The organism is Paenibacillus sp. VT-400, assembly GCF_001029205.1.
In the GTDB taxonomy this organism is placed as follows: Bacteria; Bacillota; Bacilli; order Paenibacillales; family Paenibacillaceae; genus Paenibacillus; species Paenibacillus amylolyticus.
In genome coordinates, this window is record NZ_LELF01000047.1 from 461,371 (window position 1) to 519,041 (window position 57,671).

Genomic DNA, 57,671 nt, shown 5'->3' on the forward strand with positions numbered 1-57,671 from the left:
TCCGTTGTCTCCCGCAGCGGGGTCAGGACAGCAAGTGTCCATCCCGTTAACTCCGATTTTTGCCGGACGACGATATAGGATTCCTCCCCGTTCTGCACGACTGATCCACTGTCCAATATGGCTTTGGGATCGAGATTGATCTCCAGATCGGAAGTCACCACTTCGCCCACCCCATCCAAGAGCATGATAGAGTCCTGCGAACCATCTGCCCCATTCGAATCATTGAGTTGAAAAAAACTACGCTGCATCCGCACCACCACATAACCTCCATGTTCAAAAGAATGATCCAGCAGGTTAATCCGTCGAATAGCTAGAAGCACACCCGGATCTTCAGGGTCAGCACCTGCCCATACCAGTCTGCCTTTTCCTTCATCCGCCAGGTTGATCCAGTTGCGCTCCACTCTGAGATCGAGGGATCGGTCATCCATCGGAAAGATGCGGTTATAACCCGTGGTGTATATCTCCATACTCTGCGCTCCGTTGATGAAAGACTGATAACTGCCTGCAATCTGCAAGAGAGCTTGGCGCTGATTAAAGGTTGCCGGGTTGCCTTGCTTCTCATCGCTAAGCAGACGCTGCACGTATGAATCATCCGCCACTTGGGCGGTCAGCGAATTCACTTGTGCAATGAGTGCATCCAATCTGCCACTGGCTTGGACAGCGGTTTGATGAATATGTTTCTCCGCATTGCTTTTCAGCAGGGCAGCTACCCGATCATAAGCCGTTATGCCTGCGAGCAGCAGAACAACAAGCATCACCATAACAAAACCAATGAAGATCTGATTGCGAAGTGAGTTAAAATGTCCTTTTTTCCCGTGCAACTTCCCCATTCTCCTCTCTTTTTGGCATGTAAAAGAACCCACCACCTTACGCCCGTGCTCTTGAAGACTGGGTACAAACGATGCCGGATTTATCTACGATTCAGTTTTTCTCGTTAAAGCGCTTGCATAATTGAACCTTAATTTTCTTCTCACTATCTTTGTTTACCGATTAAACTAACGACTAAAAAATAGCATAGTTTTACAGGTTAATCAATCCTCTGAAGAGTTCTCAAACGTTAAATGAAAAGGATCAAAAAAAGAGAGGAGACTTTTAAAGTCCACCTCTCTTTGTTCATATCTCTTCACACATATTCTTTTCTTTGGCCCATCTTCAGTTATTTCACAGACCCTTGGGTAACCCCGTTGATGATCCACTTCTGCGCAAACAGGTAGATGATAATCATCGGCAGCAACGCGAGCAGGTAGGATGCAAACGCAAGGTTAAATTCAGTATTAAACTGTCCTTGGAATACATACTGTACCAGCGGCAACGTGTACTGTCCCGGATCACTGATAATAATGAGTGGCAGCAAGAAGTCGTTGTACGTGGACAGGCAAGTCAGAATACCAACCGTGGCACTGATGGGTGCCATGAGCGGGAAAATGATTTTCCAGAATGTGCCCCAGGTTGTTGCCCCATCCACAAACGCCGCTTCCTCCAGCGCAACCGGAATGGACCGGATATATCCAACGTACACAAATACGTTAAATGCCAGGCCATAAACCGTGTGTAGCAGGATCAGACCTACCAGATTTGTCATCTCCAGCGATGCGGTCAGTTTAACAATCGGCAGCATGATGATTGGGAACGGAATGAACATCGCGCTAACGAAGTAATAATAGAGTCCTTTGAAAAACTTGCGTTTCTCCATATTCCGTGCAATCGCATAAGCTACCATCGAGTTACTCAGCAACGTCAAGAGCACCGTTGATGCGGTAACGATTGCACTGTTACGGAACGATTGGAAGAAGTTTGTCATGTCGATGGCCCTCGCGAAATTCTCCCAGTGAAGTGTTGTCGGAATGGAAAAGACCGATTGGGCCATCTGTTCCGGATTTTTCAAAGCAATCGTAACAGTCATATACAATGGGAACAGGATAAACAGGGTACCCAACACAACGAGCAGCATAACGGGCCAATTGATTCGTGTACGGCTTCTCATTACAGATCCATCTCCCTTCTTTGCAGGAACCGGATTTGCAGAATTGAAATCACCGCAATAACGATGAAGTAAATAACCGAGTTCGCAGATTGATACGCATATTCGCCGCCTTCAAATCCGCCGGTGTAGATCAAGTGGGAGATGGACTGCGTCGCCCGCCCGGGACCACCGTTGGTCAAGGCTACGATTTGGTCGAAGACCATAAGCGAGTTTTTCATCGCCAGCACCATATTAATGGTGAAGAATGGGGCAATAAGCGGGAAAGTAATACTCCAGAATTCACGCCATTTGCCTGCACCGTCGAGGTTGGATGCCTCGTACAGTGTTGTTGGTATCGTTTGCAGACCAGCCAAATACAGAATCGTATTCAGGGCCACGGATTGCCATACTGCAACAATGACGATACCGATCCAAGCCAGACTCTCGCTGCCGAGAATGTTGGTGGATAGCGCATTGATGCCCAGATTTTGTCCCCAGATCGGGAATACGTTGGAGAACAGGTAGTTAAATATGTAACCTACGATCAGCACACTCAGAATATTGGGCAGGAAGTAGATTCCGCGGAAAAAGTTACGGAACTTAATCTTGGCATTCAGCCCGAGTGCAATGAGCAGGCTCAGAATATTAGTCAGGATCGTCACCACGATCGCGAACTTGAACGTAAACCAGTAGGCATTACCTACATTGTCATCCTGGAACAAGTTGAAATAGTTTTTGAAACCAACAAAATCATACTCTTTCCCGAATCCGTTATAATTCGTAAATGAATAATAGATGCCCTGGAGGGCCGGCAGCGTCATAAATACAAAGAACAATACAACCGCCGGAACCGTCATCCAGTAATAAGGTGCGATACGCTTGTTCATACTCCATCCTCCTTCAGACAAGGCTTAGCGCCGATTAGCAACCTTGTCCCATTCTTTGTCGAGTGTATCTAGATAGTTGTCGATGTTTTGGTTCTGCAAAAAGGACTGTACGATGGAATTCAGCTGCACCGCAGCCGGAATATAGTGATCGGGAAAGTCAATAACCTTGCCCTGCTCGATATATGGCATCAATTCCTGTACGGCAGGATCATCCTGCTTCACACCTTCTACCGCAGAGAACAGCGTCTGTTCGTCAATATATCTTCCGATATTTTCAGGCTCTAATAGAAACGCAATAAACGTCTCTGCCTGCTCGCGATTAGGCGTGTCCGCCGCAATGGTAAACAGGGAGTCGATCCCGTTCACCAGCTTGATCTCGCTGGCATCGTTACCCGTAGGGAATGGGAAAAAACCGATATCGACATTTGGATTCGCTTTGCGAATCTCCGAGATGGCCCAGGTTCCCTGGATGTACATGAAAGCTTCACCGTTAGCAAAGGCACGGTTACCGTCCGAATAAGCTTTACCAAAGTTATCGCCGTGACCGTATTTCATGAGTTCCAGTTGCTTCTCAGCTACCTCGCGGTACTTCTCCTTGAACGTCACTTTGTTATCGCGTCGCTCTTGGTAGAAATCAATACCAACCAGATTGGAGGCTAGTGCATTGAAGGGCAGACTCGTCTGCCAGTCATCCTTGTATGTGAAATAAAATGGAATCTCACCTGCATCCTTAATCTTTTGGGCGGTCGCAATGAGTTCATCCCACGTCTTGGGCACATCCAATCCCATTTCCTTAAACAACGTTTTGTTGTACATGATGCCGTTTGCATTAGTCGCGTAAGGAATACCAGTCACTTCGTCCATGCCTGTGAGATCATTCAGCATTTGTATGTAGTTCGGATCAATCGTCTGGAGTAATGAGCTGTCCGTGAGATCGGTGAAAATATCACTCTGGGCCAGAATGGAATAGGTGTCGGTTGCCCCCATGGCCATAATATCCGGAATATCATTTTTGACGACACGCGTCTTCAGTACTGTCTCCGCATCGGGCGGATTCACCTGTGTCACCTGGATATCGTCATGCTCCGCATTAAACGTCTTGATCAATTCATCAAAGGTTGTTTTGGCTTCAGGCTTGTTCTGGAAAAATTCAATCTGCACTTTGCCATTCGCGCTATCCCCACTGGTACAGGAAGATAAAAGTACAGCCATCATTCCACACAGCAACATTGTCCCGAGAGCCTTGGTAAGCGTTCTTCTCATGTTGTACCTCCCTCAGCTTTATAAATTGAACTAATGTGATTTACACAGTGTCACTCCGATTGCAGTACCATCTTCCGATCGTTGTTATCCCCAGATTTTTTTGATTCCCTTCCTCAAAGGGAAAATCCGGTTTTAGCGTATGCTTTCGAAGCAGCTTTCTTTCAGAAAGCTTTTAGCTGCGCTTCTTCAGATTGGTTCTGCACTCTCCGTGTTCGTGTATATCTTAGTCTCACTTTATATACGTAAAGATTTACCCATTCAAATGGTGAAATAACCATTTGGTTAATCCTTCCAAACCGACTTCGATCTGAATGGATGATATAGGTCTTTATTATTTCTAAAACGGTTTCGGTAAAAATGAATCACGGCAGTTCTTCCCATGACCCGAATTGGGCATAACAAAAAGGACACTGGATAATATCCAATGTCCCTCATTTAATAAGCTTATATTCAGCCACTGTAACGCTTTTATCCAACCTATTACGAACGTTCTGCTTTCGGCAAAGCATTACGTAAACGCTTGGCCCGATAACTCTGATATGCACGAATCAACATGCCGATGATGATCATGACCACACCGATGTTAATTGCGACATCAGCGAGATTCAAAATCCCGCGTCCTGACGGAAATACGAGGAAATCCGTTACCCGGGCATAGATAAATCGATCGATCGCATTTCCTAAAGCCCCGCCGACCATAAAACCCGCGCCAGCTTGCATCCAGAAACCGCGAATCTCACCTTTACTCCGGTAATACAGCATGCCCGCTATGAACAGAACAGCAATCACACCAAACAGACGCGCATTTCCCTGAAACATGCTGCCAGCCATTCCACTGTTCTCGTAATGCTGTAACTGCATGCCCGAGTTACCCAGTCTCATGACGTCGCCAACTTCCATATACATCCTCACTGCAATCTTGGTTCCCTGGTCCACCAAAGTCACCAGCAGTGCTACAAAATAAAACAGCATCGTGCTTCTCCTCCTGCCTACGTAGCAATAACTTATTTTAACTTTAAGAGTTATGTATATTAGGTTCCTTTCACTTTAACACAGCCGATGTACGGTCTCCAAATGAACGGTCTTTAACCACGCAAATAACGTCCACTAACATCGTTCAGACTGCATCCAGAAGGGACTACACCAATCCATGTCGAATGTAGACATCAATCATATATGTAAAGGGGCTGCCTGTAATTTGAACCTGATCATGACAGAGAAATTAAAGGAAATGCAACAGGAAGAAAGTGACTTGGTATTTGGCAAATTTGATTCTGAAACGGCGCTTAACCTTGGCCTGCATCTGGTCGAAGAAGCGAAGCGTCGTTCCCAAGCCGTGACCATCGACATTACCCTGAAAGGACATCGTCTCTTTTTGCATGCGATGGGAGGCACTCATCCCGACAACGAAGACTGGATTCGACGCAAAAACAACGTGGTGAATCATTTCTCCTCCAGTTCTTGGCATACCGCCCTGCGGTTGAGAAGTGAAAACCAGACACTTGAACAAGACTTCAATCTGCCTTCATCGGACTATGTCCTAGCCGGTGGCGCTTTCCCGCTGATTCTGAAAAATGAGGGACAGGTCGGCACCATTACGGTATCAGGTCTGCCTGATGAGGAAGACCATGATCTGGTCACGACAGGCATTCGCTCGTTTTTGTTGCAGCAAGATTAGATTAAAATGGGCAATAAAAAATCCGTACCTGGGATAGGCACGGATTTTCTTCTTTTTCCTGTAGTTAAATTCCTGCGTTTATTGGATCGCCGAGAGAACGTCCAGCAGCATGGATTTGAACTTGGGCCGATCAATCGCCTCACAGACACGTACATTCGGCTCTTTGCCAAAACGTCCGTTGATATCGACCACGCTATATCCACGTGTCAGTTCTCCTGCTGCTTCCACGTCCACATAATATTGACCCGACTTGGTCATGATGGATTCATCTGCCGCAACAGCCATCAACAACGTATCGGGATGAGTGGTGCCATTGAGTTTATGTACCGACTTGTTGAACTGCATAACCACTTTGTTGATTGCAGTGAAGAAATCGGCACCCGATGTACCCAGAGCCGCAATCTCTGCATGATCGTCATCGTCCATCACTGAATATTGCGTGCACATCTCCCAGCCAACCATCGTGATTGGAATGCCTGCATGCAGTACAATTTTCGCTGCTTCCGGGTCCACGTAGAAGTTATACTCCGCTGCCGGTGTAATATTGCCCAGTGCATTATTGGTTCCGCCCATGATGTACAGGTGAGCAATCTCCGGAATAATGGTTGGGTCCTTCTGGATCGCCATTGCAATATTAGTCAAAGGGGCAATCGCCAGAAGTTCAATTTCACCTGGATGTGCATGCACCTTCTCAATGATAAAATCAACCGCATGCCCGCTCTCGGGACGCTGATCTGCCTTCGGGAAATGCGCGCCGCCCATACCATCATCGCCATGCACGTCTTCCACTGTGCGGTGCTGAGCTTTACCGTAGGCCATTAGCGGACGCTCGCAACCTTTATACACAGGCACCTTACCGCCATGTCCAGCAACCTGTACCGTGTACAGGGCATTTTCAACCTCCTGGTCGAATTGTACGTTACCGCCCGTAATGGTGATGCCTTCCACCTGAAAGTGATGCAATGCCGTCAGGATCGCAATCGTATCGTCTCCTGCTGTATCTGTATCGATGATGACTCTTCTCATGATGCCGCGCTCCTTCTTCCGTTTGATAGTAAACTCCATAAAACACTATGTCTTATTTTACATCAAAAACGTACCAATGACGATGGAAACGCCGATGATAATCGAACGCAGCAGCTGGGCTACCGCCATATTACCTCGTGCAATTTCGTCACATACCCGCATTTTTGGAATCAGGAAATCAAATATAATATAGACCAGGCACAGCACAATAATTCCAAACGCCGACCACAGCAGCATATCCAACCACGAATGCGTCGAGAAAGATACCATGCCCACAATAATACACAGTCCCAGCAATTTGCTGCCCATGTACATGCCTGCCGCCTCGTTACCTTTGGCGATTTCCTCACTATCGTTATACCGGGTCAATTTGCTAAAAGCAAAATATCCACATACCAATACCACCAGCAGAATGCCTACACCCACCGCCACATTCACGAGGTTTAATCCCAAGTTTTCCATTCCTTCTCCTCCTCATCATTCATCCGTTCACGAACCGTAGCCGCGCAATAATAGGCCATATCTCCGGTTACTTTCTCCCCGACCCGTGGTAGTATCCCAGCCATACGCCCACCGATAACAAACACCCCTGTAAGCAGATAGCCGCTGTATGCTCCAGCTTCCGTCTCGATCACAACCTGTTCCATCGGAACCAGCTGCTGATAGATTTTGGGCTGATTTTCGTAATAAGCTGTAATCTCTTTATCCTCGTCCGTTGCCCCAGATGCAAGATTGGATTCCAGCGCCTCGTTAAGAGGATGCTCCATATCCTGCTTTCCAAAGGCATTGTCCGTTCCTTCATCCAGCAAAAGAGTTCCTCTGCCTTCGCGCCCCCAGTAGCTTTTGGCTACATATGATATGGCGTTCAGCTCGAAGGGCTCAGATGAAAAATAGGTGGGTAGCAGATATCGGTAAATCACGTCCATCTCTGCTTCATCAAAGAGGGTAAACCCGCAATATTCCGGGGTTTGCTCGTTCCGCTCGTAGAGCGACCAGATTGCCGCCATGAAACCTTTGCTCTGCATCAGCACATGCTGAACGGGATTCATCAGGCCAAGTCGTCCCTCACGTACAAGTTCAAGCAGCGCAGCACCAATGTCCACCCCTGTCGTCTCATCCCGATCATCGATCAGATACTCCAGTGGATAAAGGCGATACAGCAAGTTAATCTCCCGCCCCCTATGGTAAAGCGCCTCTCCCGGAACAATCTCCAGTTCCTCAAGTGGAGCATAGAAAACCTCGTATCCCGCTTCCTGACAACGTCTCATCAGGTATTCCGTATTCGTTCGGTCTTCGACATGTTCGCCAAAAGAAGTGAATGTCACCGGACCCTTTAATCCCTGCTCTGTATAGAATTCCAGCCACATCTTGAAACATTCCCGAATACGTGTATCCATCTCGGCAGATGGCGCAGTTAACGCGGCATCCTCAGCAAGACCGACCAGGATATTTTCCAATGCAGCAGCCTCCGGTATGCCAGTAGGAGTGTCCGTATTATTTTCAATACACTTCGGCCCAGCTTCTCCAATAATCCAGTCCTGACGGGTAATGCCTCCAGTTACCAACTCCATACGTGCCGCCGGGATAAGCCCCGGATGGATACCCAACTGATGCTCTAAAAAAGAATCCGGCATATATTGCTGGATAAATCGCATCACTTTACAGTAAATGCCGTCTACCGCCTGGGCTGCGGTACGCAGCTCTTGTACCTCCGAGGGAGAATAAACCGTTAATGCAGGCACACAATATTGTTTCCCATACATTCGATGATATGGAATCTGTTGTTCCGTTTCGCCCTGAAATACCTCTTCGTGACTTAACGGCAGTTGAACCACTTGCCTCATCCGGTTATCCTCCCGAGCTACGGAAGAAGCTACCGAAGCCGCTTGATTTGGACTTGGATTTGCTATAGGAGCTGTTACTATCCTTGTTGCTTCGATAAGACGACCCACCGTAGTAATAGTGCCCACTGCTGGAATCATATTCACATCCGGTATCATACTCCGGGTCACATTCATCATTGTTGCTGCCACAACCGGATAACACGGCAGGAACCGCCAGCATCAGGGAGAAAGCAACCAGCTTTGCTTTTGATCCGGGTTTTGATGCTTGCCCCCGCTCTTGGTCACTCATCACAGATCCACCTCTTTCATATAAAACAACACTTTCTTGCGATCCGCATCCAGCACGGAATACAGGAATTCATACGTCTTGCCAGCGCGAACCATGTAATGGTCCAGCAGTTGCTCGGCAAGCTCCATCGTATAGGTGGAGGATACTGTGAGTTCCAACTCCTGAAATGAACTTCCATTCCAGAGCATATACTCTGCGCTGTACATGGAAGACATTTTGCACATCGCCAGCGCAGCATCCGCAATGGCTGCACCGTACTCATCCGGCATCTGTTGGTCATATGGCGTTACATATACTGCATGTTCCCGCCCATCCTGGCATTCATTGGACAGATGCGCCCAGAGTTTGTTTTTCACCAAGGTGGCATCCACCAGTTTGCGCATGAACAGTTCATCTCGTGTGACTGAAGCCTGTTCCAGCACTCCCGTCTCCGCCTGTCGATCATCCGACCAACTCCGATACGTCAATGAATAATAGATACCGATAACCTCCCTTTTTGCGAGCTCTTAGGTGAGCCGTTTCAATTCATACAAACGTATTTAACGCATCAGAAGGAAAAAAGTTACACTAGTGAATCAATTTCATAGTACCTTTAGCTGCTTCAAATCAAGGCTAGACATAGATAAAAATGGTTTAATTTGTCTATGTCTAGTTACAAAACTCCATTTTTAGTGATTTATGAAATTGATTCTATTCACCATGACATGTAATAAAGAACATGTTGGCTACCTTCATTCTCCGATTAACGAAGCAGGAAATAACATACTGTTTTCTACTTTTGGTACGCAATTCAGTTCAAAAAGGCCGGAGAAGACTCTCCGACCGCACTTTTTAATCTTATGCTCATGCCATTCTGACTTATAACTCAGCCCACTGTGCCAATACATCATTATATTCAGCGGACAATTGCTCGCGATCATTCCAGATTTGTTCCAGTTCAAGCGGATTGTTCTGCACCATTTCCAACTGTTGATCCAGCACCTGAATCTCTGCCTCAAGACGAGCCAACGTCTGTTCCAGCTTCTCCGCAGATTGTTGGTTGCCACTGCCACTTCTATGTTTCGATGCAGTTGCTGCCGAAGGAGTCAACGCCTTACCTGATTCAGTAGAAGCTTTATGATCATGACTTCCACCGGCAGCTACAACAGTGGATCCGTTCATTGTCGAGGTTGCTCCTGGCTTCTTCCCTGATCTGGCAGTCCCGCCGGGCGCGGACGTTAAACCTGACTTCATCTCTGAGTTGGTGTTCCCACGAGAAGAAACGCCCACGCCTGCTGTAGCCTGAGTTGTCGCCGCCGCACGAGCTTGCAAATCAAGCTTCTTCTCACGATACGCCTCATAGTCTCCCAGATAAGCGGTCATCTGACCGTCCTCCAGTTCCCAGACACGGGAAGCGAGGCGATTGACGAAGTACCGATCATGCGAGATGGCAAGTACAGTTCCTTCAAAATCAACCAGTGACTCTTCCAGCGCTTCTCTCGATGCGATATCCAGATGGTTGGTTGGCTCATCGAGCAACAGTACATTGGGTTTGCGCTGCACCAGCAGAGCTAGCCGCAGACGCGTCCATTCCCCACCAGATAATTGCCCGACAGAGCGGAATACATCCGCTCCATAGAACAAATATCGTGCCAGAATTCCGCGAGCCTCTCCCTCTTCCACGCCTGCTTCCAGACGGAAGTATTCGAGTACGTTCAGCTTTGGATTCGTAGGTTCCTCCTGTTGAGCCAGATACCCTACATCCACGCGTGCTCCCCACTCCAGCTTGCCCGCATTGGGCTGCTCGTCACCAAGCAACAGCTTGAACAGGGTCGTCTTGCCGGAGCCATTGCGTCCAATGAGTGCAATTTTATCCCCATATTCCAACAGACCCGAGATTCCGCGCAGGATTTCACGCTCGCCATAGCTCTTCTCGACCTGTTCCAATACCGCTACCCGTTTACCCGTTCGATCCGTAGGACGCACATCGAACTCGGCATTGCGGCGCTCCAGTACAGGACGCTTCACCTGTTCCATCCGCTCGATGGCTTTACGCATAGAAGCTGCCCGTCTGAAGAACTTTTCATTCCCACCAACTCGGCCCCACTCCTCTAACTGGCGGATCGTTTCCTTCATTTTCTTGATAACCTTCTGCTGCTCCTTGAACTCCTCGAATTGCTGCAACAGCCGTTGTTCCTTCACTTTCATATATTCCGTATAACCGCCAGCAGACGTTTCCGCTTCTCCATCCTCCAACTCCAGTGTTCGATTCACGACCCGATCCAGAAAATAGCGATCATGCGAGATCAGGACAATGGTGCCGGGATATTCTCGTAAAAATCCTTCCAGCCACTCGACCCGCTCCAGATCAAGATGGTTTGTCGGCTCATCCAGCAATAACAGGTCGGGTCTTACGATTAGCTGTGAAGCCAGAACCACCCGAGTTTGCTCCCCACCAGACAGTGAACCAAAGCGCCAACCATAGTGTGCCTTGGCGATATCCAAACCGTCCGCCACCTGATCGATCCGGGCATCCATTTCGTATCCACCCTCACGCTCGAACTGGTCTTGCAGTGCCGCGTAGCGTTTCAGCAGGCGCTCCAATTGATTAGGGTCTGCTGCACATGCCGGATCGGACATCTGCTGCTCCATTTCCTTCATTTGCGTGCGACATATCATAAGCTCCTTGAATCCAAGACTCAGTACATCCAGTACGGTATGGTCATCCAATCCTTCTGGAACCTGAGCCACATATCCCATTCGTGTATCTTTCTTGATCATCAATTGCCCTTCATCCGGCTTGTTCAGTCTTGCCATCAGGCGCATAAGTGTGGTCTTGCCGCTTCCGTTGCGGCCAATCAGGGCGACCTTGTCACCTTCCATAATTTCAAACGTAATGCCGTCCAGCACCAGATGTGCTCCGTGGTATTGAGTCAGTTGTTGCGCGCTAATAATCATCATAATAAGGTTCCTCCTATGGTATGGAAGATCCTGACCGCAACACAAAAAGAGCCGCAGGAGGTTAGCTCCGCGGCCCTTCAGAATTCAAGCAATATCGCTTATCGTCCGAATGAGGTCAAGGCAGGCATCTTCTCGCAAATGTTAACTTCCGTATATTCAAAATTGGACGGACTTCTCCCGTTGGTCAGAAAAGTATGAACAATGCCAGCCATAGCAATCGGCAGCTGGCTAATACGGTTGTTAAGCATCTCGTGATTCACCTGTCTTCACCTCCCTTGTCATAATTAATGTCAATATATCACAGACGAATGCGTTTCCGCAACCATCCCTTCGCCCAATTCAATCATACTGTACAGTAGTTTCATTCTTACGCTTAATTCCTGCCCCGTCGCCGAAGCATTACATCCCTGATCGCCACCGTAATAAGTGTTAACATTCCCGAGGTACCCAGTAATGCGCCAAGTAGGGCATATCCGATGCCATTCCACCCGCCAATATCGATGCTGATCATGATTACAACGGCACCGCCGAGCAAGGCCACACATGGCAATATATATTGAACCCACGTCATTCGCCGTCCTTGCAATCGGTAAATAAGCCATTCAATCAGCAGCAGCACCGCCCACATTCCCAATGTCCACAAGATCAGTACTTCCATAAGGTTCCCCTCCTGTTGCTGGATGGATTAAGCCCTTTGTTACAGACCTTACGTTACTTCAACCAATCTGAGAAAAAGTTCCGGTACCCTTCTTTCATCTTCGTGCGCGAAAAAGCACCAAACGCATACTCCCGGTTGTCTTCCGACACACTGCGCGGCGCAGCCGCAGCCATGTTCACCAGTTCAAACCAGTTATCCTCGTTGCCTGCAAAGGCATGCGTGGATCGAATATGACCGTAGCAAGCATGCTCCGGCTTCACGACCATTTTGCCCATCGCCATCGCTTCCGTCAACGGCATCGCAAATGTATCAAAGGCCGAACAGTTCCAATACACCTTGGATGAGTTCATCAACGTAAATATCTCATCCTGCGTGAGCGCAAACTTAAGCTTCACGTTGGAAGGAATGTCGTACTTCTTCATGGTTTCCTTATAGCGTACACCGCCAAACACCATATATACTTCCTTGTCCGGGTTCTGCCGAGCGTATTCCAGCACCAGATCCGGGCGACGATTCGCTTCATCCCTACCGATCCAGAGCACCCGATTATGCACAACCTGACTCGGATCATAGTGCCGGTTCGCCAGCTCTTCGCTAAAGCCAATCGGGATAACGTTCACGTCATGTACGCCGAAATTGCGACCCAGCTCTGTTTTCAAAAACTCCGTCTGCACAATTGCTTTATCCACCATCGTATAAAATGGCTTCATCATCTCATATCCCGTTAGCGCGGGATCGGGGAAACTGTGCGGGAACAATACACTCTTTGGTAAGAACATCTTCAAAAACGTAAACCCGGATACGGTGTAGATGACATGCTCTATATTTTGGCTATGAATCTGGTCCAGCACGATATCGTAGTTCACCAGGTCACCTTTCTCATGCTCATAACCAGGCAACCAGTCGTATCCACTGACATGACGCTCCGGCGAGATGAACACGATATCAACACCCAACTCCAGACCAATCTGCTTCAGCCGATCCGCAAATACGCGTGGCCCCTGAGCTTCCGTGAATTGAATTTTACGCATAACAAGTCCGACTTTACGCAAACTTCTCACCCCTCATTTCTATTCCTCATCCAAGTGCTTCATGCACTGTTCCAGCGTTGCTGCCGTCTCATGCCACTGGTTACGCAACTGTTCCTTCGGCCACACACATTCCTCACTTCTCAGGTCACCATCAATCAAACGCAGCATCCAGAATGAGAATACAATAGCATAAGCGTCGTACCATTCTGCAAAAGAAACCCGTTCAATTTGCACGCCCAGGCTCCCCAGTTTGTCCAAATAAACATCCACGACCCGCTCTCGCAATGCAGACGTAACCGTTCTGGGAAACAGCGGATGCGATAGATCAACTAGGTGATATATATCCCACAGTGGCGTATTCAGATGGGCATGCTCCCAATCCAAGATGACCAGTCTGCCGTCCACCTCCGCCATGTTACCTGGATGCAGGTCTCCGTGACACAAAACAGTAGGAAGTTCTTCCTCTGCCGTGAGGATCAACCTGGAGATCTTATCCCAATCGGATGCGGATAGCTGCATATCCAATCTGGATAACAGTTCATCGGTAGATTGCCTATGCATTTGCAACTCATCCAACATTGTGCGAATGGACGGTTTCTGGCCCACGCGAGGCAGCTCACTCCAATCCGTAACAGGCAATGCATGCCATGCTGCCATATGTGCCGCTGCGCCGAGCATCGTCGCTTCTTGCGAATCATGTACCAGTTGCCCCAGATCCTCGTAGATCATCCAGCTCTGTGCTGGAGCAATGGTAAGATCCGACGCTGCAATGAGTTGCGGATAGATCGGTGTTAAGCCAGACATCACACGCTCGTACATCCATCGTTCCCGTCCATGCTGTGCAGGATTCGTCAACGGTTTGAAAATATAACTTTCACCGCTAGGAACAGTGAATCGCTCCACATATCGTCCGTTCATTCCTTTATACAACTGTTCACGGCTTGTTATATAGTAATCATTCAGCATTCCTTCGGGCGTCACCCAGCTGTATGCATCCAACTCTTCGTTCACGCTACCCACCATCCATTTCGTTCTTCCTGCTGCTCCGATTATGATTTCTATTCATCATACGTTGCCACTCACAAGCCTGCAAGCTTTGGTCGTAAGCGCTTATTCAGCGTATCAAATCAGAGGTTCAAAAGTGCTTGTTGCATTTTAGTTAGTAATCACTTACTATACAATCATGAAGAACAAATCTCATGTGGATAGCAAAAAGAAAGATATCCTACAAGCGGCGATGCGCTTGTTCGCAACCAAAGGCGTTGACGGCATATCCGTCAAAGAGATCGGTGACGCCGCCGGAGTAACCGATGCGGCGATCTACAAACATTTTAAAAACAAGGATGCCGTTGCCCTAGAAGCCTTCACCCAATACTGTGTCGACTATACTGCACTGATTGACGGGTATGTTCGACAGGAAGGTCCGGTGTTGGAACGCTTCAAGCAACTGGTTACCGAGGTTCTCCATCTGCATGATGAAGATCCCTACGGACTGCTGCTGATTTCACAGAATCATGAAATATTCATTGAAGCCGGAAGCAGCGAGGATTACCGTCAGCCATTGGATGCGTTAATGGATCTGATCGATCAGGGAATGATGCGGGGCGAACTGCCTCAGCAGGATTCACGGCTCACAGCCGTGCTGGTGATCGGTGCAATTACACGTATGGCGGTCTCCAGTATGCAAGGTGAACTACCGGAGCTGTTAGTACCTTATACGGGGGAAACGGTTCACAGACTTGCATCGATGTTAGGGCAGGTACCCCAGGAGTAACAATGGAGATGGGATGAAGCTAGAAATGGATTAGCGGAGCGTAGGGAAAACGACGTGAGCAACTACATTGTTTCCGAAGGAAACAACCTTCATAAGTTTCTGCTTATTTCAGCTGAATCCCATCTTCGATGCTGATGATGCCGCTAGGCATGATTTGTAATCAAAAGCGGACTCTTTGAACAACTTCTAAAAGAGAATCGTCAGCATACCATTAGGATATAAGAATGGATTACCGGGTCATACGTGACCTTTTCTTTTTGCACATGAGGTTAGTGTTTATTAACTAAAATAGTCAGGACGTGTCATCTTCCATGAAAAAAATATTAATTATTCAAGGCAATCCCGTCTCCCCCAGTTACAACGGCGCACTAGCCGAAGCTTACCGTAAAGGTGCGGTGCAGGCGGGTGCCGACGTCCGCATGATCACCCTGAACGAGTTGGCGTTCAACATGAATCTGGAGGGAGGATACCGAAATAAACTTCCACTCGAACCGGACTTGCTGGAAGCCCAAGAGGCGATTAAATGGGCAGAGCATCTCGTATGGGTATTCCCAATCTGGTGGGGAGGACCGCCTGCCCTGCTGAAAGGTTTCGTTGACCGAATCTTCATGCCAGGTTACGCCTTCAAGTATCAAAAAGGAAAACCATTCCCGGATCAACTGCTCAAAGGCCGCACCGCCCGCATGATCACCACGATGGATGGTCCGAGCTGGTACTTCAAATGGTTCCAAGGTGAGCCCGCACATAAAATGATGAAAATCTCCACATTTGCACTGACTGGCATCAAACCTGTGCGGATAACAACTGTAGATCAAGTCGGGAAGAAGTCCGATGAACAGAGAAAGAATTGGCTGGATAAGATTGAACAGCTTGGGCGGAAGATGGGGTAAACACTTTTCTGCAAGAAAATCTCATCGAAAGTATAGGACTCTCTCCGGATTTTCACGTTGTTAGTTAAATCAAAGAGCTGGGGATAAACGCAATTCGAAGGTAGTCCTGTAATCCGCGAAGAATGGTGCAATTGTAATTATAGTCCGACTTATATCAGAAAGCAGAAACGTGCCTATTCCTAGTTACAAAAAAGGGTTGTCCCCTACGTCTTGTTCAAGACGTAGGGGACAACCCTTTTAGCATTCATTATGGTCTAACGAACCGTAAACACGTTATTAGCGCCATTTCCGATAAGTCTGAGGTTTAACAAATCGTAGACGCATTATTTCCTCGATCTGTGTATCATTTGGAGGTTTTAAACTAGTTTGCACCGGAATAACTTCACTGAGGTTCGTTACATTTTGCATTCCACGCTAAATCGCCATTTAACACTCACTCGGTTCGTTAGCGACTTGCCCATCTACAACCATACAAGCAACCCATTACCCAAACGAAATACGACCTGATGGATGCTCAGGCAAAATAGCTGTAACCAACTGCTGCACAGCCGGATGATTCGACTTCATCACCGAATCCCCCGCATCACCGCTATAGACAATCCTGCCCTGATCCATTACCGCAATGCGGTCACAGATCGTCATGGCGGCCCGGATGTCATGCGTGATAAAGAGGTACGACAACCCGTAGGACGCCCTGAGCTCCGCCAATAAGGATAGGATTTGTGTCTGGTGCACCATATCCAGGCTGCTAATCGATTCGTCCAGTACGATTAACTTCGGCTTGAGCGCGATGGCTCGTGCGATGTTGACCCTCTGTAATTGGCCACCGCTGAACTGGTGCGGAAGCTTGTTTGCATCCTCTGGTGTAAGTCCAACCTGCTCGAGGAGTTGTCCGACCACACGAAGTTGTTCTTTTGCCGAAAATCGCTCGTAATTATCCAGTGGCTCACCGATGATCTGCGCGGCAGTCATGAGTGGATTCACAGCCGAATAACAGTCCTGGAACACGACCTGCAGATCGCGCCGTAATCCCTTAAGCACGGGTTTGCTAGATCGATAGATATCCTGACCCTGAAATAAAACCTGACCCTGGCTGGGCTTCTCCAGACCAAGAATAATTTTACCCAAGGTACTTTTACCTGCCCCGCTCGTACCCAGGAGCCCCAGACACACACCCTTTTCGATCGTAAGTGAGATATCTGCCAGCACAGGAGGACGCGCTCCCGAACGATCCAGCCAGTTGCGTTTGCCATAGCTATGGCTTACTTCACGTACCTGAAGCATCAGGTCACCCTCCTCTTTTGTACTTGGCAGAAGCAATCTCCGAAGAAGCTGAAATTACACATCACCATGTTCATTCCACCTCTACGCCTACCCACTCAAAACACAGTGTATTCCCGCTCTACACATAAACTCACTGAACAATTCAACTCATCTGTCATTCGCTATCGTCCTAAATACATACTGGGTCTGGCATTTAACAACATCCGTGTATACTCATGCTGCGGGTGATCGAACAGTTGGTACACATCCGCCTGCTCCACAATTCGCCCCTTCTGCATGACCGCGACTTCATCCGCCATTTGCGAGATCACGCCCAGATCGTGGGAGATGAGCAAGATGGATGTGCCATACTCCGTACGTAGCCGATCCAATTCCTGAAGCACCTTGAACTGATTCACGACATCCAGTGCCGTCGTTGGTTCATCAGCAATAACCAAAGCCGGTCGCAGGCACATCGATATGGCGATCATCACACGCTGCAACATACCGCCACTCAGTTGGAAGGGATATCGCTTCATCAGTTTAGCTGGTTCGGGTAAGTTCATATCTGCCAAGGCAGCAATGGCCCGCTCCCTGGCAGCTGCTTTGGACATTCCCGTATGCGTACGCAAGGTTTCAATGAATTGAGATCCAATCGTATATACGGGTGTAAAAGCATTCATCGGATTCTGCATAATAAATCCGATTTCCTTGCCGCGGATGCGCCGCATCTCCTCACCTGACAACGAGCCAAGCTCCCGTCCATTCAGGTGGATGCTGCCCGACACTTCCATCCTGCGCGGATCAAGCAGATGGAGCAACGCGTTACATGTAACGGTCTTACCGCTGCCACTCTCACCGACGAGACCGAAGACACGACCTTTTTTTAATTCAAAATCAATGGGCTCCAGTAACGGGACTGAACCCTCCGCTGTTCTTAGATTCACTTGCAGACCACGAACTTCGAGTACCTTCGCTGCATCATCCATCGTTACGTTCACCCCTCATATGCCTTCGATTCCGAACCACTACCTTTTTGCAATGCCATAACGCTCGGATAACGCTTCTCCTAAAATGTTGAACGTAATGACTACGAGCAGAATCAATGCCCCCGGGTAGATCATCAACTCCGGATGACTGCGAATATAACCTGTCCCCTCATGAATCATAGCGCCCCATTCTGCATTCGGTGGTTGAATACCGAGTCCCAGGAAAGACAGAGCAGATATATCCATAATCGCCCACCCCATCTCCAGAGTACCCATCACAACGATCGGACGTTGCACGTTGGGGATGATATGTTTCCGAATAATCGTCCACGAAGAGGAGCCGCTAATCCGCGCCGCTGCGATGAAGTTCCGTTCTTTCAGACTAACGACCATGTTCCGGCAGATACGTGCATAATACACCCACTGTACCATCATGAGTGCTAGAAGCACCTGCATCAAACCTGGACCAAAGATCCCTACAATACCGAGCACCAGCACCAGATTCGGAAACGCCATAATGCCTTCACACAAGCGCATCAACAGACTGTCCACCCAACCACCAAGGTAACCGGAGATTGAACCTATAATGACACCTATGAGCAAAGATGACAGGAAGATCAGGGTAGCAAATCCAAGCGACACTCTCGCTCCATACATCAGCCTAGTGAGATTGTCGCGTCCCAGATGATCCGTTCCGAGCCAATGCTCAAGCGATGGACTCGCCAGCTTCTGCAACAGATTCACCTTCACCGGGTCATGAGGAGCAATCCATGGGGCTAATAACGCGATCACGAAGAAAAGCAATATGATCACCGAGCATATCTGGATGGCTCTCTGCCCTTTAAATACCGCACGCCATTTGTTTATCAATGTTCTGCCCGTCCTTTCGCTGAAATCCGTGGGTCCATAACGAGCTGCACCAGATCAACGAGCAGATTGCATACGATGAACAGGCAGGCCGCCAGGAAGACATAACATTGAATAACGGGAATATCCCGATTAAATATCGCATCGACAAAATAACGTCCGAACCCAGGCCAGGAAAACACCTGCTCTACAATAATGGTGCCTGTGAGCAGCTTGCCCATACTCATCCCCATTCCTGTAATAAGGGGCGATATGGCGATTTTCAGGACATGCTTGAGCATAATCACTCTTTCGCGAATCCCGCGTGTTCTCGCATACTGTACATATGTCTCCTGCAATTGCTCCAGTACACTGGAACGTAACAATCGGGTGTAGACCGCAATAAGAATCAAGGAGAGAGTAATCGTAGGCAGAACCAGATTCTCCCACGATCCACGCCCCTCCACAGGTAGCCAGTCCAGCTTCACCGAGAAAAAGAAGATCAGCAAGTAACCGAGCCAGAATTGCGGAATAGATGCTCCAAAATAGGAAATCGCACGACTGACCATGTCAATCCAGCTATTCTTATACACCGCCGCCAGTATTCCCAATGGAATACTCACCAAAGCGGATAACAACATACTCCAGAAGGCTAGTTCAGCCGTAGCGGGAATCCTTAGTTTCACTTCATCCCATACGGGTTTGTTGGTGAGATACGAAGTACCGAAGTCGAGCTTGGCAATCTTCTGAATCGTATGCACATACTGGGTTAATAAAGGCTGATCCAGACCGAACTCATGCCGCTTTTGCGCAAGCAGCTCCGGTGTTGGATAGATATGAGCGGCTGTCAGATAAGCCTCGGCCGGATCAACCGGTGAGATATGAATAAGCGCAAAGGTAACTAGTGTAGCGATAAAAACGATAGGAATGATCGCGATCATTCGTTTCCCGATATAACTGATCAACAAACTTCCTCCCTTTTATCAAGCTACACAGACCTTACCAAGGCCTTACTATTTCCGAAATTAAAGTATTTACTACTTATTGATTGCCCAACTCAATGCCTACAAACGGATTTTCATCACGGTTTGCCGGGAAAATAAAGTTGGAAATTTTCTTCTGATATACCGCCGTTTTCTTAACATACGAGATGGGGACAATCGCCGATTGTTCCTGAAGTGTTGTCAGGATAGAGCCATACAGCTCCTGACGTTTCGTCTCATCTGTTGATGATAGTGCGGCATGTACCTGCTCGTCCAGTTCCTTTTTCATCGGCAAGGCACTGAGCGTCTCAGAGATACCAAATCCAGGGCTCGCTACAACGTTAATGAAGGAATGTGGATCATACGGAGCACCATAGTTGTACCAGAAATACAGGTCAAAATCATTGGCTTTCAAACGTTTGATCTGTACCGTCAGTTCCAGCCCAGTGAGGTTTACTTTAACCCCAAGCTCGCTCCATTCCGCCTGAATGGTCTCAGCCATCGCTTTCTGAATCGGGTCCGTCTTGTCAAAAATCATTTCGAATTCAAGCTGTTGGCCGTCTTTCTCACGAACGCTACCATTCGCAGGCATCTTCCAACCCGCTTCATCCAATAAAGCTTTGGATTGTTCCACATTATATTCGATCGGTTTCAGGTCAACATTGGTGTATGGGTAGTTTTTGGATAGTGCCGTATCTGCCGGTTCTTCCAGACCCAGAGTGATGCCTTCCACCATCGCTTTTTTGTTAAATCCTTGCTGGAGCGCCATCCGTACTCTGAGATCAGACAGCTTCGGATTGGAGGAATTCAGCAGCAGATCTCGCGTACCTACCGGATCAGACAGCTGACTCACATATTTATCGTTGTCACGAAGCTGTTGGAACGCATCCAGACTGATCATACCTTCACCATAGATCAGGTCGAGATCACCTTTTTCAAAAGCAAGCACGCGGGTTTCTGCATCAGGGATGATCTTAACCGTAATCTGATCCACCTTCGGTGCGGTTCCCCAATAATTCGGGTTGCGTTTGAAAACAGCATATTCGTCCTGCTTGTAATCAGCCAGCATCCACGGGCCCGTTCCAACTGGCTCTTTGATGCCTTGGGATGTATCTCCGTCATCCGGGAATCCGGCTTCACCCAGGAAGCGGAAAGGACGAACCACAGACAAATCCTGAAGAACAGGATAGTACGGCTCTGTGAGTGTCATACGGAACGTGTGGTTGTCCACAACCTCTGTCTTGTCGAGCACACCTACAATGCCCAGCCAGCTATGTGTAGCTTTATTTTTCATCACAGCGTCAAAATTCTTTTTCACAATCTCAGCATTAAATGGCGTACCATCTGAGAATTTCACACCTTGGCGAAGCTTAAATGTATATACTTTGCCATCATCGGAGATGGTCCATGATTCTGCCAGCGCAGGTTCCAGTTTTCCGTCCTTCTGGTAACTGATCAGTGGCTCATAGAGCATGGATTGGGCAAATAATTGCGAAGGATTGTACGTGTGCGGATTCATTGTACCGATATCACGTGGCCATGACATCGTAATCGACTTCGTAGACGTTTGAACCGAAGCAGCAGATGAGGATTCATCTCCACTTCCTATATTGCTGCAACCCACAATAACGAATAACAACAAGAGCATAGTTGCCAACGTGAGGGCCGAAGATTTGCGATGTTGTACAGACATGAATGTTGAACCCCTTTTCTCTATTTTATGATAATGATTATCATATTCATCCATTAAGAATAGGCAGGAGCCCTCCTTTTGTCAACAAAATTCGACATGGTATGTGTTGTTACTAAAATAGCCAAAAAACCTTTCCTATGGGAGGAAAGGCTTCTTGACATGAATGTGAATTACGACTAAAAAAATAAGCTCCACCATAATCTGTTATTCATTGCTCACAGCATGGAAATCACGAAAGTACATATGCAGATATATTACTGAAATCCATCTTCATGCGCCTTCTTGTTTCTCGTTTAAACTTCTACAGCGATGCCCTCATAGAACCGACGAATCACCTTCTCCGCTGGCTTGCCGTAATCCCGGAACATCGCCTCATAGAAACGCTCTTGTTCCTCCGCGCTGACTTCGCCTTCTAGTCCCCAATCGTTTGGTACCTGGGCTGATCCACTGCGGCTGGGACAGCCTGCTTCTGCGAAGAAGAAAGGTTTGCCGTAGGGAGTAATCGCCTGCTCAATTCGATCCAGCTGTGCCTCCCAATCTCCGATGGGATAATAACCACTGGAAGAGATCACGTCCACAGCATCCCACCACTTCACATGATCTTCCTGATATTTGTCCGTGTTGTATGACACCAGTCCCGTATACACTTCACGCACACCAGCGATCACCTCGCGCCACTCTTGATCCCGACGCTCGGATTGCACCATCTCACAGCCTACAATGAACATCTCACACTTTTCCTGCTCTGCAATCCCTGCATAATGCTTCTGAAATGCCGTGTAGCTGCAGAACCAATCCTTCCACTTCGGCTCACAAGGCACATCGATATCAAAAAAGTTAATATGTGCACGCCATGTGCCGTCGGTGCAGTTAACGGTTGGTTTCAGAATGACATGCAGCCCGAGTGTACGGGCATAACGAATCATGCCCACCAGTTCATCATCCTCCACCAGATGTGCACCCCGATACTTGACCTCTACCGCCTGCGGATGATCCTGATGTGCCGCCAGTGCAAAAATAACATGAGAACTGCCTGTACGTTCTGCCATCAGACGCAAAGACTCTTTGGCTTCCGGCTTGCGGAAGTCGCCCCTGCCACTCATCCAGCCAAATGTAAATCCCTTGATATAATCCATATGCATTACAGCTTGCCCTCTTCATGATCTCCGACGATGACTTCATCCGTCTCGATCACATAGTTCACGATCTCTTCGATGGTCGTGTACGCCACGCCCACATACGTATCGGCAGCGCCATAATAGATGGCGATACGTCCGGTATCGGCATCATGCAGTGTTGCACACGGGAAGATGACGTTATCAACGAAGCCTTGTTCTTCGTACCATTTTTCCGGTGTCAGTACAAAGTTGGAGGAACGATATTTCACTTTGGACGGTTCATCCAGATCCAGAATTACCGCACCCATGCTATATACCAATCCGTTACAGGTCCCAGTGACGCCATGGTAGAACATCAGCCAGCCTTCGGACGTTTCGATCGGAGCAGGCCCGCCACCAATTTTGACCGATTGCCACCAGCCTTGGCCGCCCTTGCTCATCACATGACGATGCTTGCCCCAATACACGAGATCCGGGCTTTCACTCAGGAAGATGTCTCCGAATGGCGTATGTCCACTATCACTTGGTCTGGACAACATTACATAGTTATCGTTGATTTTGCGTGGGAATAACACGCCATTACGGTTAAACGGCAGCATTGGATTTTCGAGGCGGACAAATGTTTTGAAGTCATCTGTTTTGGCCAGACCCAGTGCTGCGCCGTAGAAGTCTGTACACCAGATGATGTAATACGTGTCTTCGACTTTGACCAAACGTGGATCGTACGCGTAGTTCGGCATAAACGGATCGCCATTTTCATCTACAAATGCAATGCGTTCTTCTTCAATCGTCCACTCCAAACCGTCCTCACTCGCCCCCATGTGCAGATGCGGACGGCCATTAACGGTTTCGGCGCGGAATACACCAATGAATTTTCCTTCATACGGTACAACGGCACTGTTGAAAATGCGGGCAATGCCTTTGACCGGATTACGCGGAACCACCGGGTTCGCCGAATGTCTCCATACTGGGCCTTCCGTTCCCTCCGGTTTGGCTTCCCACGGCATATTCGGCAAAGCATCCCCAACAATGTGTACGTTTTTCGTTTCAGCAACTGACATTTTTCATTTCTCCCTTCGGTTAGGCTTTATGAAATGAATACTTAAAATTGCACTAGACCACTTTGATGACAGAACAACCTTCCGATCGCCGTTATCCCCAGATTTTTTTTGATCCCCTTATACAAGGGAAAAATCCGGTTATAAATGCGAACACTCCGTTTCTCCAGCTTTTTTCTGTCCTCTTCGTTCCTGTGTATTCTCATCTGCATTTCATATAGCCTTTCGTTTTTTTATTTAACAGAGCCTTGCGCGAAGCCGTTGTAGATGTACTTCTGTAACAACAGGAAGATGATCATCGTTGGAATAATGGCGATCATGATGCCGGCGCTGATGACTTCCCACTGCGATCCGAACGGTCCCTTGAATTTGAACAAGGCGGTGGATATGACCTGTAGATCGGTCTTCGGCATGTACAGGAACGGTGTGTAGAAGTCGTTATAGATGTTCACACCCTTCACGATAATGACCGTTACAATGGCCGGTTTCAGCAGTGGCAGAATGATTTTCCAGTAGATCGTGAAGTACGAAGCGCCGTCCAGCATGGCGGATTCATCCAGTGCACTTGAGATGGAGCCCAGGAACTGCAGGAAAATATAAACTGCGATGATATCTGTACCCAGGTACATCACGATGGCTGCCCAGCGCGTGTTGAACAGGTCGAGGGCGTTAATGATCTGGAATGTGGCGACCTGTGTTGTAACACTTGGAATCAGCGTAGCCAGCAGGAATGCCGCGACCATGATTTTCTTGCCCTTGAATTTGAACCGATCCAACACATACGCGATCATGGAGCCCGTTAAGGTCGCTCCTATAATAGAGATGATCAGAATAATAATGGTATTTTTGAAACCAACCAGCATGTTGCCATCCACAAAAGCCTTCGTATAGTTCGCAAAGTTCAGCCAGTTGGCTGGTGGAGCAAGCGGGCTGCTGGTGGCGTATTCCGCATTCGTTTTGAGAGATGCAAACAGGATGACCACGATGGGCAAAAGCGCGATAAACGCCGCAAGCACCAGGGAAGCATATTTAACCACGCTCGCAAGGGTGTATTTGAGTTGTGTCACGTTTATTCCTCCCCTTTCATGGTGACGCGCTGCACAAGCGTAACGAGAATAACGATTAAGAGCAGCACCACAGCCATGGCGGATGCCAGTCCCAGCTTGCCATATTTAAACGCCAAATGAACCGTCTGGATTACAAATGTCATACTACCGTTGGAACCATCGGTCATGATATATGGAATATCGAACGCACTAATTGCGCCGCTTATCGCCAAGATCAGGTTGAGCTGCAGGATGCGTGTAATGCTTGGCAGGATGATGTGGCGGAATTGCTGCCAGCGATTGGCGCCATCAATATCGGATGCTTCATACACATCCTTTGGAATGGAGGAGATTGCACCCAGGAAAATGATAAAGTTGAAGCCCATGTATCTCCATACTGATGCACCTGCGAGTGACACGTTGATAATATTCGGATTACCGAGCCAGAGCTGCGTGTATTGTCCCAGCCCTACAGCATGCATGAGCATATCGAGTGTACCGTCCGGTTTGAAGAAAAAGAGGAAGATAAAACCGATGGCTACCCCATTCAGCAAATAAGGGAAAAACAGTATGCCTTTGAAAAAGTTTTTGCCTCGAACTTTGAAACTCAGAATGGTGGCAAAGTAAAGCGCCAAGCCCATCTGTAAGAACGTAGCCACGAAGTAATACAAGCTGACAATAAATACTTTGAAGTATTCGGGATCACTGAATATGCGCGTGTAGTTCTCAAAGCCAACATAATCGAACCTTTTACTGTATCCGTTCCAATCGGTGAAACTGTATTTGAACATGTTGATGACCGGTAAGTATGCAAACGTGAACAGCAACGCCAGCGGAATAATTGAGAAGGCACAGATAATAAATATGCGTTGCGCTGAGTAGCCCCAATTCGAAAGTTTTAAGTACTTCATGCTCTCCACACCTCCAAGCGGTTCTCCCGCCTATATATCGAAAGACTCCCGTCCAATGGAATTCCTGCGGAATAACTGCCGGGGAAGAGCATGGGTACCATGCTTTCAAATACCACATATTCCATGCTCCATTCATATATGGATTCCTATATCCCCGCAGTCCATTCATCACCTGATCCACTTACGTTAATCCAATTATTTCGTGAGTTCTGCTCTTGCTTTGACCCACTTGTCGTTCAGATCTTTCATGATGTCGTCATACGATTCCTTGCGGTTCCCAATACCTGCTTCGATAATGCGTTTCTTGAAGTCAGGCTGCCAGAGACCGATTTCGCCTTCGTTATCAATCTTGTCAACCAGACCTTCCTGACCTTCTTTGGCAGGTGTAAGCGTGGAGAATTTAACGTCTTTATATTGATCCAAAATTGGTGGTAATTCCGCGTTTTTGTCTGCATCCATACCGCCTCCCTGTTCAACTGCATAGTTCGATTTCGCCAGGAACCAGTCAATCCAGGCTTTGGCAGCAGGTTTATTCTCACTGTTTACGTTCATGCCGATGTTATAGTCGGCGGAGAGCGGAACCACAACCTCACTAGCATTGGTTGGGAATGGTAAGAATCCAATGTCGTCCGGGGTATCCGTCATACCTTGGATCTGTGTGATGGCCCAAGAGCCCAGTGCCATTGTGGCAATTTTGCCTTTGGCAAGATCTGCTTTGGAGCTTTCCCAGTCGGTTGTTGTTGGATCTTTCTCGATTAGACCGTTCTTGGCTGCATCAAAGAGCACTTTATATAGTTCATAATGCGGCTGACCAGGCACAAAGTTCTCATCTGTGTTCGGTTGGTCCACGTTAACGTAATCCACACTGCCTGCAACGGTTGGCAGATCCGATTCCCATTGGGTGAGAGCCCAGCCGGATGCATAGTTGGTGTAGAGCGGAACCGCATCTGTATTGTCTTTGACCAGTTGAAGCGCAGCCTGGAATTGCTCCGGTGTTTTGGGAACTTCCATAATGCCTGCGTCTTTGAAGACCTGTTTGTTATAAATGATTCCGGAGAACGTAATCACGGTAGGGATACCGTATACCTGACCATCCACCATGCGTTCTTCAATAGCCGTGTATTTGTCTTTCAGTTCATCGTACGTGCCAAGCGGCTCGAAGAAGTCCGGGATATCCGCGATCGGAACGCTCGTCGGGATCATCAATACGTCACCGTAATCTTTGGTGCTCATACGGATCTTTACTTGTCCTTCGTAGTCGGCCAGTGCCTGGAAATTTACTTTCACATCGGGATATTCCTTGTTGAACTCAGCCGCATAGTCTTTGAACACGGTATCCACAATATCTGTCCGTTGCGTCAGAACGGTTATTTCACCTTTGATATCTGCCGGATCTGTACTGATCTCCTCCCCTGCCTGCGAAGATCCACCTCCGGATGAACATGCAGCAAGTAGCGAAGTGATGAGTAGCATCGTCAGCAACATCATCCAACCTTTGTTTTTTTTCAATTGTTTCGACCCCTCTCTTAAGTTAATTAAGTTATCGTTAAGGTTACAAAATGAATTCTATTATGGTAACGCTTACCTGTCAATTAAATTATTTATAACTTAACAAGAAAAATTCCGAGTTAATTCGTTGACATCTGTTTTTCAGGGCACTAATATTATTTAATAAAGTTACCGTTAACTTAACTATATATATTGATTAAACATTTACACGAAACGTAGAGGACAGAAAGAACCTGAAGAAGCGGAGCTAAAAGCTTTCTGTAAGAAAGCTGCATCGGAAGCATCTGCTTCGCCTTTATCACCGGAATTTCACCTTTGAAAAAGGGAATCAAAAAAATCTGGGGATAACAGCGATCGGAAGGTTATTCTGTCATCGGAGTGGCCAGTGTAAATATTCTTTAGTTCAATTTATATATTAAGATTTATGTAACACGTTGAAGGAGCGCTCACTTATGAATACAAAAACAACCGAACTTCAATCTGAGATTAAGGAGCATTGGGAGACGCAGATTTTACCCTTCTGGTCCAACCTTAAAGATACAACCCACGGTGGATTCTACGGTTGGGTCGGCAATGATCTTCAGGTTAATCAACAGGCGCCCAAAGGCGGGATCGCCACGGCACGGCAACTTTGGACTTTTGCAGCAGCCTATCGGGTTACCGGAAACGAAAGATGGCGCGATCACGCGGAGCACGCCTATCGGTTTCTCACTGATCATGTGATGGACACCGAATATGGCGGTATGTACTGGATGGTAGATTACACAGGGGAAGCACTGGACACGAGCAAACATGTGTATACGCAATCATTCGGCGTGTATTCACTCAGTGAGTACTATCGAGCTACCGGGGATGCTTCTGCATTGGAACTTGCGAAAACGCTTTTTTCTCTAATCGAGGACAAAGGTTTGGATGCCGAACTACCTGCGTACAAGGAACAATTTGATCGCACATGGAAGGAACAGCCTAATGAAATGCTGAGCGAAAATGGAGTGATTGCGGATTACACAATGAATACGCATATCCATGTGCTGGAGGCCTACACCACGCTCTATCGCGTGTGGCCGGATCAACAAGTGAAGGCGGCGCTGGAACGCCTGCTCGGAATTCTATATGAACGGGTGTATGACCAAAACACCAAGTTTCTCGGGGTATTTTTCAACAAACAGTGGGAATCCATCATTGATCTCCGCTCGTTCGGACATGACATTGAGGCCAGCTGGCTAATCGACGAAGCACTGAAAGTTCTGGGGATGGAACAACATCTGGAGTATGCAGCGATGGTAACAGATATCGCCTATAACATTTCCAATGTAGCCGTGAATGCGGATGGTTCCCTGCTCAATGAACAAGAAGGTGAACATATCGATGAGAAGCGAATCTGGTGGGTTCAGGCCGAGGCGATGGTCGGTTTCTATAACGCGTATCAGCGTACAGGTGATCCATTGTTTCTGGAGAGAGTGGAACGCTTGTGGGACTACACAAAAGAAAACATCATTGATCAGCGCGCTGGTGGGGAATGGTACTGGTCGGTTGACGGCAACGGTACACCGGATCAGAGCGAAATTGCTGGACCGTGGAAATGCCCGTATCACAATAGCAGATTCTGTATTGAACTAATTGAGAGGATGGGATCAGAATGATACACCCGAAATACAAGGAGTTACTGGAGAAACAGGAGCAGTTGCTTACTCGCCCTAATGAGATCAATTCTTCCTTTTACAACGGCATATACGATCGGTACCAATATCCAGTAATCACTCGCCATCATGTACCGCTGCATTGGAGATTCGATCTGGATGAGACGACAAACCCGCATTTTATGGAGCGTCTGGGCATTAATGCAACGTTGAATCCGGGAGCCATCTATTTCAATGGCAAATATATCATGGTTATTCGTACCGAAGGATTGGATCGCAAATCGATCTTTGCGCTCGCCGAGAGCGACAATGGGATTGACGGGTTCCGTTTCACGGGTAAACCATTGGTCTGGGAAGATATCGATGCGGATGAAACCAATCAGTATGATATGCGCCTTGTTCAACATGAAGACGGCTGGATCTATGGCATCTATTGCTCGGAACGCAAAGACCCTGATGCTCCTGCATTTGATACATCCAGCGCAGTTGCACAGGCAGGACTGGTTCGTACACGGGATCTTATAAGCTGGGAACGGTTGCCCAACATCACAACGAATTCCCCTCAACAGCGCAATGTCGTTTTGCACCCGGAATTCGTGGATGGAAAGTATGCCTTTTACACCCGTCCACAAGACGGATTCATCTCCACAGGCAGCGGCGGCGGAATCGCCTTTGGTCTGTGTGAGGATATCTTGAACCCTGTCATTCATGAAGAGACAATTATCGACGAACGGCAATATCATACGGTATATGAGGTCAAAAACGGTCAGGGCCCTGCTCCGCTTAAGACGGATCGTGGCTGGATTCACATTGCTCACGGTGTTCGGAACACCGCGGCAGGCCTGCGTTATGTGTTATACACCTTTGCCACCGATCTGAATGATCCGGCGCGTATTATTGCCAAGCCGGGCGGCCACTTCATTGCCCCTTATGACGATGAGCGTGTAGGCGATGTGTCCAATGTTATTTTCTGCAATGGTGCTGTAGTCAACGAAAATGACGAGGTCTTTATCTATTACGCATCCAGTGATACCCGCTGTCATGTGGCAACAACGACGCTGGAAAAACTAGTCGATTATACGTTTAATACACCGGCTGATCCATATCGTTCCCTGGATTGTGCCAGCCAGCGGGGTCAGCTGATTGAACAGAATGAGAAGCTTTTACAGAAACAATTAACGTAACATCGGTAGAGCGTCCTCTCAGGGAAACCTGCAATGTGCTGAAAATTAGCGAAACAACAGCCAGAATGGCTTTATTCCAAGTGGGTAACGATGTATACTGATATGGATTGTTATTATGCGCGGAGAAAACACTCATAATGACAGCACATTGTGCCTATACCGGCTTGAAGGAGGCGACCATACTGAAGAACAATATCACCATGCGGGATATCGCCGACAGGCTCGGGGTCAGCAGTGTGACCGTCTCGAAAGCATTGAATGATAAAGATGGCGTGAGTGGCGAATTAAAGGAAAAAATTAAAGTGCTTGCTGTTGAAATGGGCTATCGGTATAATGCTGCTGCCCGTTCGATGAAGGAAGGCTTAACCCATAATATTGGCGTAATTATCCCGGAGCGTTTTACCGGGCCTACGCAGTCGTTCTATGTACGCGTGTTCCAGCGCATCACCAAACATCTGGAGGAACAGGGCTACTACGGCATTCTGCACATTCTGAATGTGGAGGATGAGGAGGAATTAACACTGCCCAAGCTGTACAGCGATAACAAGGTCGATGGTTTCATCGTGCTCGGACAGATCAGCAAAGAGTATATTGAACTGGTGCGATCGATGGAAGTTCCCAAAATGTTTCTCGACTTCTACGATGAACATTCGGACATCGATTCCGTCGTTACTGATAACTTCTACGCTGCCTATGAGCTGACGAACTATCTGGTTCAGCAGGGCCACCGTAACATTGCTTATGTAGGTAACCTGTATTCCACGAGCAGTATCCAGGACCGATTCCTCGGGTACTACAAATCCTTGCTGGAACATCGCTTGCCGATGAATCCGGATCTGGTTCTGAATGATCGGGATGAACGGGGTACGTTTATTGAGATTGATCTGCCGGAACAGCTGCCAACCGCTTTTGTATGCAACTGTGATCAGGTCGCTCATCTGCTCGTTCAAAAACTGACTTCCATGGATATTCAGGTGCCTGGCCAATGCTCTGTTGTTGGTTTTGATAATGATATCTATGCCACGCTCTCCGATCCCAAGCTCACAACCGTCGAAGTGGATGTGGAACAGATGGCACGCACGGCAGTTCAGTCCATGCTCAAAAAGGTCGACAACCCAAACCGCAGTTTCGGCCGTGTACATGTGAAAGGCAACATCATCTATCGTGAATCGGTAAGTGCTGCGTCTGCCTCATCAGATACTATGGATACTTGAACAAAAAAATGAAATAAACGAACACAGATGACTGGCCTTTATCTTACTGGCCAGTCTTTTCTGATGCATTGGAGCTTAACGACGGCGATGATCTGTTGAATCCATCAAAAATGTAGTCGTTCTCCAAATCGAGAGGATGAGGATCAGCTCATACACATTGGTTAAAGTACCGGTTTCCACTGGCAGGGAGATTAACTGCCCTACAAACAACAAGGCAGTTCCAACAAACAGCCATACCCATTTATGTCTGAAAAGAACGACCAGGCTAACAAATAACAGAACAATCCCCACGATGATCACCATCATCGGCGGACCTCCATGACCTTCTGCCATATATCTCAGTACTCCATACTCTTCTATCACCTTGAGATTTTTAACCTCGGATAAAGTAAAACCTACAATCTGGTAGATAACCAAACCTAAAGTTATCAGCCATGCCACCACACTCGTTATACTTCTATTGGCAAACTTGGCACCTGAGCTGCGCAAGATATGGTAGCCAACAAGAATAAGGGTAGGGGTAGCAAAGGCATGTAGCCAAAATCGAAGGCTACTGAGGACCATTAACACTTCCCCATCCCCTATCAAATTACCTATAGCAATAATTCCATTGTCATATGCCAAGCTGAATGCTACAAATAGCTGAAAACTGGAATACGCGAGCCATTGCTTCCTCTGGGTTAAATCGACGGCCATCCAAACAACAAGTATCAAATAAACAAGAGTAAGTACGGAGTATATCCATACATCCAAGCTGCTTCACCATCCTTATGAGTCAATTCTAATAAATTATATTTACCGGTAAGTAAAATTACAAGGCGTACTTGTATAAATGGTTAATTTGTCATAAATTACTCACAAAGGTAATGAAGATAAATAAAGATTCACAACGATCACCGGCGAGACTAACACATGCTGTAGCTGGAGATGATCCACCCTAACAAGGAGTCACTTTTCAAGCGGCCCGCCAAACTGTTTATGGAGCCGATTCATATAAAAAGAGCACTCCCGGCTATCGTAGCTGCAGGAGCACTCTTTTCCTTATTTGAAGAACGTAAAAGCAACAGGGTACTTTGATATCAATAACTTGTCTTCAACCAATTGTCCTTGGACCAGGTCAATTTACCGGAACCCGCGCCATTGGAAGCCGTGAGGCGTGCATTCAACGTAGATGGATCATCTGTGGTATAGCTGTAAGGCAGTGACGAGAAGCCGTTCCAGGAGAACGATTTCACCACGGCCGGGATTGGCGCCAACGGGCTGCCAGACGTATCACTGCTGCCACGGAATGAGCTTCCATCCAAAGAATACATAGTATCGGTCACTCTGATTTTGCCGGTATAGGTTGGGTCTGCCGGATCGGTCTGATTGTTGCGAACAGGATACAGCACGTCCTTGATGACTGATTTCTCGACCAATACGGCTCCGCTCTCTGTGGAGATTGCCCCATTGCCAATGATATCGAATTTATAACCTTTGGACGCAATCGCTGTTGCCATCGCCGTTGTAATTTTGGCTTTAGCGGCACGTGCCCCTGTCGAATCCATCACGATGTTGTATGCATGTGCGTTGCCTCCACGCAGGCGCGGCATCCGATCCTGAATATCTTTGTACAGATTATGGTGCAGCGTCATGGACAGGTTGGCGTTAGCTGATTCCAAGCTGGTCGAACCGACCAGATGTCCTTTTTTTTGGGGTCCGGAGATGGCGATAATATCGGCTTTGCTGAGACCTACAGCACTGCTGCGCAGGTAGTTGTACATGGGATAGGAAGCCTTATTTGCTTCCAATTCGTTAATCTGCTGGGTAACCCAGCTGTTCGAGCTGCCGTCATCCCCTTTGAAGAGGGACCAGGAGATGGTCACGCCACTGGTTCCTTTTTTCGAATCGACGAGTCCGTCATAGGCTTTATTAAATGTGCAGTGATCAATCCACACGTTGCTGTTTTCCTCCAGGGTGATGTAATCCCAATCGTTCTTGTCGTAATCACCTTTGGTGGATTCATCCCATTCCCATAACTCATCAAATTCCAGGTTGCGGATGATGACATTTGAGCTTCGTTTCACGCTGATCGCAGCGTGTTTGATCTTGGAACCATTGGCGGAGAAAATCGTGAGTCCATTGAAACCATCAATCGTGAGCTTGCTAACACCGGTCTGTTTTAATACGGGATGTGTCAGCGCATCATTATGCTTGGCAAAAGGAGAAGTCTGCGCTGCGCTCGGAATTTCATTCCATCCCAGATTCAGATCGTTCATGATCTCAACAACTTTGACACCGGAGTTCTTTTTCAGCGCCAATGCCAGATCGGTCGCATTATACACTTTCTTATACGTGGCTGTGTTTGATTCTCTAATGATGCCGCCGCCCATGTTCCCTTGGGAGAAGCCTGTAAGATTGTAGTCTGCGTTACCCGCTGCCTGCACACTTGCCGGGCCGGACAATAAAGTTAACCCCAACGTTAGAGCCAGAGCTGTGCTGCATAAGCTTCGAAATTTGCTTTTCATCGATTCCATTCCTCCCAATATATGATGATGACATTCGTCCATCGCTGCCATGCCAGGTACGAAGGACATGTTCTCAATGTAAATGTTGAAAGCGATTACAACAATAATCCGTATCTCACATGTGGTTAGGAATGGCTGGTACAGCAAGGAATTGTACTGTAAGCAACCTTGAATCGTACAGAGTTAACTTGGAGAGTAAGGTTTCAGGGATACATCGAGGTAACAAGAACATTCCAGATGGGATGAAATTAAAAAAGCAGGACTGCATCTGCCGCAGACCTGCTCGATTTTACTTTTTGATGGAACGTGTCCAGAAGCCGCCATGGAACTGTTTGGGCTCCACAGTAATAACAAATGCTTTGGGGTCCAGATCGAGAATCGTCTGGTAGAGCAATTTCTGGTTTTTACGTTTTGCCAGAATCTCCATCACAAGCCGATCTCCATCACGTCCACTGCCCACCCATGCAGTAACACCATATCCTTTATCTCGCAGGGCATTCGCGACGTTATTGCCCATCTGGTTACAGATGACTTTAACGGTAACGTAACCGAGCGCGATCTTCTCTTCAATCCACGCACCGAGCAACACTCCCAGTCCATAACCCACCGCGTACACGATCAGGGCCGAAGGCTGAGTCAGGTATTGGAGCACAAGATTCAGACCGAGTACATAGATCACAATCTCACCCATGCTGATCAGTGCGGCGATGTATTTCTGTCCTTTGAGTGTCAGAATCATCCGGAGTGTATAAGCGGACACGTAGACAATCTGGATCAAAAAGATAAATACCAATATTTTAAACAATCACAATCCCTCTTTCCTGGCCTTCGCAACGGAATTGGCCCTTTGCTGCATATACTCGACGATTTCGTTTCATCTATGCTTCCTGTATGTTCGCTCTATCTCCATCATTGGACGTTATACCCTCATTCTAAACGGTTGGATGTAAATCCGTAGGCATTTTCTGCTCTCTGGCATGCCGGAACTGCAATTATAGAACCGTTTGTACCGATTATCAACCCGGCGGAGGTCCCAGGGTCGAAAACGGTGGTCTTTGAATATGCTGTATCATCATAAAGCCAAGCACGCTGGCACAGGATATCAGGTCAGAACCAGGATGGATGGGTCAAAACAAAAAGGGGGTGCCGTCATGCAGCTATGGCAGGAGATGGAGCGAGAAGGCATGGAGGAACTCATTTTTTGCCGTGATGCAGATAGTGGATTGAGGGCGGTCATTGCCATTCATAACACGGTCCTTGGGCCTGCGCTCGGCGGATGTCGCTACTGGACGTACGCGTCCGAGGAAGAAGCTGTTCGAGATGCTGTGAAGCTTGCCAGAGGCATGACGTACAAAAATGCAATCTCCGGATTGCCGTATGGTGGCGGAAAAGTGGTCATATGGGATGTACCTTTTGTGAAGAATGCAAAACCGGATGAGTATGGTTGCGGATCTCAAAGTGCTGAGCAGGTCGCTGGAGATCTAGGGGTAGAGCAGCAAAAGGGCGCTGCCGCTGAACGGAAAGTCGCCGCTGATGAGATGACACATCCACAAGATAAAAGTCCGGATACGGACGTATCCAAGCGGGCGCAGCGCTTTCGTGCACTGGGTCGTTGTCTGGAGCGGCTAAATGGACGGTACGTGACCGGTCTTGATATGGGTACCACGGCGACAGACATGGACCAGATCCGACTGGAGACCGCACATGTGACGGACACCACGGGTTCGCTTGGGGCGCAGGATGACTTCACTGCCGAGATGACCGCCTATGGCGTACACATCGGCATTGTGACCTCGCTGCGCCAGCAAGGCATTGCATCTTTGCAGGGCATTCCCGTTGCCGTCCAGGGACTGGGCAAGGTCGGGTATGCCCTGTGCCGTTACCTGCATGCAGCCGGGGCACGGCTCATTGTGGCAGACGTTGTACCGGAGCGTGTACAACGTGCCCTTGTGCAGTTCAGCGGCGCCATCTCGGCCGATCCGGCCCATGTCCACGCCGCTGACTGCAAGGTCTTCGCCCCCTGTGCCCTGGGGGGCGTACTGACCCCGGCAACGGTGGAGGAGCTGCGCTGCTCCATCGTTGCCGGGGCGGCCAACAACCAGCTGAGTGAACGACAGCTGGTTGCAGGCCGCATGCAGGCGCGCGGCATCCTGTACGCGCCTGATTATGTGCTCAACGCAGGCGGAATCATCTCCACCGCCTACGAGCTGGAAGGCGCCGGGCCTGACCTGATCCGCCAAAAGGTGGCGGGGATTGCAGGCACGCTGAGCAAGGTATACGCAGAAGCTACGCAATCTGCGATCTCCACAGCCGATGCAGCCGATCGGCTAGCGGAATCCATCCTCCGATCAGGCCATAAGAAATAGGGCATCCAACCCTGGTACCTATGTATATTCACACCGCCCACACATTCTTCGTCACTCTAATGTTCAAAGCTATAGCATATCTGGAACTCATTATAGCTTCACTGGATTTCGACATTTAGACGTACTGAAAGAGAGCCTCCACTGCTTTACTTCATTCTAACGAACCTGACACACGCTATTTGGTCCTTTTAGCATGGATCTAAAATCTAACGAATCTCAGACACGTTATTGTGCCTAGTTTGGTTCTTTTTCAAGCGAAATAGCTACTTTTCCGAAGGATAGCGTTCCTGAGGTTCGTTAGAATTTATATTTCAGATTTTGACCCTGAATAGGTTGTCTCAGGTTCGTTAGCGCTGCGGCGAAGGTTTCCTTGGGGTAGTATCACCTATCAAAAGAGCTAACCCCGACATCCGTGTCCAGGTTAGCTCTTTTACCCTCTCTTATCGTTTAGCGCTCTTACTCTCTTTCTCTACTACTCTATTCTCAAACTACAACCGACCTCTTCTTCGCTGTCTTCTTCTCTCGAAACAGCAGCGTCCACAGCAACACATTCGCTACGATCAATAGCGCACCATAGATCCATATGCCCCCTGACACGGAACGGAAAAAGACATGGACTCCCCATAACATAGCAAGCACAGGGAGGGCGGCGAATACATACCAGCCATCACTTTGCTGCGCCATACTAAAGGATTGGGAGAACGGTGGCTTACGCAGCAACAACTTGCCTGCCAGTGGGACAAGCGCCGTAGCCGTCAGCATAATAATCGCAATATCCGGCAGTATCCGTAATCCAAATGTCCAGGTGAACAAAACGGCATTTGCCAGAAATATAGGCAGGAACATGTTGCATAAGAATGCCTTTAGAGCTCCTTTATATAACGCGCTATCATTCGCCATCGGTGCAGCGCGAAAGGTCCAGAATGCCTTGTATTGTCCTGAAAATTTCAGCATGACCACCACCGTTACAACCAGCATCAGCACGATGTAAAAGGTGTATACAAACGAACTTTGTCTAAACTCCGCCCAACTAGAAGATTGCAATTCAGTAAACCAAAATACATAAGGTAAAACAAATGATAAACCAAGCGATGGATACACCTTCAGCTTGAATTCCCGTTCATTACGCATCATGCTGGCTGACAGACGGAAGCAAGCCTGCTCCTCTCTCGAACGACTGACCACCTTGGAGATCAACCGATCCCACCTTCCACGTCTGCGTCCAGAGGACTGACCCGAATGTGCCATTTTTTCCAAATACAATTCAAAGGAAGGCATTAGCTTCACATATACGATCATACTCACGACAGGAACCAAGACTGCCAGTGCTGTGAACGTATAGATCCACACATTCCCGCCCCCTGCAAATAACCATTCATATGCAGCCGCATACCATAACGGAGGTAACAGCAACTGCCACCAAGCCGGGGTAAATACCATACCAAAGTCAATAATGCTGAACGAACGAATGACCAGCTGATAACCGATCGCAATCCCCACGGAAAGCAGAATTTGCACCATATTGATCATATCCTTCAGCTTCTCACCATCCAGAAACTTCATCATGAACAGATAGATCAGAGACGTTGTCACCAGAATCAGCATATTGATCAGAATCAGTTCTACAAGGAAAATCAGAAAGAATCCGATCCCATGCGTCACCAACGCGGCAATTAGCGGTATACCGGTTAATGAACCCGTCAGCAATAGCAGATAAACGCCTGCGTGGATGGCTCGGGCCATACCTACCGTTCGTCCATTAACGGGCTTGGTCATAATAATATTACGATCCCGAATGTCCAGCAGTACGGAGGAAAAATCCGAGATCATGGACGTCATGATCATAAACATTAAGATGCCAAACACAAGGCCCATCTGAAGCATGAAATGCCCCGTATCCCAGACGATGAAGGGAACCATCATCAGTCCCATTAATCCATACAACCATAGGGATCGAAGAAACTGATTACCTTCCTTGCGCTCCTTTTTCCCTGAATTGTTGGATAAAATGGTAGGTACTCTGCGTTGATCCATCTGGAACTTCACTCGCAAGATCAGGCGCAGCACATCATAATCCGCCCCTGTTCTGGCGATGAGCGGACGAAAGCGATCCAGAATCTTGAGTGTTCGGAAGTCGGAGGATTCCTCCATATCAGTACACCTCCTGCACAATGGATACAAAACGCTCAGCAATGGCTTTGTGCTCATTAAAGCCCGTTAATTGATTGAATACTTCCTCCAGCGTACCTTCCATGGATTGCTGTTGAAGCTGCTTGAACGTACCGTCTGCCACTACGCGTCCTTCAGCGATCAGTACAATTCGACTGCTGATCTTCTCCACCACATCCATGATGTGTGACGAATAGAAGATCGTTGTGCCTTTGGCTGACAATTGTGACAAAATCTCTTTGACCACCATCACACTATTGGCATCCAATCCGCTGAGCGGTTCATCCAGGAACAACAGATCCGGGTCATGCAGCAGCGCAGAGATCAACAGCACTTTCTGACGCATACCTTTGGAAAATGAGGCAATGCGGGAATGATATGATTTTTCCAGTCCAAAACAATCCATCAATAGCTTGGCTTTGTAATCGGCGTCTTCATAGGACATACCGTATAACTCTCCCGTAAAAGTCAGATACTCCGCAGGCGTTAACTGTTCGTACAATTCCGCGACCTCCGGAACATAGCCGATTCTGCGTTTATACTCTACATCGCCATCCGCAATATCTTTACCAAAGATTCGCACCGTGCCTACATATCCTTCAACCAGCCCGAGTAAAATCTTAACCGTCGTACTTTTGCCAGCCCCGTTTGGGCCAATATATCCAATCATCTCACCGCGATTTACTTCCAGATCGATGCCGTTCAGCACATAACGTCCGTTGTATCTCATACGCAAGCTTTCAATTGATAGCACTTGTTGTTCACTCACTTCGTTATCCAGCTCCTGTCTCTATCTTTTTCTACAATTCTACTATTTTACCACAGATTGGGATGGTAATGATCGGAAATAGGTCACGATATCAGCCATCATCTGGATATTCCTTTCGAGTAAAAGCATCACGTAACATGCGTGAATACATCACAAAGCCCTTATCCCACCTTATGGTAAGAGACAAGGGCTTCCACTTTATGTTGAATCTTATTTTCTAATATCTAAAAGTCTTACTGCACCTTAACAATCTGAAAATGTTGATTCGTGCCGCCATTATCCGTCCACTGGATGGCCGCAGCCCCATCTGCCAGGGATTGACTGGAGATATCCAATACTTTGCCTGTACTGCGGTTCTTCAGTTTATAATAACCACCACCTACATGGACGAGCTGCCATTGCTGGCTGGCCCAGCCACCATCATTCCACTGTTCAATGACAGCCCCATCCGTCGTGGCACCATTCTCCACACCGATCAGCTTGCCACTGGAACGGTTGATGATTTTGACATAACCGCCACCCGCATCGGTAATCTGCCACTGTTGACTTGTCATCCCCCCATCTGCTCGCTGCTCCAGATCCGCACCGTTGGCGGAAGAACCCCCAATGACATTTAGCAATTTGTTACTCTTACGGCTAATCAGGTGATATGAAGCATTCGGGTCCCAGACATCCGGTGTACTCACTCCGGTCACAGTCCCTGTTGCTGTATCAATCGTAATACTGCTGGCCCAGTTCATCGCCAGACTGGTTGCACTCGGGAATGAAAGTGGCAGCCAGACATACTTGGAATCCTGCACCGGTCCGCTCCATGCACCAGCCCAGCGATCACCCATGTAGAGATAGGATGTGGTCTGTGAACCTTCTACAGGAACGACATAGGTGGATTGGGAACCATACGTTGTGCTGTCTCCAAAATTGCTAAGCCCGCTCCATGTGCCTGTAATGCTGGAGGCTGTCGCATATTTGGCCTGATTTGGATTCCAGCCGGTCGCACCTGAGGTAATCAGGAAGTAGACGCCGTCTTTTTTGAATAGGGCTGGTGCTTCACGATATTGTCCAGGCCACAGCGTTGTGACTAGGGATTCCACACCCAGAAAATCCGGGGTCAGCTTATATATATTCAGATCAGCATTCACTCGAGTCGCAGAGATCAGATAAGCGGTTCCGTTATCGTTGTATACCGTCATGTCTCTGGAATCATACCCAAGTGGACGATAACTGCCCACATATGTGTAATTGCCATCCACCGTATTCGAAGTAGCTACCGCCACTCGGGCCTCGCCATAATCCAGACCATTCTCCTTGTGCATCCACAGCACATATTTGCCAGTCGAACTGTTATAGATGACCTTCGGGCGTTCAATGTTGGAGATATTTAACTCGGCTGCCGAGCTGCTGGTGAGCACATCATTGCGATACTCCCAGTTCTTCAGATCCGATGAACGATACACCGATACCGCCTTGAACGTTCCATTCGTATTACGATTCTCCCCAAACCAGTAATAATACCCATTTGCCTTGATCATCCCGCCCCCATGAGCATGAACGACATTGCCATTGGTATCCTTGAACTGTATCCCGTTCGTTACACTGAGCGGAGCAGCTGAAGCATTCGGTCCGGGTGCAAGCAGCATACCTATTGATTGCAGCGCCAAAACCAAAGCAAGCAGATAACTTAAGCGGCGGGTAAAGCGACGTGAATATGTATTCTTTTTCAACCATCCATCGTTCATAGCCATATCGTAATGCACCTCCATGTTTTTAGTGAAGCGCTTACATAAAATTAAAATCGATATGTCTCATCTGCCTCCGATCGATGATGCATTTCAGCATTAGAATTCCTGGCAATACTGGCTGGGCGTTCACCTCCCTGATTCCAATTGTATCCGCCACGTTCCTGCTCGAATAGTGAACAATCCGGCGGAAGATGTACAATTTTATACTCCGCTCTCTCGATCAACAACAAAAAGACGCTTCCCCCGAAGCGTCCTCTGCTATACCTGCCCTGCCCCTCCATGATGTAACGATCTCTAGGTGTGTGCGGCTGTTCATAGGCAGGTTTTTATATGATGTTTTATCGGCGTATACTCGCCCTTATTGCTTAATCTTGGTCGTCAAAATCCTGGTCAAATGATAACACTTTACCTGTGTTGGCATCGATATCTACATCTGCTTCACCTTGAGCAGTTCTCAGTTCGATCTCATACACATAGCGACCATCATCATGATCCAGCTCGACTTTGGTTACTTTACCACCCGTAACTTGTTTCAACGCAATGTTTGAAGCCTGGGATGCCGTCAATTTGACCTGCTTGGAAGTAGAGTTATTAGATGTGTTGCCTGATACAGTACCTTTATAATCGTCGTCATCATCGTAGTCTTCATCATTCACGACCGCAAGGATTTTGCCTGTATAAGCATCCAGACGAACGACAACATCATTGGTTCCTTTTCTGTCGATCTCAACTTCATAGAACGTTTGGCCGTTTCTACGCTCCAGATCCACGTCATCCACTTTACCATCGGCTGCTTTTAACGCTAATGCTTTCGCTTGTGATGCATTCAGCATTTTACCTGTGCTGTTCTGATTCTGTGTTACAGATTGTGTTGTTGACGTTGGTGTAGTTTGCACCGATTGTCCGTTCACATTCCCGCTAGCCGCTACGGCCGATCCACCAAGTAATACTGCTGCTGACAAGCTACCAATCCAAAGTTTATGTTTGTTCATCATCATCATTCATCTCCTCGTTGTTGTTTTCGTTCTCGTCTACATTTATAGAATAACCTGCAGGAATGAGAGATCAGCGAGAGTTAGATTAGAATTTGATGAGAAAATGAAGAGAATGCTCATTTAATGAGTGTTCATTATGTATGTAATCTAAAAGAAATGAAAAAGATGACCCCTAAATTAGGAATCATCTATCCAACAAGGTGTAACTCTATATTCAATGGATTCCTGTACAAATGTTAATCATCGTCCTCATCCCAAGTCACCGAACGAATTGCTCCTGAGATGGCATTCACTTGCACAATAGCCTCCCGGCCATCCTCCAGATCAATTTCAACCAGATAATATGGATTCCCGCTGTTGGTTCCACGCAGTTCGATGTCGTCCACTTCCCCCGGAACCTCCGCAAGTGCCTTCTGTTTGGCTTGTTTCTCGCTCAGAAACTGAGGTTTGGGATCATCCTTGGTTGGTTCAGTTGTCGGGGCTGCTATTGTTTTGGAAGCTATCGTCTCTCCCGTGTATGGATCAATCGTGAGTTCTTCACGGCTGTTATCCTTCGCCTTTACTACCGCGGTGTATACCGGACTGCCTTGCTGCTCCACAAGTTCAAGCGAGACCAATTGGTTATCTGTCTGTTGTTTTAACAACGCCGTCTTGATCTGCTCGCGGCTCCATAACGTCTTCTCTTCCGCTTGCGGGTTCGACTCCAGCCGTTTAATGGAATTCACAGCAGCTGTAACGGCATCCACTTGCACATCATATAGGCCGGTCTCCGAACGGAGCTGCATGATATACGTCCCGTCCTTCAACGTCGAATTTACAATCTCTCCTGGATATTGATCCAGTACGGATTGGGCCGCCGCATCTGCCGTAAGTACCGCACCAGTCGATTGCCAAGGCTTCCACCACACCACAACTGCCACAATCAGCACAACGAGAAGCCCTGCACCCCACCAGAGTGATTTTCGCGATTTCGCCCATCCACTGTTCGCCTGTTCATGCCGTTTCATCTCCGGTGGTCGCTGCTCATGTTCTGTCATCACGTTTCCCCCTTATAACTCTCCCAATAGCCCGAGTTCATCTGTTATATATTCGGTCTGAGTTTAGTTTCCAATGGCTACTACATAAAATGAACTAATCTTTTACACAGTAACGGAGAGGACAGAAAAAACCTGAAAAAGCGAAGCGTTCGCCTTTATCCCCGGATTTTCCCCTTGAGAAAAGGGAATCAAAAAAATCTGGGGATAACAGCGATTGGAAGGTTGTTCTGTCATCGTAGTGTCAGTGTGAACAATCTTTAGTTCAGTTTATTTAGTATATAAGAGAAGAATGAGAATTTCATGAGAGCGGCCCGTTCTGAACCGATAAAGGCAAAATAATCGAAGCCTCGGTGCCTTCACCCTCGGTGCTGGTCAGTTCGATCCGTGCTCCAACTGCTCCTGCAAGCTCTTTGGCAAGTGACAATCCCAGACCTGACCCGCTTGCGCCTAAACTGCGTGTTCTGGCCGGATCAACCCGGTAGAATCGGTCAAATACCTTCTCCAGCTCGTCCTCCCGCATACCAATCCCGGTATCCACGATCCGAATACGGCACTCTTGCCCCTTGGCTTCCAGCCTGACTTCAATTGCATCTTCACTATACTTCCGGGCATTATCCAGCAAAATAAATAACAGTTGCTTCAGCTTGCTCTCATCGCTGATCGCCCAGATTGAACCTGGATCTTCACACCGGACTTCGCGGTGATAGGCTTCGCGAAACGCACGTGTGGAGTCTGTAGCCAGTCTCGTGATATCCACACGCGCCAACTGTACATTCCACTGCTCTGGCTGCTTCGCAAGCAGTAGCAGTTGCTCGGTCATCTCCCGCATACGAACCGATTCGGACAGAATCGCTTCTACCGCTTCATCAAATACCTCGGGCCGCTCTTTTCCTCGTCGCTGTAGCAGACTGGCATAACTCTCAATAATAGTAAGCGGTGTTTTGAGCTCATGAGATGCATCGGATACAAATCGCTCCTGTCGTTCAAAGTTGGATTCGAGCAGATCCATCATCCGGTTGAACGTCTGTCCCATTGTTTTCAGTTCATCCTTCGACCCTTCCTCCAGTGGAAGACGCTTGAATTGGCCGCTGGACTGTATATCAGTCATCGTGCGTGTCATCTGCTGAATCGGTCTGGTCATTCGATTCGCCAGAATCCGGCTGGAGATAATGGCTGGAATGAGAGCAATAATCGTGACCGCCACAAGCACAGTTCGCAGTACAGACAGACGATTCTCCGTCTCTGCAATGCTCTCGGTGACCTGTACATTCACCACCTCGCCATCAGGCCAGATGACCGGGACTGATACCCACACATAACCAATCTGTTCAACTTGGGTATACTCCGATTTCTTCTCACTTTCGTACTTATAAGGCAGCTTGCTCAGCTGCTCGGAAGCTGCTGTTGTTGTCACCGGGGAACTGGTGCCGTCTTCATTAACAATCCGGAGCATGCCGTTCACAGGCGCGTAGGCGCGTAACAAGTCATCCGGCGGAATGGAGCCGGCAGACTGACGCACTCCTTTGACAATAGACTCCGCTTCCGCTTCCACCCGATTAACCTCATTATCAATCGACATTCGTTCAAACACGATGTAGACCGACAGGTTCACCGCGATTAACAGCACAGCAAATAATACAGACGAATATCCGTAGATTTTACTGCGCAGGCTCATAACTGTTCCTTCAGGACGTATCCTACGCCCCGTACGGTATGTATTAAGGGTGGTGTGAATCCGTTATCCACCTTTTTGCGCACATAACGGATGTACACATCCACCACATTAGTATCTCCATAATAATCATATCCCCACACGGCCTGCACAATCTGGTCACGACTGAGCACCTGACGTTGATTCTGAAGCAGATACACGAGCAGGTCGAACTCACGTGGAGTAAGCTCAATGGCCACACCATCTCGGGATACCTCTCGCGTTCCTTCATTTAGTTTCAACCCGGCAGCCGTCAACCAGCCCGCCTCAACTTCATCCTGATGCCCAGAAGAGTCATTCCCCATATCAGCAGGTGTAGAAGAAGAAGCGGAAGAAACAACAGACGCCACTGCACTAAGCCGCAATGCAGCCCGAACTCGGGCAAGCAGCTCTTCAATCTGGAAGGGCTTGGTGATGTAGTCATTGGCTCCTAAATCCAGGCCGGATACTTTGTCTTCTACAGAATCTTTGGCAGTGAGCATAATGATCGGAACTGTAGCATCTTTGGCCCGCACTCGACGCAACACTTCAATTCCACTCAGACCAGGCAACATCACATCCAGCAGAATCAGATCCCACTGTCCTTCAGCATACTTCTCCAGTCCTTCTGTTCCACTACCAGCCTTGCCCACCTGATACCCCTCATACTGTAGTTCCAGTTCCAGCAGACGTGCTATTTTGGGCTCATCCTCTATGACCAGCACGGCTTCGTTCATGCAGCGCTCCCCCTCATCCCCATCATTTCATTCTCCCGTTATCTTACAATAACATCTACAATTTGCCCAAGGCATCTTCAACCGGATGCTCCCCGGCAATCAGATCAAAGGCCATCCGGTACGTCTTCTCTTCCTGTAAGGAAGCCACAATGACACGGGCCACATCTTCACGCGGAATGCTTCCCGGCTTCAGATCTGTTCCAACTGCAATCTTGCCCGTACCCGGTTCATTCTTGAGACCACCTGGACGTATAATCGTGTAATTGAGATCACTTGCAAACAACACACGATCCGCATAATGTTTCGCCACGTAATAAGGCTTGATGGACTCTGACCACTTCTCCCGTTGATCTGCACCATACGCACTGACCAAAATATATCTGGAGATTCCTTGCTGCTCTGCGGCTTCCATCGTTTTCACCGCACCGTCGAGATCAATAAGCAGTGTTTTGTCCTGACCGGTAGATCCGCCAGAACCCGCCGTAAACACAACGGCATTATGATCCTTCATTGCCTCAGCCAAATCCTCTACACTACCCTCCAGGTCACCAATCACCACATCTGCACCGAGTTCCTTCAGTGCATCCGCCTGCTCCGGTTTGCGGATCATAGCCGTTACTTTATGTTTGCCTTCCTGTGCCAGCTGTTCCACCACAAACTTTCCGATTTGTCCATTTGCTCCTATAACTAAAACGTTCATACGTCATTCTCCTCTCAGTTGAACGGATGGCTTGTTGCTGCTCCCCGTTCTTTTTATTTAAAGATACTCATCCTATAATTTAAACGAAAGCCGGCGCTTCTAAGCGCCGGCTTCATGTCCATGCCCGTTCAGTACCTCTATGAAATGTGAAGGATTCCATCGTTCCATTAATATGCCATATCCCCTAGGTACTTTATACGCGACCTCACATTTGACCACTTCTGCCGCACCTTTTTTCCATCTGAATATCTGTTTTCCTTTGTAATGGTGACAACCAAAAAGGACGCCCAAAAGGGCGCCCTTGAATGGCATTAAGATTAGTAAGCCAGTGCGAACAAACCGTGAATATGAGCCAGGTAACGGATGTTACTTGCTTCTTTCATCATGGTTGCAGGCAGACCTTTCAGACGAGTCTGGTTGCCACCGATCATGCCGACAGCATCTTTACGACCCAGACTTCCCAGCGTACCGGAGAATACTGGTGTGAAGGATTCCATTGCGCCACCTTTGAACATAACGCCCAAGTTGTGACCAATAGTCTCACCCATTTGCCAAGCCAATTGTGCTGTTGGAGGGTAAGGGCGAGCGCCTTCGCTAGGGAAGACCACTGCGCTGTCACCAGCAACAAACACGTCTTTGTGAGAAGTAGATTGCAGAACTTCCGTAACTTTCGCACGGCCACGATCCACTTCAATTCCGCTGTTAGCAACAACAGCGTTGCCTTGTACGCCACCTGTCCATACGAGTGTGTTCGTAGGGATGGAGCTGCCGTCTTTCAGCAGAACTTCGTTTTCTTTCATCTCGGTAATCGCTACGCCAACGATGAAGTTAACGCCACGTTTCTCAAGACTTGATTTAGCACGCTCAACCAGCTCTGGCGGGAATCCTGCCAGGATGGAAGGACCTGCTTCAACTGTGTACAGGGATACTTCTTTGAAGTCGATGCCTTTTTCTTGACATACTGCAGGAAGCAGATCAGCGAATTCGCCAACAAGCTCAATACCTGTCAAGCCGCCGCCACCAATAACAAACGTAGCGTCTGCTTTGTTGCCGGACTGTTTGTAAGCATCAAGACGTGCTTCAACGTGTGCACGAATACGGTTTGCATCGCTAACCGATTTGAGCGTGAAGCTGTACTCTTGCAATCCCGGAATTCCGAAGAATGCCGTTTCGCTGCCCAAGGCAACGACAAGTGCATCGTAAGAGTATGTGGAGCCGCTGGTCATCAGAACTTTTTTCTCGTCCGGCTTGATTGTATCCACCGTATCGATTTTCAAGTTCACGTTTTTGCCACGCAGCAATTTTTCAAGTGGAAGAGCAACTGCTTGTTCAGCAATGCTTCCCGCTGCAAGACGGTGCAGTTCCGTGATAATTTGGTGTGTAGGGTAACGGTTCACGACAGTAATTGTCGCTTCTTCCGGAGACAAGTATTGACGCGCAGTCAATGCAGTCAACAGACCGCCGTATCCTCCACCCAAGATCAAAATTTGCTTCGACATATCCATCCTCCGTTCTTCTAAGTCTTAACGTTTCGGTTGTTGACGCTCGTTCAAGATGCTCAAGAAAGATTGAGCAAAACGAAGCGATTGTTGTACGTTTGGATCTTTAAGCATTTTCAGCATAGCGAACAAGCCAACTGAAGTTTGCTCTGTTTGCGCACGGTCATTGGCTTCGATGGCAGCAGAAGCTACACCTTTAGCTTTGTCTACAACAGGCTTAGCGAACTCGCCCATTGCGCTCATTGTGTCGCTGATCAGAACTTTGTCTGTTGCTACACTTTGTGCAAAGTCATAAGCTTTTGTCATAGCAGTAACCATTTCAGCCAATTTAGGCAGGTTCTCCACCAGAACGGTTAAAGACTCCTGTACCTCAGGCTTCATCAGTTGATCCAGAACGTCCAAGGACTGGCGCTCGGAAACGTTGGCACCTTCTGTAACTGGCACCTCTTGTTGAGTAGGCGATTGTGACATAAGAGAAAGTCCTCCTTTACTTTGGGATAGAAGTCCGCGACTTTCATGATGCCTGTCAAGCAGAGCCGAACCACAAAATACATCGAATACATTTAAATGTACCAAATTTCACACAATAGGATGAGCGTAGCTCATGGCCACTCCCATATCATGCATTGTATCTTGGATCTATTGCGGACAACATGTGTTGACGCACAAAACGACAAGCAGGCCGAAACCGAACTCTATACCCTTATATTACACCTCTTACACATGAACATGAAAAAGAAATTTTTTACACTTGTGAAGATATTGTGAACATTGTAACAAAATCGATTTTTTTGTCAACCCATTCAGGCAAGCTAACGCCGCCGATCCTCCTGTCCAAGATCCGTATTCCTACCACATGTGGTATTAAGACAAGATCACATATGACCAGATGTGCGATATGTACACAAGGAAGGATTTGTTTATCCAATTGTTCAGGAATTGTTTTCCAATATCACAATTTTCATGCAACGAAATTGGTCACTGTCGTTATTATGCAGCGTTGGGCTCGGCCTTATTCCATCATTGAGACATCTTTTCTATTTCAAGTATGAACCTCTTGCGTCACGAATGCAAAACTTGGAACAAAGCCATTGCGTTTAGAATGCGGACATCCCGGTTAATAAGGACTACACCAGAAACGAAGGAGATGTTCGATATGAGTAATTCAACTGGCGACAAAATCAAAGCAGGCGTAAATAAAGCCAAAGGCGAAGTGAAGGATCAGATCGGTAATGCAACCAACAACAGATCCCTTCAGGCTGAGGGTAAAAAAGACAAAGCCAAAGGTGCTGTACAGGATAAAATTGCCGACATTAAAAAAGATCATCACTAGATCCTTTTAATGTGAGGTCCAACAGCACGAAAATTTCGTGCAATAGATTATTTTAAAATAGCCTGACCGTCCGTGTTCGGAAGCTATCCGAAAATGAGACGGAGGCGCAAAAAAGCCAAGGAAGGTGTTACTCAATACACCCTTCCCTGGCTTTTTTTGTGCATTTTATACTGCTGGAACTGCGTATCTTGCCATATCGATAATGAAACTGCGCGTTTCCCTTGTTGTATGGTATTCACGGCTGAACTGTCTGACCCATTCGGGATGTTCCTGATACCAACGGAAGGTTTTTTCCAATCCCTTTTCCAACGTGGTTTGTGGTAACCAACCCAATTCCGCTCGCAATCTGCCTGAATGTACGACCAGACTCGACCCTCTGGACTGGGTTGGTTCTTGCTCCCGGATCTCTACAGCAGCTACGGATCGATCCATTGGTTTCAATATCTCCCCTATTTCCTGCATGGTTGTTCCAAGCCCTGTCGATATGTTGTAGACCTGTCCGTCTTTGCCTTTCAGCATGATCTGTTCAATGGCCCGGAGGGCATCATCTACATACAAGAAATCACGCACTGCCGATCCCTGGATATCCAGAGGCAGTCCGTCCAACATCCGACCAAAATTTCGGGGAATAATACGGTCTGGCAACTGCCATGGACCATAGAGGTTGGTCAAACGAAAGAGTTTGACTGGAAGCTGGTAACATTGAGCATAGGAGTGAGCCAGCATTTCACACGCGACTTTGGACGCGGAATAAGGAGAGACGGGTGCATACGGATCTGATTCATGATAGACTCTGCCCCAATCGCCGCCATACACTTCAACGGATGAAGCCAGCAAGACTGGAATGTGATGTTCTGTAGCATATTGCAGGATAGACTGTGTGCTGAGTGTATTATTGCGGAAAACTTCCCCTGGCTGATGATACGAATAATCCACGTGTGGCATGGCTGCCAGATGAATAATGTAATCTGTTCCTGGAGGTAGATGAATCCGGTCCGATGCAAGGTCACAACAGATGAACGGCATCTCGTGCAGAGGAGAGATATGAACCAGCCTCTGACAATAATCATCCCGATCCAGAAGGGTAATTCGATGCCCCTTTTGCGCCAAATACTGTGAAAGATTAAATCCCACAAATCCAGAAGCCCCTGTAATCACAATGTTCACACACGATTCCCCCTTGCGATTTATACAACGAGTGCATTGAAGAGAGTTTATGTACTGAGTATACCCTTAAAATGATACATTTTGTATCATTTTACAATTGTTTTTTGTTCGTCCTTGAGGTTATCGGGTAATTTATAGTGAGGTGATGTGAGATGAATGAACGGAAAAAGGACATAGAGACGTTATTCCTTCAGGATGACGGTGTAATTCCCAATCATCCGACCCTGCCTGTGCTTTTGTATAAGAATGTATGGGCTGAAGAGGCCCTTCACGCAGAATCGTTGCTGAACCGTAATGGATGGGGAAATAGCTGGTTGAATGGTGTGTTCAATTATCATCATTATCATAGTAATGCTCATGAGGCTCTTGCTGTGGTGAGTGGATTCGTGAAACTGATTTTAGGCGGAGAAAATGGTCAGAAAGTTTACCTTCAAACAGGCGACGTTGTCGTGCTTCCCGCTGGAACAGGGCATAAACGTCTGGAGTCCAGCACTGATTTTCGTATTGCCGGTGCTTATCCGGGCGGCATGAGTTACAACACACGCACAGGTGAGGAAGACGATCGTGCCAAGGCTCTTCAGGAAATCCGAGAAGTTCCGATCCCGGATACCGATCCGGTCTATGGGCAGCACGGACCGCTACTAGAAATCTGGAATGGGAAGAAATCATAATACAAATGAAGATCATTAAGATGAATGTTATTGGACAATGCACAAGCGAAGCTGGTTCAGTACTTAACGAGAAAAAATAGACTGTTCCCCGGAAAAGTAGGAGTTACTCACCGATGGAACAGTCTATTTAAGTGTTAAGTCTGAACAGCTGGTATCGGGAACTCTTCGTGATCATCTTACTATATGGGCAAGGAACTGCTCAAATCTTCCGTCTTATTTCAAACTTCGCGATCTCGTCGCTTGTTTTTCTATCCGTGCGTTTCAGCCTTATTCCCTTTCAGCGCTCGGCAAGCCGAATACTGTAATACCTCATTGCAAGTGGCTTTCCATCCATTTCAAGTTGGCCTTGCAGCACCAGTTGTCGTAGACGGTACTCCACGAACGCATCACTTATATGCTGGCTACTTGTACCAATCACTTCACCCACAATACGAGCTGCTCGGATATACTTGCCTGGCTCCCAGTTCGGTGTCAGTTCCCTCACCTTCTGCATAATGTACTCGTCCAACGCATCTTCAGTTAAGCTCCGAATCACGCCATTCTCCATCATACGTAATAGCCCAGGCTGTACCGAAAGTTCCAGCCAATCCTGTTCCAGTTGGCGGCGTTCTCCCTTGGACAGCGGCTCTTGCTCAGAGCAGACGTGCCACATCGCCAGAAGCTTTTCCGGAAGAATCTCGCCTGTGTGGAGCACATCGTATTGAACGTCAGGTCTATCAAATAATTGCTTATATAAGCCACTCGTTTCGATAAGATATATGGGACTCTCGGTGTTCCGCAATAGATACATGGCATAGAGTAGTCCCGTCTTCTCCCGTGCATTAATCGCATACCAGATAATGATCGACGTCTTGGAATCAAAGGACTGTATTGTGGCGTTAAGCTCAAATAATGCTTCCAGTTCATGCATGCCATATGCCTCACGGTCATTGAGACACATTCGTTCGGTCAGCCAGAGATGCCTGCGTTGCAAGTCTGCACGCCGGGTCAGATCACCTAACGGCCCTACCGCATAATTATCATCTATAGAAAAAAAACTCCGTTTTTCCTGATCAGGTAATGTACTCATTCCCATTTTCAGACTACTCAGAGGTGATTCTCCAAACGTAATATGAATTTCATTTGGCTTGTCGACCTCCGAGAGAGCTTGTTGTTCCAGACGCCCCAGATCAAAAGGGATATCCATATTCCGAAACAGTGACTGTACCGCTTCCGCAAAATCCACCTTTTCGCCTTGCTCTTCCTGCCGCTTGACCACTTGTGCTGATTTCATATAGAGCACACGCAGTACTGAACGAAGTTCATCTTCACTCATACGATTTATCGTTCGGCTGAATGCATAGATATTATCATTCATGCTGGGTCCTCCTTCGAGCTAACGAGATTACTGAAATCCTATATCTTCGCACTGATCATTCTTTTATTCATGAGGAAATCGATTTTCCAGCGGGTTGATTCAGATCATGTAGATCTTCACCATCTGACGATGACCGGGTAAAGTGTCGCTCCAGTTTGCGGCTTGCCCACAGGGATACCGCAATAAACAGCAATACGCCTACCCAGCGTATTGGGTGCTCCAGAAATTGTTCCACATTGGAACCGATATACGTAACAGAGAAGATCATGATCGCTTTACCACAGCCCACCGCAAGCAGGAAAGATAATAATCGCATTCGCGCGATACCTGCCGCCACATTAATAATGACAAACGGACCTACCGGGAAGATACTCAGCAGGAAAACATAACCGAACGCATTCCTCCGAATCCATATCATGCTGCGCTGCACACGGGGTTTGCGTGCCCATCGCTCTACAAAAGCGGATTTCCCGATCTCCCGTACGATCAGGAATGTAACGGTACAACCGAGGACCATACCGATCCATGAATATATAAATCCTGCCCACAGACCGTATACCGCACCGTTCACGCCCACAATCAACAGCGTTGGAAGCGGCGGTACAAATGATTTCATAAACGTAAGCAAAATTCCCGGTAACGGGCCCAGGGAGCGAAACTTCTCCAGCCAGAAACGAATATTTTCTTCCGTAATATATGACATAATGTCCAATGCTGCCGGGGTCATCTGCATCCATCCAATCTATACAGTCTAAGTTCTCAGGTTTGATGTTCACTATACATTTCATCATTCATATAGATGATGAAGCTTCTTAAGCAACTCCCTCCCAGTATAACGTACATCTTCGATGAACACCGTTGTCAATTTGAAGAAATTATTGCACAGCAAACTCACTCCCCACCCAAATCAAAATTAAATCAAAAAAGCACACCTCGACCTCTGTGGTCTTGGTGTGCTCTTCATATCGAAACCCCGATTCCATCTTCGGGGGCATTTATCCTTCTTCCAGCTGCGCTTCCTGCATGGCCAGTTCAATCAATTCTGCCTGATGGGCAGCATTCCATTCGGGAATACCGGAACGCATGAACTCTTCGGCATCCATCGCTGCTTTGGACTGGTTGCACAGATTACAGGCGCAGACACAGTTGAGCGGAGTGGTATGTCCACCTTTGGCACGCGGCAATAGATGGTCAATCGTATCTCCATACGATCCACAGAAGTAACAAGTGTAGTGATCCCGGGTTAAAATATACCGCTTGAAATCCTTGTTGCTGAACAATCGGCGAATCGTGTACCGATTGACCACCACAGCAGCTTTTTCCTTCACCAGCGTGACCGCAAGCTCCATGTCCACTTCCTGATGCCAGCGTCTGCCCTTATCCGTCTTCCCCCTCATCCGTACCATACCTTGCCGGTTGGTCCGGAGCGAAGCCGGATCTTCCGGATCGATGGCTACCGGGGCCGACGGGGTCTGGCGGCGGGGACGGCCATCCGTGCCAGCCCCGTGACTGCGGCTGGCATGCGCGGGTCGCTGCCCGGATGTACCGCGGGCAGCGTCTTCGCCGCTCGCCTTGGGCGCACGCTCTTTGCGCGCCTGGCGCGGCTTGGACCCTGGCGAGCCAGGCTGGCGCACGGGCGCAGGAGGCCCTGCCTCCGCAGCAGCCCCCGGCGCTTGCCCAGGCTCGCGCCCGGTGGCGGCAGGCTGTGCCTCCGCCGCCGTAGGTGCAGCGACCGTGGTGGCATCGCCACGGTCGCTCAGGGCCGGCGCATGGGCCTCAGCAGCTACGCTGCGGGCCTGCCCTGCGCCGGGCGCGAGCGCGGCAACACGCTTGCGGCGCCGCTTGCGCTTGCGTTTGGCTGCGGTCGGTTGATCCGCAGCCATGGGCTCTGCTGCCGGGCCTTGCGGCTCAGCCGGCAGCAGAGCCTGGTGGGCCGCCGCAGCTTGCTCCGCGGCCTGCACTGCAGCGGTTGCTCGCTCGCCAGCCCGCTGTGCACTGCCTTTTTCATTCGCAGCAGCATGCCCCTGCGAATGCCCTTCTTCCCCACGCCAATGCTCACCTAGCTGTGGCTTATCTCCTACCTCACCCGCCAAACCATCATGCTCCAGACTTGTCTCTCTCAGCTCATTGCCCGTCATGCTCTCTGATCGCTTGCTCTTCCTCCGTCTTCTCCTCTTCTTCCGTATACCCGAAGAAGAGGGTGGCGAAGCCACCAACTCAGCGCGTTCATCGTCATTCGAAGAACTTGAGTCTACTGATGGTTGAGACACCAGAATTCTGTCAGACTCAGCCAACGTAGCAGATCCTTGCTCCATACCATGGGAGATACGACCTGCCTCATTTCTTGCAGATGCAAAGGGTCTGGCAGTAACAGCACGTGTCTCCAAGCCATCCCGTTGATGCTCGATCCGTTCATTCGTTCGTCCGCTCACGCTTGAACCTGACTCGTGGTCAGCCTGTCCACCAAGCTGGCGACAGCTGCGGCAGGCTCCACGCCTGGCTCCGGGACCTGCCCGCTTTCCGGTTCTGCGCCGGAATTCGGACATCGGCCGCTGTTGTCCGCAATACACACACGTTTTGCTCAGTCGCGCTTCTTGTTCCGTCTTTCCTTGCCGGAAAGGGGCTGGACCCGTCTCCATGTTGTCACCTCGGTTCCGTATGAATCCGGTTTCTTTCTATTGTATCACATCTGCTCGTGAACACCCTCATGGCCATAGGCCTGATAATCTTTTGAGTTGTACTCCTGTGTCTGTTCACTGCATTCGTGAAGAATGTGTTCCACATATTCCAATATATCCTGCATCGGTCTCCCGCATTTTTCGCATGTTGTCATTATATTCACCTTAATCCTGTTATCCATAATGTATTATCGTTCCGCCTTATGATTACCCCTCTTACATGAAAAAGAAACACTCGTTCCCCATATTACACATATCTGCATACATCAAAAAAACCGCTTCCTGCTCTCCCCTAAGGTCGACCAAGAAACGGTTTATTATTCCTGTGTTGGAAATGTATCTTAACGAACGTCCAATTGCCCCGAGTTCTGTTGTGGGACGAGACGTGGTTTGGGTTTTGGCAGATTGCCAAAAATGACCCATGCATATGGAACAAACCTTGCCGTCAATCCAACGACGATCCACGAAGCGATTAGAGCTACACCGAATCCTCCGGCATACCATAGATGCACTAACCACGATACTCCTGTTTGAGGTGGATAATTCCGATACACCAGCAGGAAGAATGGATGAATCAGATAGATGCCAAAGGACAATGCCCCAAGCCGATTCAGCGGCTTGACGATGAGTGACGGCCCTTTGCGATAGAGCAGATAGGCAATCTGGATAAGCACCAGCGCACAAGCAAAGGTATGCACATTCCAGAAGAATTCATACCACAGTGTGTTATACGTTGCGATCTTCAGACGCAGCAGGTAATAGATATACACATGGCCAAGCCCAGCAATGATCCATACCGCCCAGAGCAGAATCCATGAAGCTACGCGTCCTTTGGTTGCATTGGCTCGACTGATGACAAACCATTGCTTGATTTTAGGGAAGTACACTCCGATAAAAGCACCCAGCATGAAATAGGAAAAGTAGGAGAACGCCCAGCTTCCCTTATTGGGTACCTGGAATCCATATTTATTACTTACGATGAATGCCCATTGAATCAATAGTCCAATCGGAACTGACCATTTCACCACAGAAGGATATTTCTTAAGCAACCATAACACCAATGGGAATAACAGATAAAATTGCATGTTAATAAACACAAAGTACAGATGTGTATAGGCCTTACCTGTAAACAATTTCGTGATAAAACTTACTGCCGATTCGCCGAAAGGTCGGCCCTGATAATGCGTGAAATGCAGCAACACAAAATACATCAATGAAAACAGAAAATACGGAAGCAAAATATACACAAATCTTTTCTTGTAGAAGTTACTCACGAGTTTCTTATCCAGTGGACGGGAATAATAGTTATAGAACAGTACGAAACTGCTCATAAAAATAAAGGTTGGCGTACCATATTTCATAAAGATATTAATAAAGTTGTACAGCCAGTAGTAGCCTGAGCCCGTCATGTCCACCGTCGCGTAGGACGTAGAATGCACGCTGAGTACGCCGATAATTGCCAGGGCACGCACCAGATTCAGTTCTGGAATTCGCTCTCTTTTCAGTGTTTCACTCATTTTAAAGTTTCTCCTTAATGTGTTCGTCAATATGTCAGATATGACTTAATACAATAAAGCTCTCTATCTATTAAAAGCCATAATGCTTAAGATGGATAGTCCATTTTCTTAACAATTCCTAAATTTTCAACACATTTCACACTATTTTCATGTCTATATATGTAAAAAAGACCGCGAGTACGCGGTCTGTGGAACATCCTGCTCTCAACCAAATGAATATTGGATCAACCGGATGAGAATGGTAAATCTGGGTTTGGGCATCATCCCACCCCTGACTGAGTCTACTTCCCACGACTCGCCATAATCTGTTTATACACGTCAATAGCTGCCTGTCTCGATGCCTTCAGATCAACAATGGCATCCTTGCGCGGCTGATGGATGTCCTTGCTATGCAGATCCTTCAATTCAGGCAACCACTTGCGAATATAATCACCTTGCGGATCATACTTCTCGGATTGTGTTACCGGATTGTTCACGCGAAAATACGGAGCCGCATTCTCCCCAAGCGAGGCACACCATAACCAGTTACCTCGGTTTTGAATGTTATCATAGTCACGCAGCTTGCGCCTGAAATAAGCTTCGCCCAAGGTGAATGGGCATTGCAGGTTTTTGGTGAGAAACATCGCCGTGAGAATTCGCAGCCGGTTTGGCATATGTCCGGTTTCATTCAGTTCCGTCATCGCTGCATCAATAATCGGAATGCCTGTCTCCGCCTTGCACCACCGTTCAAAGTAATCATCATGGAGAGCCGAGAGATCGTACACCTTTTCATATGTAAAATAGTGACTCTCATAGACCGCTCGATACAGATAGAAGTCGCGGAAGCACAACTGCCTGATCCATTCCCCAGCCTCAGCCGTGCGACTCGCCGCATCATACATTTTGCGAATGGATACAGCTCCCACAGCTACGTAAGAACTGAGATGACTCGGCTCGTACGCCTCATATTCATCCCGATGATCCCCGTATTCAGCAATTCGATCCGACAAAAATTGATCCAACAGCAGATGCGGGTCCTCGTCATTCGAACCACTGTCCTCCAG

At 48.0% G+C, this 57,671-nt stretch carries 54 protein-coding genes (2 of these 54 only partly in view); 9 read left to right on the forward strand and 45 right to left on the reverse strand.

Annotated elements, in window-relative coordinates; all coding sequences use genetic code 11:
• The 5 genes from EL84_RS04425 to lspA all read right to left on the reverse strand — a co-directional run.
• Positions 1-821 carry the start of a sensor histidine kinase gene (locus EL84_RS04425; protein WP_082218845.1) on the reverse strand. It extends 943 nt beyond the left edge of the window, so only the first 821 of its 1,764 coding nucleotides appear in the window; it begins with the start codon at positions 819-821; its stop codon lies off the left edge, out of view.
• A 335-nt stretch (positions 822-1,156) separates the two neighbouring features.
• Positions 1,157-1,984, reverse strand: coding sequence for a carbohydrate ABC transporter permease (locus EL84_RS04430; protein WP_047840848.1), 828 nt, complete (start codon positions 1,982-1,984; stop codon positions 1,157-1,159).
• Positions 1,984-2,850, reverse strand: a complete 867-nt coding sequence (locus EL84_RS04435; protein WP_036606633.1) for a carbohydrate ABC transporter permease — start codon at positions 2,848-2,850, stop codon at positions 1,984-1,986. The genes EL84_RS04430 and EL84_RS04435 overlap by 1 nt, the downstream gene beginning before the upstream one ends.
• A 24-nt stretch (positions 2,851-2,874) precedes the next feature.
• Complete coding sequence (locus tag EL84_RS04440) at positions 2,875-4,065, reverse strand: ABC transporter substrate-binding protein (protein WP_414855709.1); 1,191 nt, start codon at positions 4,063-4,065, stop codon at positions 2,875-2,877.
• A 528-nt stretch (positions 4,066-4,593) separates the two neighbouring features.
• Complete coding sequence (lspA, locus tag EL84_RS04445) at positions 4,594-5,085, reverse strand: signal peptidase II (RefSeq protein WP_036606631.1); 492 nt, start codon at positions 5,083-5,085, stop codon at positions 4,594-4,596.
• A gap of 226 nt (positions 5,086-5,311) precedes the next feature.
• Between lspA and EL84_RS04450 the strand changes: the two genes are divergently transcribed.
• Complete coding sequence (locus EL84_RS04450; protein ID WP_235431486.1) at positions 5,312-5,791, forward strand: heme-degrading domain-containing protein; 480 nt, start codon at positions 5,312-5,314, stop codon at positions 5,789-5,791.
• Between the two features lie 78 nt (positions 5,792-5,869).
• Here EL84_RS04450 and EL84_RS04455 read toward each other — a convergent pair whose 3' ends face one another.
• From EL84_RS04455 to EL84_RS04495, 10 genes are all read right to left on the reverse strand, one after another.
• Positions 5,870-6,817, reverse strand: coding sequence for a nucleoside hydrolase (locus EL84_RS04455; protein ID WP_036671600.1), 948 nt, complete (start codon positions 6,815-6,817; stop codon positions 5,870-5,872).
• Positions 6,818-6,874: 57 nt separating this feature from the next.
• Positions 6,875-7,279, reverse strand: a complete 405-nt coding sequence (locus tag EL84_RS04460) for a DUF350 domain-containing protein (protein WP_017691702.1) — start codon at positions 7,277-7,279, stop codon at positions 6,875-6,877.
• A complete protein-coding gene (locus EL84_RS04465; RefSeq protein WP_047840849.1) occupies positions 7,261-8,661 on the reverse strand; it encodes a glutathionylspermidine synthase family protein in 1,401 nt (466 codons plus the stop codon). The genes EL84_RS04460 and EL84_RS04465 overlap by 19 nt, the downstream gene beginning before the upstream one ends.
• A gap of 4 nt (positions 8,662-8,665) precedes the next feature.
• Positions 8,666-8,950 carry a hypothetical protein gene (locus EL84_RS04470; RefSeq protein ID WP_036671603.1) on the reverse strand — a complete coding sequence of 95 codons (285 nt, stop codon included), beginning with the start codon at positions 8,948-8,950 and terminating at the stop codon, positions 8,666-8,668.
• A complete protein-coding gene (locus EL84_RS31170; protein ID WP_082218848.1) occupies positions 8,950-9,417 on the reverse strand; it encodes a hypothetical protein in 468 nt (155 codons plus the stop codon). The genes EL84_RS04470 and EL84_RS31170 overlap by 1 nt, the downstream gene beginning before the upstream one ends.
• Before the next feature lie 391 nt (positions 9,418-9,808).
• A complete protein-coding gene (abc-f, locus tag EL84_RS04480; protein ID WP_047840850.1) occupies positions 9,809-11,890 on the reverse strand; it encodes a ribosomal protection-like ABC-F family protein in 2,082 nt (693 codons plus the stop codon).
• Positions 11,891-11,988: 98 nt separating this feature from the next.
• The gene (locus tag EL84_RS32220; RefSeq protein WP_200904512.1) at positions 11,989-12,150 is read right to left on the reverse strand and encodes a hypothetical protein; all 162 of its coding nucleotides are present in this window, start codon (positions 12,148-12,150) and stop codon (positions 11,989-11,991) included.
• A 113-nt stretch (positions 12,151-12,263) separates the two neighbouring features.
• Entirely contained in the window at positions 12,264-12,548 is a 285-nt protein-coding gene (locus EL84_RS04485) for a hypothetical protein (protein ID WP_047840851.1), read from the reverse strand.
• Positions 12,549-12,601: 53 nt separating this feature from the next.
• Positions 12,602-13,600 carry a glycosyltransferase gene (locus EL84_RS04490; RefSeq protein WP_047840852.1) on the reverse strand — a complete coding sequence of 333 codons (999 nt, stop codon included), beginning with the start codon at positions 13,598-13,600 and terminating at the stop codon, positions 12,602-12,604.
• Between the two features lie 18 nt (positions 13,601-13,618).
• Complete coding sequence (locus tag EL84_RS04495) at positions 13,619-14,602, reverse strand: aminoglycoside phosphotransferase family protein (protein ID WP_047840853.1); 984 nt, start codon at positions 14,600-14,602, stop codon at positions 13,619-13,621.
• A 160-nt stretch (positions 14,603-14,762) separates the two neighbouring features.
• Here EL84_RS04495 and EL84_RS04500 point away from each other — a divergent pair, with 160 nt between their 5' ends.
• Entirely contained in the window at positions 14,763-15,353 is a 591-nt protein-coding gene (locus tag EL84_RS04500; RefSeq protein ID WP_036671691.1) for a TetR/AcrR family transcriptional regulator, read from the forward strand.
• 311 nt (positions 15,354-15,664) lie between these two features.
• Positions 15,665-16,243 (forward strand): NAD(P)H-dependent oxidoreductase, encoded by a 579-nt coding sequence (locus tag EL84_RS04505; protein ID WP_047840854.1) that lies wholly within the window; start codon positions 15,665-15,667, stop codon positions 16,241-16,243.
• A gap of 483 nt (positions 16,244-16,726) precedes the next feature.
• On the opposite strand, the gene nikE is transcribed toward EL84_RS04505, so the two are convergent.
• The 10 genes from nikE to EL84_RS04555 form a co-directional block, all read right to left on the reverse strand.
• Positions 16,727-17,527 (reverse strand): nickel import ATP-binding protein NikE, encoded by an 801-nt coding sequence (nikE, locus tag EL84_RS04510; protein ID WP_047840855.1) that lies wholly within the window; start codon positions 17,525-17,527, stop codon positions 16,727-16,729.
• Between the two features lie 161 nt (positions 17,528-17,688).
• A complete protein-coding gene (gene nikD, locus EL84_RS04515; protein ID WP_047840856.1) occupies positions 17,689-18,495 on the reverse strand; it encodes a nickel import ATP-binding protein NikD in 807 nt (268 codons plus the stop codon).
• Positions 18,496-18,534: 39 nt separating this feature from the next.
• A complete protein-coding gene (nikC, locus tag EL84_RS04520; protein WP_047840857.1) occupies positions 18,535-19,365 on the reverse strand; it encodes a nickel ABC transporter permease subunit NikC in 831 nt (276 codons plus the stop codon).
• Positions 19,362-20,306, reverse strand: a complete 945-nt coding sequence (nikB, locus tag EL84_RS04525; RefSeq protein WP_047840858.1) for a nickel ABC transporter permease subunit NikB — start codon at positions 20,304-20,306, stop codon at positions 19,362-19,364. The genes nikC and nikB overlap by 4 nt, the downstream gene beginning before the upstream one ends.
• Before the next feature lie 76 nt (positions 20,307-20,382).
• Positions 20,383-22,017: a nickel ABC transporter substrate-binding protein gene (gene nikA / locus EL84_RS04530; protein WP_047841078.1), complete on the reverse strand. Its 1,635-nt coding sequence runs from the start codon at positions 22,015-22,017 to the stop codon at positions 20,383-20,385.
• 293 nt (positions 22,018-22,310) lie between these two features.
• Entirely contained in the window at positions 22,311-23,153 is an 843-nt protein-coding gene (locus tag EL84_RS04535; protein ID WP_047841079.1) for a glycoside hydrolase family 113, read from the reverse strand.
• 5 nt (positions 23,154-23,158) lie between these two features.
• Positions 23,159-24,196 (reverse strand): glycoside hydrolase family 130 protein, encoded by a 1,038-nt coding sequence (locus tag EL84_RS04540; RefSeq protein ID WP_047840859.1) that lies wholly within the window; start codon positions 24,194-24,196, stop codon positions 23,159-23,161.
• A 230-nt stretch (positions 24,197-24,426) separates the two neighbouring features.
• Entirely contained in the window at positions 24,427-25,260 is an 834-nt protein-coding gene (locus tag EL84_RS04545; protein ID WP_047840860.1) for a carbohydrate ABC transporter permease, read from the reverse strand.
• A 2-nt stretch (positions 25,261-25,262) separates the two neighbouring features.
• Positions 25,263-26,150, reverse strand: a complete 888-nt coding sequence (locus EL84_RS04550; RefSeq protein WP_017691677.1) for a carbohydrate ABC transporter permease — start codon at positions 26,148-26,150, stop codon at positions 25,263-25,265.
• Positions 26,151-26,345: 195 nt separating this feature from the next.
• Entirely contained in the window at positions 26,346-27,659 is a 1,314-nt protein-coding gene (locus tag EL84_RS04555) for an ABC transporter substrate-binding protein (protein WP_047840861.1), read from the reverse strand.
• Positions 27,660-28,111: 452 nt separating this feature from the next.
• Between EL84_RS04555 and EL84_RS04560 the strand changes: the two genes are divergently transcribed.
• The 3 genes from EL84_RS04560 to EL84_RS04570 all read left to right on the forward strand — a co-directional run bounded on the left by EL84_RS04560 (position 28,112) and on the right by EL84_RS04570 (position 31,697).
• Complete coding sequence (locus EL84_RS04560) at positions 28,112-29,302, forward strand: AGE family epimerase/isomerase (protein ID WP_047840862.1); 1,191 nt, start codon at positions 28,112-28,114, stop codon at positions 29,300-29,302.
• Positions 29,299-30,483, forward strand: coding sequence for a glycosidase (locus EL84_RS04565; RefSeq protein WP_047840863.1), 1,185 nt, complete (start codon positions 29,299-29,301; stop codon positions 30,481-30,483). The genes EL84_RS04560 and EL84_RS04565 overlap by 4 nt, the downstream gene beginning before the upstream one ends.
• Before the next feature lie 137 nt (positions 30,484-30,620).
• Entirely contained in the window at positions 30,621-31,697 is a 1,077-nt protein-coding gene (locus tag EL84_RS04570; protein ID WP_047840864.1) for a substrate-binding domain-containing protein, read from the forward strand.
• A gap of 75 nt (positions 31,698-31,772) precedes the next feature.
• On the opposite strand, the gene EL84_RS04575 is transcribed toward EL84_RS04570, so the two are convergent.
• From EL84_RS04575 to EL84_RS04585, 3 genes are all read right to left on the reverse strand, one after another.
• Positions 31,773-32,450 carry a hypothetical protein gene (locus tag EL84_RS04575; protein WP_047840865.1) on the reverse strand — a complete coding sequence of 226 codons (678 nt, stop codon included), beginning with the start codon at positions 32,448-32,450 and terminating at the stop codon, positions 31,773-31,775.
• A 326-nt stretch (positions 32,451-32,776) separates the two neighbouring features.
• Entirely contained in the window at positions 32,777-34,204 is a 1,428-nt protein-coding gene (locus EL84_RS04580) for a hypothetical protein (RefSeq protein ID WP_047840866.1), read from the reverse strand.
• A gap of 289 nt (positions 34,205-34,493) precedes the next feature.
• Positions 34,494-35,009, reverse strand: coding sequence for a DUF2179 domain-containing protein (locus EL84_RS04585; RefSeq protein ID WP_036606590.1), 516 nt, complete (start codon positions 35,007-35,009; stop codon positions 34,494-34,496).
• A gap of 346 nt (positions 35,010-35,355) precedes the next feature.
• Here EL84_RS04585 and EL84_RS32840 point away from each other — a divergent pair, with 346 nt between their 5' ends.
• Positions 35,356-36,570, forward strand: coding sequence for a Leu/Phe/Val dehydrogenase (locus EL84_RS32840; protein WP_047841080.1), 1,215 nt, complete (start codon positions 35,356-35,358; stop codon positions 36,568-36,570).
• Between the two features lie 483 nt (positions 36,571-37,053).
• Here EL84_RS32840 and EL84_RS04595 read toward each other — a convergent pair whose 3' ends face one another.
• The 11 genes from EL84_RS04595 to EL84_RS04645 form a co-directional block, all read right to left on the reverse strand.
• Positions 37,054-38,721, reverse strand: coding sequence for a hypothetical protein (locus tag EL84_RS04595; RefSeq protein ID WP_047840867.1), 1,668 nt, complete (start codon positions 38,719-38,721; stop codon positions 37,054-37,056).
• 1 nt (position 38,722) lies between these two features.
• Positions 38,723-39,508, reverse strand: coding sequence for an ABC transporter ATP-binding protein (locus EL84_RS04600; RefSeq protein ID WP_047840868.1), 786 nt, complete (start codon positions 39,506-39,508; stop codon positions 38,723-38,725).
• Between the two features lie 233 nt (positions 39,509-39,741).
• On the reverse strand, positions 39,742-41,250 hold the full coding sequence (locus tag EL84_RS04605; protein ID WP_235431487.1) for an RICIN domain-containing protein: 1,509 nt from the start codon (positions 41,248-41,250) through the stop codon (positions 39,742-39,744).
• A 44-nt stretch (positions 41,251-41,294) separates the two neighbouring features.
• Entirely contained in the window at positions 41,295-41,474 is a 180-nt protein-coding gene (locus tag EL84_RS04610; protein ID WP_161799405.1) for a hypothetical protein, read from the reverse strand.
• A 138-nt stretch (positions 41,475-41,612) separates the two neighbouring features.
• The gene (locus EL84_RS04615) at positions 41,613-42,242 is read right to left on the reverse strand and encodes a PepSY domain-containing protein (protein WP_047841082.1); all 630 of its coding nucleotides are present in this window, start codon (positions 42,240-42,242) and stop codon (positions 41,613-41,615) included.
• A 236-nt stretch (positions 42,243-42,478) separates the two neighbouring features.
• Positions 42,479-43,279 (reverse strand): PepSY domain-containing protein, encoded by an 801-nt coding sequence (locus EL84_RS04620; RefSeq protein ID WP_047840870.1) that lies wholly within the window; start codon positions 43,277-43,279, stop codon positions 42,479-42,481.
• A 298-nt stretch (positions 43,280-43,577) separates the two neighbouring features.
• Positions 43,578-44,954, reverse strand: a complete 1,377-nt coding sequence (locus EL84_RS04625) for an ATP-binding protein (protein WP_047840871.1) — start codon at positions 44,952-44,954, stop codon at positions 43,578-43,580.
• Positions 44,951-45,706 carry a response regulator transcription factor gene (locus tag EL84_RS04630; protein ID WP_047840872.1) on the reverse strand — a complete coding sequence of 252 codons (756 nt, stop codon included), beginning with the start codon at positions 45,704-45,706 and terminating at the stop codon, positions 44,951-44,953. Before EL84_RS04630 ends, EL84_RS04625 begins: the two co-directional genes overlap by 4 nt.
• A gap of 55 nt (positions 45,707-45,761) precedes the next feature.
• Complete coding sequence (locus EL84_RS04635) at positions 45,762-46,406, reverse strand: SDR family oxidoreductase (protein WP_047840873.1); 645 nt, start codon at positions 46,404-46,406, stop codon at positions 45,762-45,764.
• Positions 46,407-46,723: 317 nt separating this feature from the next.
• Positions 46,724-47,905: an NAD(P)/FAD-dependent oxidoreductase gene (locus EL84_RS04640; RefSeq protein WP_036606574.1), complete on the reverse strand. Its 1,182-nt coding sequence runs from the start codon at positions 47,903-47,905 to the stop codon at positions 46,724-46,726.
• A 24-nt stretch (positions 47,906-47,929) separates the two neighbouring features.
• A complete protein-coding gene (locus EL84_RS04645) occupies positions 47,930-48,376 on the reverse strand; it encodes a DUF1641 domain-containing protein (protein ID WP_017691658.1) in 447 nt (148 codons plus the stop codon).
• A gap of 685 nt (positions 48,377-49,061) precedes the next feature.
• Here EL84_RS04645 and EL84_RS31175 point away from each other — a divergent pair.
• Positions 49,062-49,238, forward strand: a complete 177-nt coding sequence (locus tag EL84_RS31175) for a CsbD family protein (protein WP_074092719.1) — start codon at positions 49,062-49,064, stop codon at positions 49,236-49,238.
• Between the two features lie 165 nt (positions 49,239-49,403).
• On the opposite strand, the gene EL84_RS04650 is transcribed toward EL84_RS31175, so the two are convergent.
• Positions 49,404-50,405, reverse strand: a complete 1,002-nt coding sequence (locus EL84_RS04650) for an NAD-dependent epimerase/dehydratase family protein (RefSeq protein ID WP_200868488.1) — start codon at positions 50,403-50,405, stop codon at positions 49,404-49,406.
• Between the two features lie 152 nt (positions 50,406-50,557).
• On the opposite strand from EL84_RS04650, the gene EL84_RS04655 reads away from it, so the two are divergent.
• Positions 50,558-51,076, forward strand: a complete 519-nt coding sequence (locus EL84_RS04655) for a cupin domain-containing protein (RefSeq protein ID WP_047840874.1) — start codon at positions 50,558-50,560, stop codon at positions 51,074-51,076.
• A 277-nt stretch (positions 51,077-51,353) separates the two neighbouring features.
• Here the strand turns inward: EL84_RS04655 and EL84_RS04660 are convergent, their stop codons facing one another.
• The 5 genes from EL84_RS04660 to EL84_RS04680 all read right to left on the reverse strand — a co-directional run.
• Complete coding sequence (locus EL84_RS04660; protein ID WP_047840875.1) at positions 51,354-52,433, reverse strand: DUF1835 domain-containing protein; 1,080 nt, start codon at positions 52,431-52,433, stop codon at positions 51,354-51,356.
• A 67-nt stretch (positions 52,434-52,500) separates the two neighbouring features.
• Positions 52,501-53,160: a TVP38/TMEM64 family protein gene (locus EL84_RS04665; RefSeq protein ID WP_082218851.1), complete on the reverse strand. Its 660-nt coding sequence runs from the start codon at positions 53,158-53,160 to the stop codon at positions 52,501-52,503.
• 268 nt (positions 53,161-53,428) lie between these two features.
• A complete protein-coding gene (locus tag EL84_RS33035; protein ID WP_414855708.1) occupies positions 53,429-55,072 on the reverse strand; it encodes an HNH endonuclease in 1,644 nt (547 codons plus the stop codon).
• 380 nt (positions 55,073-55,452) lie between these two features.
• A complete protein-coding gene (locus EL84_RS04675) occupies positions 55,453-56,628 on the reverse strand; it encodes an acyltransferase (RefSeq protein WP_047840877.1) in 1,176 nt (391 codons plus the stop codon).
• A gap of 281 nt (positions 56,629-56,909) precedes the next feature.
• On the reverse strand, positions 56,910-57,671 hold the 3' portion of the coding sequence (locus tag EL84_RS04680; RefSeq protein WP_047840878.1) for a cryptochrome/photolyase family protein. Its footprint extends 585 nt past the window's final position; 762 of the gene's 1,347 nt are visible here — the last part of the coding sequence; the start codon falls outside the window, past its right edge; the stop codon is at positions 56,910-56,912.

Bases quoted from the DNA above. Each gene is read 5' to 3' on its own strand.
- abc-f (WP_047840850.1), bottom strand. From the start codon at position 11,890: ATGATGATTATTAGCGCGCAACAACTGACTCAATACCACGGAGCACAT.
- EL84_RS04440 (WP_414855709.1), bottom strand. From the start codon at position 4,065: ATGATGGCTGTACTTTTATCTTCCTGTACCAGTGGGGATAGCGCGAAT.
- EL84_RS04570 (WP_047840864.1), top strand. From the start codon at position 30,621: ATGACAGCACATTGTGCCTATACCGGCTTGAAGGAGGCGACCATACTG.
- EL84_RS04675 (WP_047840877.1), bottom strand. From the start codon at position 56,628: ATGAGTGAAACACTGAAAAGAGAGCGAATTCCAGAACTGAATCTGGTG.
- EL84_RS04430 (WP_047840848.1), bottom strand. From the start codon at position 1,984: ATGAGAAGCCGTACACGAATCAATTGGCCCGTTATGCTGCTCGTTGTG.
- EL84_RS04640 (WP_036606574.1), bottom strand. From the start codon at position 47,905: ATGTCGAAGCAAATTTTGATCTTGGGTGGAGGATACGGCGGTCTGTTG.
- EL84_RS04630 (WP_047840872.1), bottom strand. From the start codon at position 45,706: ATGAACGAAGCCGTGCTGGTCATAGAGGATGAGCCCAAAATAGCACGT.
- EL84_RS04485 (WP_047840851.1), bottom strand. From the start codon at position 12,548: ATGGAAGTACTGATCTTGTGGACATTGGGAATGTGGGCGGTGCTGCTG.
- EL84_RS04635 (WP_047840873.1), bottom strand. From the start codon at position 46,406: ATGAACGTTTTAGTTATAGGAGCAAATGGACAAATCGGAAAGTTTGTG.
- EL84_RS04455 (WP_036671600.1), bottom strand. From the start codon at position 6,817: ATGAGAAGAGTCATCATCGATACAGATACAGCAGGAGACGATACGATT.
- EL84_RS04620 (WP_047840870.1), bottom strand. From the start codon at position 43,279: ATGACAGAACATGAGCAGCGACCACCGGAGATGAAACGGCATGAACAG.
- EL84_RS04565 (WP_047840863.1), top strand. From the start codon at position 29,299: ATGATACACCCGAAATACAAGGAGTTACTGGAGAAACAGGAGCAGTTG.
- EL84_RS04460 (WP_017691702.1), bottom strand. From the start codon at position 7,279: ATGGAAAACTTGGGATTAAACCTCGTGAATGTGGCGGTGGGTGTAGGC.
- EL84_RS04550 (WP_017691677.1), bottom strand. From the start codon at position 26,150: ATGAAGTACTTAAAACTTTCGAATTGGGGCTACTCAGCGCAACGCATA.
- EL84_RS04535 (WP_047841079.1), bottom strand. From the start codon at position 23,153: ATGGATTATATCAAGGGATTTACATTTGGCTGGATGAGTGGCAGGGGC.
- EL84_RS33035 (WP_414855708.1), bottom strand. From the start codon at position 55,072: ATGGAGACGGGTCCAGCCCCTTTCCGGCAAGGAAAGACGGAACAAGAA.
- EL84_RS04435 (WP_036606633.1), bottom strand. From the start codon at position 2,850: ATGAACAAGCGTATCGCACCTTATTACTGGATGACGGTTCCGGCGGTT.
- EL84_RS32840 (WP_047841080.1), top strand. From the start codon at position 35,356: ATGCAGCTATGGCAGGAGATGGAGCGAGAAGGCATGGAGGAACTCATT.
- EL84_RS04500 (WP_036671691.1), top strand. From the start codon at position 14,763: ATGAAGAACAAATCTCATGTGGATAGCAAAAAGAAAGATATCCTACAA.
- EL84_RS04615 (WP_047841082.1), bottom strand. From the start codon at position 42,242: ATGATGAACAAACATAAACTTTGGATTGGTAGCTTGTCAGCAGCAGTA.
- EL84_RS04605 (WP_235431487.1), bottom strand. From the start codon at position 41,250: ATGGCTATGAACGATGGATGGTTGAAAAAGAATACATATTCACGTCGC.
- EL84_RS31175 (WP_074092719.1), top strand. From the start codon at position 49,062: ATGAGTAATTCAACTGGCGACAAAATCAAAGCAGGCGTAAATAAAGCC.
- EL84_RS04625 (WP_047840871.1), bottom strand. From the start codon at position 44,954: ATGAGCCTGCGCAGTAAAATCTACGGATATTCGTCTGTATTATTTGCT.
- nikD (WP_047840856.1), bottom strand. From the start codon at position 18,495: ATGGATGATGCAGCGAAGGTACTCGAAGTTCGTGGTCTGCAAGTGAAT.
- EL84_RS04660 (WP_047840875.1), bottom strand. From the start codon at position 52,433: ATGAATGATAATATCTATGCATTCAGCCGAACGATAAATCGTATGAGT.
- nikE (WP_047840855.1), bottom strand. From the start codon at position 17,527: ATGCTTCAGGTACGTGAAGTAAGCCATAGCTATGGCAAACGCAACTGG.
- nikA (WP_047841078.1), bottom strand. From the start codon at position 22,017: ATGTCTGTACAACATCGCAAATCTTCGGCCCTCACGTTGGCAACTATG.
- EL84_RS04465 (WP_047840849.1), bottom strand. From the start codon at position 8,661: ATGAGGCAAGTGGTTCAACTGCCGTTAAGTCACGAAGAGGTATTTCAG.
- EL84_RS04580 (WP_047840866.1), bottom strand. From the start codon at position 34,204: ATGAAAAGCAAATTTCGAAGCTTATGCAGCACAGCTCTGGCTCTAACG.
- EL84_RS04655 (WP_047840874.1), top strand. From the start codon at position 50,558: ATGAATGAACGGAAAAAGGACATAGAGACGTTATTCCTTCAGGATGAC.
- EL84_RS04595 (WP_047840867.1), bottom strand. From the start codon at position 38,721: ATGGAGGAATCCTCCGACTTCCGAACACTCAAGATTCTGGATCGCTTT.
- EL84_RS04665 (WP_082218851.1), bottom strand. From the start codon at position 53,160: ATGACCCCGGCAGCATTGGACATTATGTCATATATTACGGAAGAAAAT.
- EL84_RS04560 (WP_047840862.1), top strand. From the start codon at position 28,112: ATGAATACAAAAACAACCGAACTTCAATCTGAGATTAAGGAGCATTGG.
- lspA (WP_036606631.1), bottom strand. From the start codon at position 5,085: ATGCTGTTTTATTTTGTAGCACTGCTGGTGACTTTGGTGGACCAGGGA.
- EL84_RS04495 (WP_047840853.1), bottom strand. From the start codon at position 14,602: ATGGTGGGTAGCGTGAACGAAGAGTTGGATGCATACAGCTGGGTGACG.
- EL84_RS04645 (WP_017691658.1), bottom strand. From the start codon at position 48,376: ATGTCACAATCGCCTACTCAACAAGAGGTGCCAGTTACAGAAGGTGCC.
- EL84_RS04505 (WP_047840854.1), top strand. From the start codon at position 15,665: ATGAAAAAAATATTAATTATTCAAGGCAATCCCGTCTCCCCCAGTTAC.
- EL84_RS04470 (WP_036671603.1), bottom strand. From the start codon at position 8,950: ATGAGTGACCAAGAGCGGGGGCAAGCATCAAAACCCGGATCAAAAGCA.
- EL84_RS04540 (WP_047840859.1), bottom strand. From the start codon at position 24,196: ATGTCAGTTGCTGAAACGAAAAACGTACACATTGTTGGGGATGCTTTG.